Genomic DNA, 53,096 nt, shown 5'->3' with positions numbered 1-53,096 from the left:
GCACCGGCGGCTGGGCGGGGCTGTACGAGAACACCCCCGACCACAACGCCCTGATCGGCGAGGCGTCGGCGGTGTCCAGGTTCCTGTACGCCACCGGCTTCTCCGGCCACGGCTTCCTCCAGGGACCCGCCGTCGGCGAGGTGATCCGCGACCTCTACCTCAAACGCGCACCCTTCCTGGACGTCGGCCCCCTGAGCGCCGGCCGGTTCGCGGCCGACGCCCCGCGCCCGGAGGCCAACCTGGTGTGACCGCGCTCCCTCTACGGCCGCGCCACGGGCCCCGTCGCGGCGTTCAGCCGGTCACCGCCTCGTGCACCAGCCGGCGCAGCTCGGGGAACACCTTCAGGTTCTTCGGGCGCACCTGGGTCAGGAACTGCACGGTCAGGTCGTGGGCCGGGTCGACCCAGAACGCGGTGCCGGCCACGCCGGTCCAGCCGTAGGTGCCGAGGTGGGACGGGGCCAGGGTGCGGGCGGGGTCGATGACCACGGAGACGTTGAAGCCGAAGCCGAGCCCGTCCATGCCCGGCTCCCGGTGCACCGGGGCGCCGAAGGAGCGGAGGGTGGCCCCGCCGGGCAGCTGGTTGCGGATCATCAGGGCGAGCGTGTCCGGGTGCAGCAGCCGTACGCCGTCGAGTTCGCCGCCCCGGCGCAGCATCTCCATGAACCGGTGGTAGTCGTGGGCGGAGGAGACCAGTCCGCCGCTGCCGGACAGGAAGAGCGGCCGGCCGCGCACCGGGAGCCCCGGCACCGGCTCGATCCCGCCCTGGTCCGTCTCGCCGTACAACTCGGCCAGCCGGCCGGTCTGTCCGGGCTCGACGTGGAAGCCGGTGTCGATCATGCCGAGCGGGCCGAGGACACGGTCGGCGAAGAAGGCGTCCAGCGGCTGCCCGGAGACCACCTCGATCACCCGGCCCAGCACATTGGAGGCGACCGAGTAGTTCCACTGAGTGCCGGGGTCGGACTGCAACGGAAGCCGCGCGTACAGCTCGACGGTCTCCGCGAGGTCCTTGCCCGGCGGCACCGAGTACTCCAGGCCCGCCGCGCGGTAGAGCGCGTCCACGGGGTGGCGGTGGTAGAAGCCGAAGGTCAGGCCCGCGGTGTGGGTGAGCAGATGCCGGATCAGGATCGGGCCGACGGCCGGGCGGGTGCGCACGTCGTCGCCCGAACCGCCGCTGTACACCCGGGGTTCGGCGAAGGCGGGCAGATGGCGGTCGAGCCGGTCGTCCAGGGACAGCCGGCCGTCCTGGACCAGCAGCAGCACCGCCACCGCGGTGACCGGCTTGGTCATCGAATAGATCCGCCACAGCGTGTCCGGTTCGACCGGCAGCCCGGCCGCCACGTCCCGCAGTCCGTACGTGGTCAGATGGGCGACCCGGCCGCCGCGGGCCACCGCCACCAGGAAGCCGGGCAGCCGCCCCTGGTCGACGTACCGGGCGAAGTGCCGGTCGAGGCGCTCCAGCGCCCCGGCGTCCAGCCCCGCCTCCGCCGGATCGACGTCCTGTCGCAGCCGTCCCATCGCTCTCCTCCGGTCGCGTCCGCCCGTCCGGTCTCGTCCGTCCCGTCTTCCATCGTCGCTCAGGACCACCGGCCGGAACAGGGTGGTGCGGGGAATGCCTGGGGCGCCCGCGCCGGTTGACCGGGTATGACTCAGGACCCCACCCGAGAGGCGCTGCTCGGCCTGCTCTCCGAAGGCCACGGCGGTGTACTGGTCACGCTCCGGCGCGACGGCCGCCCCCAGCTGTCCAACGTCAGCCACGCCTACTACCCCGACGAGCGGATCATCCGGGTCTCGGTCACCGACGACCGCGCCAAGACCCGCAATCTGCGCCGGGACCCGCGCGCCTCGTACCACGTCACCAGCGCCGACCGCTGGGCGTACACCGTCGCCGAGGGCACCGCCGAACTGACCCCGGTCGCCGCCGACCCGGGCGACGACACCGTGGCGGAACTGGAACGGCTGTACCGGGACGTCCTCGGCGAACACCCGGACTGGGACGACTTCCGGGCCGCCATGGTCCGCGACCGGCGCCTGGTACTGCGACTGCACGTCGAGCGCGCCTACGGCATTCCCCGCAAGGGCTGACCCGCGGCGGGCGCGCGGTGGGGTACGGCCGTCCGGCTACGGCGTGCGGGTGGCCGCCCGCTCCCCGGCCGTCCGTGTCTCGATCGCCCGCAGGACGGCCACCATGTCCTCCCCGCCGTGGCCCTCGGCCACCGTCTCCCGGAACAGGGCGTGACACACGTCCAGGAGCGGGGAGGCGAGGCGGGCGTTCCGGGCCGCGTCGGCGATCAGCCGGTTGTTCTTCAGCACGTCCAGCGCCGCCGCCTGCACCGCGAAGTCCCGCTCGCGCAGCTTGGGCGCCTTCATCCGGGACACCGCGCTGGCCATCGGGCCCGCGTCCAGGACCTCCAGGAACAGCCCGCGGTCCAGCCCCTGCCGCTCGGCGAAGTGGAACGCCTCGGCCAGCCCGGTCACCTGGGTGATCAGGAAGAGGTTCACCGACAGCTTCATCAGCAGCGCGCCCGGCACCGCGCCGCACCCGAACGTCTCCCGGCACATCGGCGCGAGCAGCGGCCGCGCGGCGGCCACGGCGTCCTCCTCGCCGGCGAGCATCGCGACCAGCCGCCCCTGTTCCGCCGGCACCCGGGACCCGGAGACCGGCGCCTCGGCGTACCGGCCGCCCGCCGTGTGGATGTCCGCCTCCAGCGCGCGGGAGTACTCCGGGGCGGTCGTGCCCATGTGCACGATGGTGCGGCCCGCGACGCGCGCGGCCAGCTCCGGTGTGCCCCGGCCGAGGACCGCGTCCACCGCCGCCTCGTCGGCGAGCATCAGCAGCACCACTCCGGCCCGTGCGAACACCTCGGCGGCGTCCGCCGCGACCTCGGCGCCGGCCGCGCGCAGCGGCTCGGCCCGCCGCGGGGTCCGGTTCCAGACCACCAGCGGGGTGCCGGCGCGCGCCAGGCGCAGGGCCATGGGCCCGCCCATCACCCCGAGACCGATGAATCCGACGTCCATGGCCGGCCGCCCTTCGCGCCGCGCACCGCTTATGACACTCGTCATAGTAGCGCCGGTTATGACGGCGGTCATAGGGTGAGGGGCGAGGGAAACGGAGGCGACGCATGACCGAGGCGCGGCCCGGCCCGCGGGAGCGGATGGTCTTCAGCGCGGCCCAGCTCATCCGGCGGCAGGGTGTCGCCGCGACCGGCATGCGGGAGGTCGCCGCGCACGCCGGCGCACCGCGCGGCTCCCTCCAGCACTACTTCCCGGGCGGCAAGGAACAGCTGGTCAACGAGGCGGTCCAGTGGGCCGGCCGGTACGCGGGCAAGCGGATCGCCCGCTTCCTCGCGGGGCTGGACGAACCGACGCCGAGCGGCCTGTTCGCGGCGATGGCCGCGCAATGGACCGACGAGTACGCGGCGGACGGCTTCGCGGCGGGCTGCCCGGTCGCCGCCGCCACGGTCGACTGCGCCGCCTCGGCCGACGCGACCCGCCGGGCGGCGGCAGCCGCGTTCACGGCCTGGCGCGCGCCGCTCGCCGCGGCCCTGGCCGACCTGGGGGTGCCCCCCGGCCGGGCCGAACCGCTCGCCACCCTCATGATCAGCACCCTGGAAGGCGCGATCCTGCTGGCCCGGGCCGAACGGGACACGGGCCCCCTCACCACCGCCGTACGAGAACTCGGCCCCCTGCTCGACGCCGCCGCACGCTCCTGAAGCGGTCCTGCCGTCCGACGGCCGACCACAGCCCCGGGCCCCGCCCCGCTGCTCGGCGCGCCGGCGCATACCCTGCCCCGGCCCGCCGCGGGACACGCGGCCGTACACCCCCGACCGCGCCTGCCGTCGACGCAGCCCTGCGTGTCTGCCCGGGCCCGCCGCGGGGCGTGTGGCCGTGCGCCGCCGGCCGCGGCTCCTGTCGGCGTAGCCTTGCGTGTCTGATCGGGCCCGCTGTGGGACGCGCGGCCGTGCGCCGCTGAGCGGGCCCGCTGTCGGCGCTGCCCCGCGTTCCCCATGTCCGGTCCGCTGGGCGGCACGCGGTCATGTGGCTCGGGCCCGGGCCGTTGCGCGGTGTGCCGGTGTACCGGGCCGGCCGGTGGGGTCAGGCCGTGCTCGTTCCGGCCGTTTCCTCCTTGACCCACATCTCCAGCAGGTCCACGAAGTCGGCCGCCCGGTGTCGCCAGTTCAGCTCGGACACGGCGGCTGCCCGGCCCTGCCGGGCGGCGCGCAGCCGTAGCCCGGTGTCCCCGGCCAGCCGCCGTATCGCGGCCGCCGCCGCCGGCGGGTCCCGGTACGGCACCACCAGCCCGCACCCGTGCCGCTCGACCAGCTCCGCCGCCAGCGGGGTGGGCGTGGTGACCACGGGCACGCCGTGGGCCATGTACTCCACGACCTTGGTGGGCCGGGAGTGCCGGTAGTTGGGCTGGTCGTGCAGCAGGGACAGGCCGGCCAGGGCACCGGACAGCCGGGCCAGGGCGCGGTCGTTGGGCAGGAAGCCGTACCAGCGCAAGACCCCCTCCCGGTCGGCCGCCGCGAGCGCGTCGCGCACCTCGGGGTCCGCCGTGCCGATCGCCTCGACCCGCACGGCGGGGGCCAGCAGCCGCGCCAGGGCGATCAGATCGAGCGCGCCGCGCGCCCGGGACAGCTGGCCCAGGTAGACCACCCGGTCGTCGCCCGGCCGCGGGGGCGTCCCGGGCGGCGGGGTGGCGAGGTTGGGGACGACGGGGTGGAGGCGCCGGAACCGGTCCTGGTAGGCGTCCTCGGCGAGCAGCAGCCGCAGCCGGCGCTCGGCCAGCCGCTCGGCCGCCCGCACCGCCGCGCGCAGAGGGGGACGCAGCGGCCGGGGCACCCAGCCCTTCATCGCCAGGGCCGCCGCCGTGTCCTCGTGCACGTCCCACACGGTGACCGGCACCGCCCCGGCCCGGCGCAGCCGGCGCAGGATGCCGGGCAGGGCGAGCAGCAGTTCGGGATCGTGCAGCAGTATCACATCGGCCGCCGGGCCGCGTTCGGCCAGCAGTGTCCGGGCCGCGCGCAGCGCCGCGCCCCGGTCCCGGCCGGCCGCCCGGGGCAGGTCCACCCCCTCGACGTACGGCCGGGGCAGGGCGCTCCGGGCCGCGAACGGCGCCGCGTACACCACCTCGTGGCCGCGCTCGCGCAGCGCGGCGATCTGCCGGTGCAGTATGCGCGCGTCCTCGGGGTGGTGGACGACGGTGACGACGAGTATCCGCATGGCAGTGCCTTCCAACTCCCCGAGAAGCGCACGGAGGTGGCGAGGGTCTACAGCACTTCGACGCCGGGCCGGTGGATCCGCCCGCGGGTGTCGAACAGCAGTCGCGCGGTGTCCGCGAGGTCCGGCAGGTCGTAGGCGGAGTGGTCCTGGAGCAGGATCGTCAGGTCGTACTCGCGCAGCGCGGCCGTCAGGTCGCCGACGCGGGGCACGTCCACCCCGTCCACCGACCACCGGGGCACCTGCGGGTCGTGGAAGGCGACGGCGGCCTCCCGTTCCCGCAGCAGCCGGGCCACCGGCTCCGCCGGGGTCTCGCGCAGGTCGGCGACGTCCGGCTTGTAGGTGACGCCGAGCAGCAGCACCCGGGAGCCGTGCAGCGGACGGCCGGCGGAGTTGAGCAGGTCCTGGGCGCGGCGCACCACGTACTCCGGCATCCGCCGGTTGATCTCCTGGGCCAGCCCGACGAACCGGAAGTCGTACCCCAGTGACGAACGCACCTTGTACGACAGGTAGTTGGGGTCGATCGGGATGCAGTGCCCGCCCACCCCGGGGCTGGGCCGGAAGGCCTGGAAGCCGAAGGGCTTGGTGCCCGCGCAGCGGATCGCGTCCCAGACGTCCACGTGCAACTCGCGGCTGATGATGGCCAGTTCGTTGACCAGCGCGATGTTCACGTGCCGGTAGGTGTTCTCCAGCAGCTTGGCCATCTCGGCCTCGCGGGTGCCCTTCGCCTGGACCACCATGTTCACGAACTTGGCGTAGAAGGCGACCGCGCGCACCGCGCAGGACGCGGTGCAGCCGCCGACCACCTTCGGGGTGTCGCGCAGCCCGTGCTGGGTGTTGCCGGGGTCGATCCGTTCGGGCGAGAAGGCGAGGGCGAAGTCCTTGCCGGCCCGCAGCCCGGACTCCTCCAGCAGCGGCCGTACGACCTCCTCGGTGGTGCCCGGGTAGGTGGTCGACTCCAGCACCACCAGCTGTCCGGGGCGCAGCCGGCCGGCCACCGCGCGGGTGGCCGAGACGACCGCACCCAGATCGGGCCCGCCGTCCTCGCCGAGCGGGGTCGGCACGCAGATCACCACGGTCTGCGCGCCCGCCAGGCAGGCGTCGTCGGTGGTCGCGGTGAAACCGGCCGCCCGCATCCGGCGCACCTCCTCGTCGGAGACGTCGCCGACGTGTGAGCGGCCGGAGTTGAGGCCCGCGACGACCCGTGGGTCACGGTCCAGGCCCACGACGCGCAGGCCGACCGAGGCCGCCTCGCGGGCCAGCGGCAGTCCGACGTATCCGAGTCCGATCACGGCGAGTTCCACGGTGCCGTAGGGGTGCGGCTCTTCCTTGTCCCCGAACGAGGGGGCCTGTTCGACCTGCATAGGGATTCACCCGGCCTTCGCGGCTGCACTGGTGGGGGTTCGCGGGGCGTCAGAGGCAGCCCAGCGAGCGATACGCCTCACGGGTCGTCGTGGCGACCCGGTCCCAGGTGCGTTCCCGCGCGACCCTCGCGCGGGCGGCGGCTCCCCATTCGAGCCGTCGCTTATGACTGTAAAGCACCCTTTCGAGTTCATCCGCCCAAGCCTGTGGTGATTCAGCAGGAATCAGCCGTCCGTTCACCTCGTGTTCGACCAGTTCCCGTAGCGCGGGGAGATCGCTGGCGAGCACGGGAAGCCCGCCCGCCATCGCCTCGACCGGCTTGAGCGGGGTCACCAGACGGCACACCCGGGCGTCTGTGCGCGGCACCGCGAACACGTCCAACGCGGCGTAGAAGTCCCGGACTTGGGCGTGCGGGACCCGGCCGGTGAACACGGCGGTGCCGTCGTCGGCCAGGCCCAGCCGGGCGGCCAGCCGCTCCAGCCGCGCCCGCTCCGGTCCGTCCCCGACGATCAGCAGCCGCAACGGCACCCCACGCCGCCGCAGCCGTACACCCGCATGGAGCAATGTGCCGATCCCCTCGTGCGGGGTGAGGCTGCCGACCGTGCCCACCACATACGCGTCCGGGGCGATCCCGAGGCGGGCCCGCACCGCGGCCCCGTCCGGCGGCGGCGCCAGGAACGCCCCGTCCACGGCGTTCGGCACGATCAGCACCCGCTCCCCGGGCACCCCGCGCGCCACGATCTCGGCCTTCATCGCCGCGCCCAGCGTCAGCACCAGATCGGCCCGGCGCATGCAGTCCGTCTCCAGCTCCCGCCGCCCGCGGTAGACCGGGTCCGCGGGAGTGCGCGCCGGGTCCTGGCTCAGCCAGGTCTCCTCCAGGAAGCCCCGCACCTCGTACACCACCGGCAGGCCGTAGACCTCGCGCAGGGCCAGGGCCACCCGCCCGTTGCCGTGGTCGGTGGCCGCGTGCAGCACGGCGGGCCGCAGCCGCTCCACCAGCCGCCCCGCCAGCTCGGCGTTGCGGGCCAGCGCCGGGCCCTGCCCGTACGGCAGCCACCACGGCAGCAGCCGGTGCTGCGGCACCCCGCCCACCAGCTGGAGCGGACCGGCGTCCAGCACGCCCCGCACCACCGGGAACCCGATCCGGGTCACCACGTGCGGATCGAGCCCGGCGGCCCGCTGCGCCTCCGCGAGCTTCTGGGTGCGCACGGTATAGCCGGCGTGGGCGAACGGCAGCGAGTTGGTCACCAGGTGCAGCACCCGGCCCGGCACCGGCCGCACCGGCCGCCCGGCGGGCGCGCTCACCCGAACGGCCGACGGCAGCGCGCCCGGTCCGGCCCGCCGGGCCCGGCCGCCGAGCCACCGCTCCACCGGCCGCACCCGGCGCCGCAGCCCCGCCGGCAGCAGCCGCAGGCCCAGCAGCGCGGCCCGCGCGGGGTCCTGGCGCAACTCGCCCCAGGCCACGGATGCGGCCAGACTGACAGCGCGGGGGATACGACGGGACATGCCGCCACGGTAGGCCGACGCGGCGCGCGGCGCCTCGGACGCGACCGCGCGCCGCGCCGGCCGGGGCAGGACGCTCCCCTCGTCTCCCGAGTGCTGCCCCTTGTGCGACCGCCCGCGGAAGGCGAGGACATGAACGGCGTCATGAACGGCCCAGTACTCCATGTGGTCGGCACCCGGCCCAACTTCGTCAAGGCGGCCCCGGTCGTCGCCGCGCTCCGGTCGGCAGGCTGCGACCAGACCCTGGTGCACACCGGACAGCACTACGACGCCCGGATGTCGGAGGTGTTCTTCCGCCAGCTGGGGCTGCCCCGGCCGGACACCGACCTCGGCGTGGGCTCCGGCAGCCACGCCGGACAGACCGCCGACCTGCTGGTGGCCCTGGAGGCCGAGCTGATCGCGCGCGCCCCGGCCCTCGTCGTGGTCTACGGCGATGTCAACTCCACCCTGGCCGCCGCCCTGGCCGCCGCCAAGCTGGGACTGCCCGTCGCCCATGTCGAGGCGGGGCTGCGCAGCTTCGACATGGCGATGCCGGAGGAGGTCAACCGGCGCCTGGTCGACCAGCTCGCCGGGCTGCTGTTCGCCACCAGCCCGGAGGCCGTCGGCCACCTCGCCCGCGAGGGCGCCGACCCGGCCCGGGTGCACTTCGTCGGCAACCCGATGATCGACACCCTGCTCAGCCACCTGGACCTGTTCGACCCGGCCGCCGCCCGCGCCGCGCACGCACTGCCCGAACGCTACGGCGTCGTCACCCTGCACCGCCCCGCCAACGTCGACGACCCCGGGGCCGCCCGCGCCGCCGCCCGCGCGCTCACCGAGGCGGCCCGCCACCTGGACCTCGCCGTCCCGCTGCACCCGCGCGGCCGGGACGCGCTGCGCGCCGCCGGACTGGACGGCGCACCCGGCGTGCACCTCCTCGAACCCCTCGGCTACGTCGAGTTCATGAGCCTGGTGCGCGGCGCCGCCGCCGTGATCACCGACTCCGGCGGGGTGCAGGAGGAGACCACCGTGCTCGGCGTGCCCTGCCTGACGCTGCGCACCACCACCGAACGCCCCATCACCGTCACCCACGGCACCAACCGCCTGGTCGCCCCCGGCGAACTGGTGCCCGCCCTGTGCAAGGCACTCGACGGCGCCCCGGCCGCGCCCGCGGAGGGACCGCCGCTGTGGGACGGCAAGGCCGGCCCCCGGATAGCCCGCCTGATCACCCAGTGGCTGGAGCACCATGACTGACGCCGCCCTCGAGCCCGACGTCCCCCTCGCCCACGGGGACGCCCCCCTCCGCGAGCAGGACGGGCCGGCCGCCGGCGGCCACCCGGACCTGGACCGGGCCGGCAACGAACTGTTCTACGCCCTCCGGCTCGGCACCCTGCTCGCCGTCATCGGCGACCTCCACTCCCCGGCAGCCCCGCTGTACGTGCTCGACGCGGGCTGCGGCCACGGGTACTTCGCCCGCGCCCTGCACCGCTGCGGCCACCGCGTCGACGCCATCGACGCCGGCGAGGAGACGATCGAACGGGCCCGCGCCGCAGACGACGGCCCCCGCTACGCCCGCGCCCGGCTCGACGAGTGGCGCAGCCCGTGGCCGTACGACGTGGTGCTCTGCGTCGACGTGCTCTTCCACCTGCGGGACGACACCGAGTGGGCGGCGGCCCTGCGCAACCTGGCCTCCCTGGTGCGCCTCACCGGCCGGCTGATCGTCACCGACGCGGACACACCCGTACCCCGGGCCCGCGACGGCCGTATCCGGTACCGGCCCGCGGCCGGCTACCGCGCCGTCCTCGAACCCCTCGGCCTGCGGCACACCGAGTTCCGGCCCTACGGCTTCCGCGAGGTCGAAGCCGGCTTCCACGTCTTCACGAGGATCCGCTGATGCGCCTGACCGATCTGCTCCACCCGCACCTGGACGGCGTCACCACGGTGGTCGACGCGACCGGCCCCGGCCTGCGCACCGCCCCCTACCTCCACCTCCCCGACGGCGTCACCGTCCGCCATGACGACGGACGAAGCGACCTCGGCGAGGGCGACTTGGTGCTCCTGTCCGACGGGCCCGACCCCGCCGTACACGGCACCGAGGACGCCCTGCTCGCCGTACTGCGCCGGCTGCGGCCCGGCGCCCGCGGCGTGCTGCTGTTCGGCCACCCCGGCCCCGAACCCCCCTGGCACCGGCTGCTGGACGACCTGGTGACCCAGCGCTGCCAGGTGCTGCGCGCCGCCCCGCTCGACTACGTCCACCTGCACGCGGGCGCGGTGTTCACCCGCCTCGCCGCCGACGAACTCCTGCCCCCGCACGACTGGTTCGGCCGCCCGGTGCCCTCCGACGGCTTCGCCACCACCCTGCGGATGGCCGACGAGTACGTCCTCGCCGACCTCGCCGCCCGCACCCTGCGCGCCCGCCGCCAGGACCTGGAACGCCGGGCCGAGGAGGCCGAACGCGCCCGGGACGCCGTCCGCGAGGACGGGCTCGCCGACCGGCTGTCCGCCACCGTACGGGAGAAGGAGCAGCTGGCCTCCGCCCTGCGCCAGGCCCGCGACCGGGTCCAAATCCTCCAGGCACGGGTGACCATGCTGGAGGGCTCCACCTCCCTGAAGGTGGGCCGGGCCCTGGTGTCGGCGGCCCGCTCGCCCCGGCGCGAGATCCCCGGACTGCCCCGCGAGCTGTACGGGCTGTGGCGGACGCGCTCCGCGCGCAAACCCGCGCCCGCCGCCCGGCCCGCCGCCGGCACCGCGCCGGGAGCCGCCGACGACCGCCTCCACCTCGTACACCGGGCGTTCGCCGCCACCCCCCGCGACCGGCTGGTGATCACCGGCGTGCTCACCGACGAGACCGCCGAGGACTTCGCGGCGGACGCCGTGGTGAACCGGCCGCTCCCGCACGACGGCCCCCTGCTCGTACGGCGCACCGACCCCGACGCGGTCGTGGTCCAGCTCAGCGCGTGCACCGGGCACGGCCCCTGGGCGCTCACCGGCACCGGCGCCGCCCCCGACCTCGACCGGCGGCTGGCCGCACTCCTCACCGAGGCACGGGCGCTGGGCCGGTCGGCCGTGCTGTGGCGGGACGCCCCGGCGTCCGCCGCGCCCGGCCTCGCCCAGCTGGCCTGGGACGCCGTCCTGGACGCCGACACCGGGGTACGGCTGTCCCGGCTGGACGCCGGCGAGGACACCCGGGAGCGGCTGCGGGAGGCCTTCCAGTGGGACAGCACCCGGGTCCGGCTGGCCGAGCTGGCCCGGCTGGTCGGCGCGCCCGATCCGCTGACCGAACGCCGGGTCGCCGTGCTCGCCGCCCCCCGCGACCGGCACGAGGTGGCCGTGCTCGTCGCACAGGTGCTGGGCCAGCAGCACCGCCCCGCCGAGGTGGTCGTCCCCGACCCGGCCGGCCTGGACGAACTCGACGCAGCGGGTGTCGCGCTGCGCACCGGACCGCCCACCGCGGCCTGGGTCGCCGACTGGACCGACCTCACCCAGGACCGCCCGGACACCCTGCTGCTGGACCTGATGTGCGCCCAGGAGTACTCGGGCGCCGACGCGCTGGGCCACGCGGCCGGCGGCGCCGACTACACCTTCGTCCCGGAACTGCGCCGGCCGCTGCTGGTCCGCCGGTCCGTGCACCTTTCGGGGGCGCCGCCCGAGAGCTGGTGCGGCCGGGGATACCGACTGTTCGCCGTGCGCGGGAAGGAACCGTCATGAGCCGAGTGATCCGGGCCCTGGTCTACGGCGACGTGGACCTCAACCTCATCGACGGCTCCGCCGTCTGGGCCCAGTCGACCGTGCAGGCGCTGTCCCTGGCCGGATGCGAGACCCGGCTGGTGCTGAAGTCGCCGGTGCACACCGGCCGGCTGACCGATCCGCTGGCCGGGCTGCCCGGGGTGAGCGTGGTCAGGCCCGCCGAGGAAGGGCTGGTCCCGGGCCAGGCCGGCCGGCCCCTGTCCCCGGTGCAGGCGTCCCGCCTGCTCACCCGGCTCGACCGGGACGAACCCTGCGACCTGATCGTGCTGCGCGGCCGCCGGATCGTCGGCCAGGTCGTCGCCGACGGCCACTTCGACGGACGGATCTGGGCCTACCTCACCGACATCCCGCAGTCCGCCGCCGGGATGACCGGGCGGGCCCGCGGCGACCTCGGCCGGATCGCCGCCGCCTCCCGGCTGCTGCTGTGCCAGACCGAGGAACTGCGCTGCTTCCTGGAGACCTGGGTGCCCCAGGCCTGCGGCCGCAGCGTGCTCTGCCCGCCCGCCGTGCCGGAACCCGGCTTCCCGGTGCCGGACCACGACCGGCCGCACGATCCGCTGCGGCTCGTCTACACCGGCAAGTTCGCCCCGCTGTGGAACACCCTGCCCATGACCCGGCTGCCCGCCCTGCTGGCCGAGCGGGGCATCCGGGCCGAACTCCACACCGTCGGCGACAAGATCCACGAGGACCCCGGCCACCCGGAGTTCCACGAGGCCATGTACCGGGCCCTGCACGGCTCCACCCCGGGCGTCCGGCACCACGGCGGCCGGCCCCGCGAGGAGGCCATGCGCATCGCCGCCGGCTGCGACCTCGGCCTCGGCTGGCGCGACCCCCGGCTCGACGCCAGCCTCGAACTCTCCACGAAAGTCCTGGAGTTCGGCGCCCTCGGCCTGCCCGTCGTGCTCAACCGCACGCCCGCCCACGAGGCGCTGCTGGGCACCGACTACCCCCTCTACGTCCCCGGCCGGGCCGGAACCGAGGACGCCGTCGAGGCCGTGGCCCGCGCCGCCCGCGACCCCGAGGCCCGCCGGCTCGCCGCCGACCGCTGCCGGCAGGCCGCGAGCCGCTACACCCTGACGGCCGCCGCCGGCCGCTGGCGCGCCCACCTCACCCGGGCCTTCCCGCCCGCGCCCCCCGCCATCACCCACCGCTCCCGCCCGCTGCGGGTCGGCGTCGCCGGCCACGACCTGAAGTTCCTCACCCGGCTGCTGGACCACTTCCGCGCCCTGCCCGGACTCGACGTCCGGGTGGACGCCTGGCCCGCGCTGGCCCGGCACGACCACGCCGCGAGCCGCGACCTCGCCGACTGGGCCGACGTGGTGGTGGTCGAGTGGTGCGGCCCGGCCGCCGTCTGGTACAGCCGCCACAAACGGCGCGGCAGCCGGCTGGTGATCCGCCTGCACCGCTTCGAACTCGACGCCGAATGGCCGCGCCAGGTCGACATCGACGCCGTCGACCGGGTCGTCTGCGTCAGCCCCTACTACGCCCGCCGCACCCTGGAGCACACCGGCTGGCCCGCGACGAAGGTCGTCACCGTGCCCAACTGGGTCGACGCCGACCAGCTCGACCGGCCCAAGGCGCCCGGCGCCCGGTTCCGGCTCGGCATGATCGGCATTGCGCCCGGCCGCAAACGCCTCGACCTGGGCCTGGACGTCCTCGAACTGCTGCGGGCCGAGGACCGGCGCTGGCAGCTGTCGGTCAAGTCCAAGCCACCGTGGGAGTACTGGTGGATCTGGAACAAGCCGGAGGAACGCGCGCACTACGAGGCGATCCTGCGCCGCGTCCAGACCTCCCCGCTGCTGGAAGGGGCCGTCGTCTTCGACGACTTCGGCGCCGACGTGGCCGGCTGGCTGCGCCGTGTCGGGCATGTGCTGTCCACCAGCGACGACGAGTCCTTCCACCTCGCCCCGGCCGAGGGCATGGCCTCCGGCGCCGTGCCCGCGCTGCTGCCCTGGCCCGGCGCCGACGAGATCTACGACCGGCGGTGGATCCACGCCGGCCCGCGGGCGATGGCCGAGGCGATCGCCGGGCTCGGCGCCGACGGGGAGACCTGGCGGGCCGCCGGCGAGACGGCCCGCTCCCAGGTACGCCGCACCTACGCGCTGGACCGGGTGGCGGCGGCCTGGACGGACCTCCTGGTCACCGGCCGGGTCACGGACGGCTGACCGCGCGGAGCGACCCGCGCGGCGCCCGGCCTCACTGGCGGCTGACCGTGCGGGTCACACCGGCGATCACCGTCGTCGCCAGGATCCACCCGGTGAGCACCAGCACGTACGCCAGCACCTGGTAGCCGCCGCGCGACGCGAACGCGGAGTCCTGCCCGAAGGAGATCACCGGCAGCAGCAGGTCGAGCGTGTAGAACACCGGGTGGAACGGCGGCGCCTCGCCCGCCTTCAGCGGACGCGGAGGGTGCAGCGCGAAGGCCAGCGAGCCGAGCGCGAGCAGCGACAGCAGCCAGCCGGCGGCCCGCAGCGGACGGAAGCCGTAGCCGACGGTGACATCCTGGACCAGGCCCCACAGCCGCCCGTACCAGGGCAGCGTGTGCCGGTGCCGGCGCTGCTTGGCGAGCTGCACCAGCCGGGCCGCGTGATCGTCGCCGACCCGCCGGTAGGCTGCCGTCAACTGCTCGTAGGCGTGCGGGACATACCCGTCGCGCTCCCGCTGGAGCATGGGCAGCCGACGCTCGGCCGGCTCGTGCGGGACGAGCGAGGTGTACGTCAGGTCGCCGAGCAGCACCGTCTTGGGCACCGACCCCGGCTCCAGCAGCAGTACATCGAGCTGGGCGCGGCGCAGATTGAGGGCGCCCTCCATCGGCGGGCTCTTGCGCAGCCACAGCTCGCCGATGGTGGAGCTGCCCGCCCGCAGCGCCGTACCGCCCGGATGCGACAGCAGGGTGTACGACAGGTCGAGCCGTCCCGCGATCCGGGCGCCGCGCAGGCCCGTCCAGCCGCGCACCTCGGCGGCCCGGACCAGCATGTCCCCCGCGACGGCGAGCGTCTCCGCGTCGAGCGCGGCCTGCCCGGGGTTGCCCAGCCGGGCCTCGTTGAGGTTCAACGACCCGGCGACGCTCGCGCCGTTGAGCCGTATCTGCCCGTGCGTGCGCAGCCCCGGCGCCCACAGGTCGGCGCCCAGCACCGCCTGGTTGAGCTGGAGCACCGGCTCCTCGGCGCCGGGCGCGGCCACCTCGGCGCCCTCCAGGTACAGGCTGCCGGAGATCCGGGCGCCGCCGAGGCGCACCGTGCCGTGGCACCGGGCGCGGGTCAGCCGCACCACCCCGTCCACGTGCACGGCGTGGGCGACCAGGCCGGGCAGCACGGACTCGCTGAGGTTCAGCTCCCGCAGCCGGGCGGCGTAGCAGCGCGGGGCCTCGTCGAAGTGGCAGTGGCGCAGCCGCACCGGGTGGTCGATCGTCGCGTACTGCAGATCGAGCCGCCCGGTGATCCGGGCACCCACCACGCTCAGCGACGGTATCTCCCCGTCCCGGCACGGCCCGTCGAGCAGCAGCGCCCGCAACACCCCCGCCCGCACGGTCCGTTCGGCCCCCACCCCGCCGCGTCGGCGGGATCCTCACCGGCCTCCCGGAAGTCCACGCGCTCCCCCCGCGGAAACGCCCGCCACACCCGCTGCTCGGCCGCCGTCAGCTCGTCGATCTCCACCAGCCGGACTCTGACCCGGCACCGAACCGGCTGTCAATCTCCGCTGTGACGGCGGCCGTCACGCTGGGGTATCGCCGAGGTAAGCCCAAAAGGGACCACGGGATGATCTTGAAGTCCTGACCGCCTGGCCCGTCACCCGTTCGGCTCAGTGTCGTTGGTGGTGATGTTGACCGTCGTCTGGGGCCTGGGGTGGGTTGTGACCTCGATCGAACGGACCGCGTATCCGCGGTTCAAGCGGCTGATCACCGCGCATGAGCTGCATCTGTTCTTCTCGCCGACGCGCGATGAGCTTCAGTGGGCCGCCGACCGTACGGACAGTGATGAGCATCTGTTGGCCCTGCTGCTGACGCTGAAGTCGTATCAGCGCATGGGGTGCTTCCCGAAGGTGGAGGACATCCCGGAGGCGGTGGCGGAGTTCGTGCGGCGGGCGGTGGAGCTGCCGGAGGGCACGCTGCCGGTGTACCGGGCGGCGAAGACGATGAAGAATCACCGGGGCCTGGTACGGCAGCGGGTCGGCGTGGCCTACGACCAGGCCCGCGCCCGGCGGATCGCCGAGGAGTCGATCCGCAAGGAGGCCGCGTCGAAGAACCGCCCGGCGGACCTGATCAACATCGCGCTGGAGAAGGTGGTGGAGGCCGGGCTGGAGCTGCCGGCGTTCTCCACCTTCGACGCCATGGCCTCGAAGATCCGCCGCGAGGTGAACACCGCGATCTGTGACGGCATCCACTGCCGGATCAGTCCGGTGGAGCGGACGGGACTGGAGCGGCTGCTGGAGGAGCGCGACGGCGGCGGCACGACGCTGTTCAACCGGCTGAAGAAGCCCGCGCAGGGACCGAGCTGGTCGCACTTCAAGCGCCTGACCAGCCGCCTGGAGTGGCTGGACGGTCTCGGGGGCACGGACGTGTGGGTGGAGGGCGTCGCTGCGGGGAAGGTTACGGACTTCGCCGGGGAGGCGGATGCCGCCGACGTGGCGGAGTTGCGGGACCACAAGCCCGTCAAGCGCATCGCGCTGGTGGCCTGTCTGGTGCACAAGGCCCGGATGCGGGTCCGTGACGACCTGGCGATGATGTTCTGCAAGCGGGTGGCGACGAAGATCAAGAAGGCGAAGGTGGAGCTGGAGGAGATCCGGCTGGCCGAGCGGGAGATCGTCGAGGCCCTGATCGGGAACTACCGCACCGTACTGAAGGACATCGACGAGGGCGGTCCCGCCCAGGCCGCGCTCGTCAAGGCCGCGGCGATGACCGCAGAGGCGAGGGCGGCTCTGGACGGCCTGGACGAGGCGGCGCCGCTCGATGAGGTGGCCAGGCGGCTGGACGGGGAGGTCTCTCCGGCGCTGCTTGCCCTGGCCAAGGCCCTGAGCGTGCAGGCCGGCGGGCTCGGCGCGGTCACGAGGACGGTGGAGGAGTTCGGCGGGTTCGACAAGCAGTACGAGCAGATCGAGAAGGTCTCCGCCCATCACGGAAACTTCTGGGAGGTGCTGCTGTACGGGCAGATCGGCCGGGACCGGGCGGTGATGTTCGACCTCGCCGGGAAGCTGGAGTTCACCGCGACCTCGGAGGACGGGCGGGTGCTGGACGCGCTCGCGCACGCCCAGCGGCACCAGGCGGCGCGCGGGGAGTACATCACCGCCTTCAATGAGGAGGGCAGGCAGGTGGACATCTCCTTCGCCACGCAGAATTGGCGCAAGGCCGTGCTGGACAAGACCCGGCCGGGGCAGTTCGTCCGCAAGCACTTCGAGGCGATGGTGTTCACCGCTCTGGCGGAGGAACTGCGCACGGGCGACGTGGCGGTGGTCGGCTCGGAGGAGTACGCCGACTGGTCCAAGCAACTGCTTGCCTGGGAGGCCGTCCAGGAGAAGCTGGGCGACTACCTGGTGGATGTCGGCCTCGCCGAGGAGGGCGAGGCGGCTGAGTTCGACGCTGGGTTCTTCCGCCGGCAGCTGGAGGACAAGCTGCGGGATGCCGCCGCGGCGGCGGACGCCGGCTACCCGGACAACGAGGGCCTGGTCATCGACCCGGAGACGGGCATCCCGTCGCTGAAGCCGCACCGTTCGGAGGGACAGCGGCCGTCGGCGAAGCGGCTGGAGGAGGAGATCAAGGCGAGGATGCCGGAGCGGTCGCTGATGGGCATCCTGGCCCGTACGGCGTACTGGGTGGAGTGGTGGCGGCGCTTCGGTCCGGCCTCGGGTAACGAGCCGAAGCTGGCCGACCCCTTCGGCCGCTACGTGATCACGACGTTCGTGAAGGGCACGAACATGGGCCCGTACGAGGCCGCCCGGCACATCCCCGGTGTCTCGGGCCATGAGCTGTCGTACACGGCGAACCGGCACTTCTCGATCGTGCTGCTGAACGAGGCGATCGCCGACCTGGTCAACGCGCACGCCCAGCTCGACATCTCCCAGGCGTGGGGCGACGGCACCGCGGTGGCCGCGGACGGCACGCACATGGACACCTACCTCGACAACCTGCTCGCCGAGACCTCTGTGCGGTACGGCAAGCCGGGCGGGATCGCCTACCACCACATCTCCGACACCTACATCGCGCTGTTCACGCACTTCATCCCGTGCGGGGTGTGGGAGGCCGTCTACATCATCGAGGGCCTGCTGAAGAACACGAGCGAGGTGAAGCCCACCACGGTCCACGCCGACACCCAGGGCCAGTCCTTCCCGGTGTTCGCACTCGCCCATCTGCTGGGCTTCGACCTGATGCCCCGCATCCGCAACTGGAAGGACGCGACCTTCTACCGGCCCAGCAGGCAGAGCGAGTACGTGCACATCGACGCCCTGTTCGGCGAAGTGGGTAAGAACGTGATCGACTGGGACCTGATCGAGTCGCAGTTCCGGCACCTGATGCGGGTGGCCGTCTCCGTGCGGGAAGGCGCGATCTCCTCGTCCACGCTGCTGAAGCGGCTGCGGTCCGGGTCGCGGAAGAACGCCACGTACACCGCCTTCCGCGAGGTCGGCCGCGTGATCCGCACCGTGCAGCTGCTGCGCTACCTCACCGACGCGCCGCTGCGGCGGCGGGTGACGGCGGCGACGAACAAGGTCGAGTCGTTCAACCGGTTCTCGCAGTGGGTCGGCTTCGGCAACCGCGGTGTCATCGCCGACAACGACCCGGTCGAGCAGGAGAAGGCGATGAAGTTCAACGCGCTGCTCACGAACGCGGTGATCTTCCACAACGCCCTGGACATCGCGGAGATCGTCCGTCAGTTGCTGGAGGAGGGGTGGACGATCGAGCCGGAGGACCTGGCGCACATCTCGCCGTACCTGACCGAGCACATCAACCGGTTCGGCGAGTACAGCACGCACGAGCTCGGCATCCAGCCCGAAGCGTACGACCCGAAGCTGGACGTCGACTTCACCCCGCTGCGTGAGACGGACCCGGCCGCGGCCGGCTTCAGCACGGCCGCCTGAACCGCGGGAGCCCAGTCGGCATCATGAGGTCCATGGACGATGTGCGCGACGTCCTCACCGAGGACGAGATCAACGACCTGCTCAGCGACGACGACCGGGACGCCGGGTGGGAGGATGACGAGGCGTACGACTGGAACCCGTAGACGGCCGTCACGCCGCAGTACGGGCCGCCCCCACGAGTTCCAGGGTCTTTTCGCTGGTCAGGCGCGTGGAGCGGGTACCGGGAGCCGTCACATTCGAAGGGGTGGTGATGGCTTCGCGTACCCGCTTGCGCTCGCGGTAGGCGGCCTGGCGGCACGCGGGCCCGCAGTACACCGCATCCCGGCGGTGGCCGTGCCCGAGCGCGAAGCGCTTCCCGCACGCCGGGCAGCGCACGACGTGCTCGGTCTCGATGCCCAGGCGGTACCAGAGGCCGATGGCGACGGCCTCGGCCTGGTGGCGGCGCCACCGGCGATCCGCCTGCTTGCACGCGGGCGAGCAGAACCGCTTGTCGCTGCGGGAGGTCACCGGCAGCGGCTCGGTGCAGAAGATGTACGCGCAGCGGCGTACCCGCCCGGCCATGTCCCCACCGTACGCCCGGGCGGCCGGTGGGGCGGCGGGCGAGAATAGAGCCGTCACGGGCCCGGCGGAGGGAGCGCGATGACGGCGGGCCTGTTGCGGGAGGCCGCGGCGCTCATCCGGCGCCGCGCGGCCGAGGCCGCCGCGTCTCCCGACGAGCGGTGGATGGTGGACCAGGACGAGACAGGCGCGCTGGTCCTGGCCGCCTTTACGCCGGAGAACGTCGAGCCGGACGGCACCGTGAGCGGCAGCGTCCTCGCCTCGTTCGCCTACCCGGACCATCCGCAGCGGCATACGCACGCGCGGGCGCTGGGGGCGGCGTCGCACATTGCCGCGCTGGACCCGCAGGCCGCGACGCTGCTGGCGGCCTGGCTGGAGACCACGGCGTCGTTCGAGGACCGGGCCGAGGAGCTCGGTGACGTGGCCGGGGCGGCGCCGCTGGTGGAGCCGGCGGCCCGCTTCGCCCGCGCCTACCTGCGCGCGGCCACCTCCGGGTGACCTTCGCGCGGCCCAGCGGGTCGGAGAAGGCCAGGGGCCCGGGCGGGGGCCGTCACGCTCCCCGCCCGGGCCCCTGAGTCGGTGGCGGCCTGCCGGTCTATCGGGACAGGCGCAGGTGCCAGCCGTCCGCGCCGCGGGCGAGGGCGGGGGTGTAGGTATCGGGGGCGGGGCGTCCGGCGGCCTCCCAGGCGGTCAGCCAGTGGCGCAGGACCGTGAGGGACGGGGAGTCGGGCCGGTCGGCGAGGATCGTGCCGTCCTGCTGGAGGACGGCGGCCGTGGTCGGGGTGGAGTGGCCGATGGCCCACAGGTCCGGGGTGAGCCCGGCCATGGTGAGCTGTGGGTCGGCGAGGTGGGCGGCGAAGGTCCGCCAGGACGGCCAGTTGAGTTCGCCCCCGTCGTACGGCTCGGTGTGGGCGTCCTTGAGCAGGCGGGCGAGCGCGGTGCGGGCGCCGGTGTGGAGGTGGTCGTCGCGCTCGCGCCAGGCGATGGAGATCCACGACGGGGCGGGGGTGCGGTTCTCCCAGTCCACCCACCGGCCGGGCAGGTCGAGGTTGTCCTTCGGGGAGCCGGTCGCCTCGATGTACCCGCCGGTGAACACGGCCTCGACGGCCGGCTCGCCGCCGCTCACGCGGATCTTGGCGACGACCGTCATGTTGGGCACGGTCGCGATCGGGAGAGGGGCGACGATCAGGCCGCCGTCGGCGGCCTGGTCCACCCATGCTTTGGGCAGCAGCGGCGGGGTGCACCAGGCCACCATCCGGTCGTACGGCGCGCGCTCGGGGAAGCCGGCGGTGCCGTCGGCGACGTGGCAGCGGATGTGGTCGAGGCCGCGCTCGTGGTGGATGAGGTTCGCCCAGCGCACGAGGTAGGCGTCGATGTCGAGGCTGGTCACCGTGCCGGTGGGGCCGACGAGCTCGGCGAGCAGCGCGCCGGAGTAGCCGGAGCCGGTGCCGAACTCGACGACGTTCATGCCGCCGTGGACGTCGAGGGTGGTGAGCTCGCGGTGGATCACGACCGGGTTGGAGCGGTGCGGGGTGGAGCCGCGGCCGTCGTGGTGGGTGTAGTGGCGTTCGGGGACAGTCGTGGCGGCGTCGGCGACGGCGGTCACTGCTCACTCCTTCGAGGGGCTAAGGGCACTCGTATGCGACAACTGCTCCGGGCGGGTGAAGGACACGCGCCCGGGCGAACGGCTGGCGGGTCAGATCGTGAGGGCGGTGTGGTGGTGCCATCCGGCGGCGGTGTACTCGCCGACGGGGCCGTGCCCGGGCAGCTCGGCCCAGGCGTGGTACTCGACCGGCGGCGGGGCGAACCGGGCCCCGAGGCACCAGTCGAGACGGCGGCCGAGCAGGGCGGCGGCGAGCACGGCGCCCAGCGAGGTCTCCATGCAGGCGGCCCGTCCGGGCCACCAGCGGGCGGTGTGCCGTACGGCGCCGACGAGGTTCTCGGCCCGGGCCGCGTCGAGCTCGCGCCGGCCCAGGCGGCGGGCGAGACGTGCGGCGCGGACGGTGTGCCGGAACGGCAGCTTGAGCAGGACCAGGGCGAGCGCGAGCCCGGCCGCGGCGGCCAGGCGCTCGGGATACGTGCCGGTCCGGATAGTGGAGTACGCCTCCATGCTGGTCACGACCGCCACCCCTTCCACCAGCGACGGCCCGGCTGGGCCGCCGCTTCCCCGTCGTGAGCGAGGCCCTGCGCGGCCAGTGTCTCGGCGACCGTACGGACGTCGGCGGCGGCCTGCCCGGCGCCGATGCCGTACCGCTCGGCGAACCGGGCGGCGGCCTCCTCCTGGCTGGTGGAGGCGAGTAGCAGCATCACTGCGGCCGACGCGGACGGCGTCAGGTAGGCCCAGCGGCCGGTCTGCTCGCTGAGGATCGCGCCGCCCTCGTCGGTGAGCACGGGGTGGGCGGTCTCACGCAGCCGCCACACGGCCGCTCACCTCCTCCCACCACGCCGCCCGGGCGGCGTGGTGCTGCCGCAGCCACACCTCGGCGGCCACCACCAGATGCAGGGCGCCCTGGGCGGTGGGCTGCCCGGCCGCGGCCCGGGCGAGCGCGTCGGCGACGGGCTGTTCGGTGACCAGCCCGAGCGCGGCCAGCTGCGACGACGGCCCCAGCAGGTCCCTCAGAACGGGCGCGTTGTCGCGCAGGCCCGCGTACGCGAGGGCGTTGAACCCGCCCTTCGTCGTACGGGCCAGCACGAAGCCGGGCACGACCCGGCTGCCGGTGAACGCCGCGTCGAGCAGCGGCTTGTAGGCGCCAGGGGCGCCGCGCTCGTCGGCGGGCACGGCGAGGCAGGCGCGGATCACCTCGTTGTCGAGGAACGGGACGGCCAGATCGATGCCGTGCCCGGCGAGCGCGAGCGTCCGCCACCCGGCGGTGTCCGCACCGACCCGCGCGAGGTCCTGCTGATCGGACCACTCGGCCAGCCGGGCCGGGGCGTCGGCGAGCGCGCCTGCGGCCTCGTCCAGGGCGGAGGCGAGCATCAGCCGGGCGCCGTGGGTCATCCAGTCCGCGGAGGCCAGCAGCGGCGTCCAGGCGAGCGGGCGCTGGGCCTGCGGAATCCAGTCCCGGGCCGGGCCCCGTAGTTCGGCGGCCGTGTGCCACCACGCCCCGGCCAGGTCGATCCGGGAGGCCGGGCGGACGCGGGCGAGTACGTGGAAGGCGGAGGTGTGCCGCAGGCGGGCGTGAGCGAGGGCGTGCTGCAAGGCCCGGCGGTGCCGCCGCTCGCGCAGCAGATCCGCGAGGTAGGAGGAGGGGGCGGACAGGACCGCGTCGCCGGCCGCGCCGGTGAAGTGCACCCCCGGGCCTGGGGTGTTCGCGGCGACCGTGTCCAGGACGGCCCGCTTGATCGAGGCGGTGACCGCGTACGCGTTCGGGACGTCGGTGACCGGCAGGGCGGACAAGTCGTCAAGGCCCGCGTAGTACACCGTGCCCGCGGAGCCGGGGACCGTATGGTGGGTGAGCCCCGGCACGGTGGCCGCGGTGCGGGCCGCGAACGCGAGGTCGTCGGCACGCAGGCGTTCGTCGGCGAACGTCACCGCGGCCACCGGCCCCCGCTGGGCGGCCAGGCAGGCGAGCGTGGTGGAGTCCAGCCCCGCCAGGTCTGAGCTGACCGACCGGCCGTCGATCCGTGCGGCAACAGCCTCGGCGAGCGCGGCCCGCACCACCGGCGCCTGCTCGCGCAGGTCCACCCGCGGGTAGGAGACCGGCTCGTACCGCTCCACCGCCGCCCCGTCGGGGCCGAGCAGCAGCAGGTGCCCGCCGGGCACCCGCGCGACGTCGCGGAACAGGCTTCGGCCGGCGAGTACATCGGGTTGCCCGAAGGCCAGGTGGGCGGCGAGCGCGGTCACGTCGACCGGGGCGCCGTCCAGCGCCGCGAGCGCGGACGCGGCGGTCGCCCACCACGTGCCAGCCGCGTCGGTCTGGTAGTACACCGGGTGCTGCCCGGCGAGATCCCCGATGACCGCCAGCGTCTCGCCGCTGCGGGCGACGACGAGGTACGAGCCGGGCCAGCGGGTCAGCGCCCGCCAGCCCTTCGCCCGTACGACCGGCAGCGCGTCGCGCAGCTGGGTCTCGTCGGCGCCGCACTCGCCGATCACCGCCAGTGCCGCCCACTCGTCGCCCACCGCACTGATCCGGGCCGTCGGCCACCCGCACGTCCACATGCTGTCCAGGCCGGGCACCGCCCGGCCTCCGGCGGGCCGCCGGTCGCTCCCGGCGGCCCCGTACCACCCCGCGCTCCACCTCATCGGTGCACCTCTCCTTCCTCCATGCGTGTCGAAAGGCGAAGGCGCCGGGCCGCCCGCCCTCGTGCCCCAGCACGAGAACGAAGCAGGCCCGGCGCCTCCTTGCCGGGGTCAGGGCGTGGCACTCGATTCCCCACCGGGCCCCGGCCGTTCGCGGGTCAGGCGTTCTTGTACTGGGTGTCGTCGGCGGTGTCGAAGTTGTTGGTGCCCAGCGTCACCACGACGACGGCGCCGGCGTCGAGGACGACGGGGGCCTGGTAGACCGGGGTGGTGTTCTCGCCCATGGCGGACTTCCTTCCGCTCGTTGCCCGGCTGTCTGTGTCGCCGAGCTGGTGACCATCAGTCAACGCGCAGACGCAGGCCGTGGGGAGCTGCCAGAATGTCTGCCAGCTGTAGGCCAGTTATGAACCAGGACCGACGATCGGGCCGGACATGACCATCGGGGAACGCATCCGCGCCGCACGCGAAGCACGGCGCCCCAGATGCAGCCAGGAGAAGCTCGCGGACGAGCTGTCGGCGGCGCGTTGGGGGAAGACGGGGTTTCTCGACCGGCAGCAGGTCTACCGGTGGGAGAAGGGGTTACGGGTTCCCCGGGTGTGGCTGCCGTTCATCGAACAGGTCCTCAACATCGATCTGTCCGAGGACAATGGGGGCCAGTTCGCCGATACCGTGACCTCGGTCATGCTCCTGGGAGGCACCGACGTGGACCGACGGCAGTTCCTCGCGGCATCCGCCGCTGTCGGCCTGGCCGCGCTCGACCTCCCCGACGCCGAGGCGGTCACCCGCCGCGCGAACAGGCCCGGCCCCGTCTCCGTCGGCATGGGCGAGGTCGCCGCGGTCCGCACGATGACCACCACCCTCGGGGATGCGGCCTCCGAGCTCGGCGGCGGTCATGCCCGCCACCTTGCGGTGCGATACCTGACCGTGGACGTGAAGAGGTGGCTGGACGGCCGGTACACCGACAAGACCGGCCGGGAACTGTTCGCCGCGACCAGCGAGCTGGTGCACCTGATCGGCTGGATGGCCCGCGACGAAGGCAACCAGGGCCTGAGCCAGAAGTACCACCTGCACAGCTACCGGCTCGCCGCCGAGGCCGGCGAGAACGAACTCGCCGCGACCGCCCTGCGCGGGCTGGCGGACCAGGCCATCGACCTCGGGCACATCCCCACCGCCGTACGGCTCGCCGAAGCGTGCGAACAGCGCGGCCGGAAGCTGACCAACCCCAAGGCGCTCGCGTACTACCGCAACACCTACGCCCGCGCGGCAGCCGCAGACGGCGACCACACCACCGCCGCCAAGCTCCTCACCTCCGCCCAGGCCGCCATCGAGCACGCCCCCGCCCTGCCCGGCCAGTCGTGGGCGAGCCACTACAGTCTCGGCCGGTGGGCCCACGAGTCCGGCATGATCCACGCCAAGCTCGGCGACCTCGCCGCCGCCGAGGAACACCTCCACCTCGCCCTCGACATCCACGGCCTCGACCGCAAGCGCACCCGCGCGATCGTGCTCGCCGACCTCGGCCACGTCCAGCTCAAACGCGGCAACACCGAAACCGCCCTGGCCACCTGGAGCGAGTTCCTCGACTGCGCCGACGGCGTGCAGTCCGTCCGCATCAACGACGGCCTGACCAACATCGCCGCCCGCCTGCCCTCGATCCCCGACAGCCCGGCCGCCGCCGAGCTCGGCGAGCGCATCGCCGCCCGAGCGTGAGGCGCCCGTGACCACTGCCGAACAGACCGAGGACCCCGCCCGCTGGGAAGACCTGTTCGTCCGCGACATCGACGAGCAGCCGGTGCAGTTCGTACGGCCAGCCGACACCGACCGCCCGACCTGGTCGCTGTACGAGGCCACGGTCTACCGGGGCACCGTGACGGCCGAGTCGGACGGCGGCAGGCCGCTGTGGCGGGTCCAGGGAACCCGCGAGGCCCACCGCGACCTGGACGACGCGATCCGGGTCCTGCGGCGCCCGCCGTCATGGACCCGCGAGCGCGAGCAGGTCGCCGCCTGGGCCCGCCGCCTCCTCGCCGACGACTCGCTGCTGGCCGTCGATGTGGAGACCACCGGGCTGGAGAACGCGTACGCGGTGCAGATCGCCGCCGTCGACCGCCGCGGCACCGTGGTCTTCAACGAGTACGTCCAGCCGAACGCCGTCCTGGAGCCGGCCGCCGTTGCCGTGCACGGCATCACCCCGGACCGCCTCGCCCAGACCCCCGTTTTCGGCGAACTGCTGCCCCGCCTTACCGACGTCCTCCACGGCCGGATCGCGGTCGCCTACAAGATGGACTTCGACCGCGGCGTCTTCGAGCGCGAACTCCACCGCCACCACCACGGCGACGCCGCGAAGGCGGACGAGTGGCTTGGCTGGGTCCGGTGGGAGGACGCGATGGTGCCGTACGCGGTGTGGCGGGGACTCTGGTCGGTCAAGCGCGGCGCCTACCGCAACCAGGCGCTCGGCGGCCCCCACGACGCGGTCGCCGACGCGCGGCTCCTCATTGCGAAGCTCGAACAGATGGCCGCGACACCGTCGACCGCGCCATGGTGATCTTTCCCGACCGCAAGCGATGGCCAGAGCCGTACGCGCGGCTACTCTCACAAACGGTCCTTTGCGCGAGCAAGATCGAGAACGGGCCGCCGGGGTGTCGCCGAACCCGGATTCGTTCTCAGAACCCGTTCTCACTCGAAAGCGGGTCAGACCTCCTTATGAGACTTGCATTGTGCGAAAATCCGGGCCCATGACGGACCCTCAGCAGACCTCGCCAACCGACCGGTCGGACGCCAACGACGTCGAACAGCACGCCTGTCCGAAGTGTGACGCGCAGCCCGGCTCGCCGTGCCGCTCGCGCGGCGGCGCGGTCGCCTCCGCTTACCACACCCGCCGCTTCACCCTGGTGCCCCGGCTGAAGAAGGCGCTGCGGGTGCCGACCCCGGCCGACCGCGGCCCGGGCCGGCCGTGGCGGCCGGGCACCCCGCCGCCAGCTCCGATCGACCCGGACCTGCCGAGCGCGGACATCCGCATCGGGTACGCGCGGTGCTCGCCCCTCGGGCAGGAACTCGACTCCCAGCTCGACGCGCTCAGCAAGCACGGCATCCCGAGGGACAAGATCTTCAGCGAGAAGATCAGCACCCGCATCCGCGTACGGCCCAAGTTCGAGGAGGCGCTGCGGACCGCGCGGGAGGTCAAGGCGCACGCCCCGCACTGCCGGGTCATCTTCACTGTGTACGAGATGAAGCGCCTCGGCCGCGACGCCGCCGAGCTCACCGCGCTCGCCGACCACCTCACCGCCCACGGCCTCATCCTGGAGATGCTCGCCGGGCCCCTGCCCGGCATCTACGACCCCACCGGCCCGGGGAAGCTGCTGTTCGCGTTCTTCGCCGCGATGGCGGAGACCGAGCGGGAGAACATCCGCGAGTCCACCCTCGAAGGGCTCGACACCGCGGCCCGCAAGGGCAAGCACGGCGGCCGGCCGCCGGTCATCACCGACGACATGCTCCACACCGTGCTGCGGCGCCGGGCACTCGGTGAGTCCGTCGAGCAAATCCAGCCCGACCTGATCATCCCCACCGGCAAGCGCAAGGGCCACAGCCCGTCCGTCGCCAGCATCTACCGGGCGCTCGCCGAACACGCCAAACGCGAGGCGTACCCCGAAGCCGTCGAACAGGCCCACGCCGACTTCGCCGCCCTCCAGGCCGGCGGCGCGGTTCCCGAGCCACGCACCGGGGTCGAGGCCGCGGCGGCACGCTGAGCGACCCGAGCATCTGCCCGAATGCGGTTCTGCCGTGCGGACTTGAGGGGAGGGACTGTCAGTGCCCGTTGCAATGCTCTGCGTGTACGCGATTCGGGCGGGTTGAGATGAGTGTCCGGTGCTGGACGATCTGCTGGTGGTGGGGTTCGACCTGGAGACGCAGCGCGAGGTCCACATCGGCGACCGCCCACTGGAGCAGTGGCGGACGCTCGGCTACGGGCGGCGAGAGACGGTGGTGTGCTTCTACTGCTGGCACGGCATCGATGCCCCGGCGGGCACGAAGGTGCCGCTGCTGGCCCGCGGCCGGATCGGCGGTCTGGTCCGGCCGCACTTCGCCCACCCAGCCGGCATGGCCCCACCCCGCGGGCACCACCGCGAGACCGTCTGGCACATCAACGCCAAGAACCGGCTCGCCCGCTGGGCGGCTGCCCAGCCCAACGTCGCTCAGGTGCGGATGGAGCAGTGGACCGAGCAGCGTAACCGGCGCGCGGACGTTCACGTCGTCCTCGACGACGGCGCCCGGCTGGCGCTGGAAGCCCAGCGCGAGCTGATCACCGACGAGCTGTGGCAAGCCCGGCATCGCGACTACGCCGCCGCCGGCGTGCGGGACGTGTGGTTCATGCGCCCGGACACCCGTATCCCGCACGTCCTGTTCGCCGAGGGCACTCCGGCCTGGACGCTCTATCACCGCGATGAGACAGCCGAGGCTCGGCTTGGGGAGCCCCACGAGCGCGGCCCGCAGTGGTGGACGAAGGACCTGTGCCTCTTCGCGCCGCACCACCCGCCGTGCGCCGGCGACCCGGTTGTTCGCGAACGCTTCCCGCTCGCCGACCTCGGCCTGGACGCCGACGGCGTGACGTTCCCGCCCGCGATGACCGAGCGTCTGGCCGAACAGGCCGCCCGCGTACGGTGGGAGGCCGACCAGGCCCGACGCCAGCAGGAACAGGCCGAGCGGTGGCGCCACGAAGCCGCCACCCGACCAGCCCGGCCCTGGAAGCCCACCCCGCTGCCGCCCGTGCGGCCAGTGCCCAGGCCCGCGGACGGGGGTCCGTTCTGCGAGGTCTGCAACCGCCCGCTCGCCGAGCCCCTTGTGCGCTACGGGCGGCACGTCCTGTGCTGAACAGCGATCGCTCCTACCGGCCTTCCAGGTAATCGGCGGCGCGTTCGGCAGCCTCCTCCGGAGACCTTCGGCGTGGCCGCTCCCGCCAGCTCCCGCCGCACAGATCGTCAGCCGCCCGTTCCGCTGCCTCATCCCACGACAACCGCCGCGGCCCCCGTCTACGACGAGCGTCCCGCCGACGCTCAAGGAAACGGGCCAGCCAGCCACCGCCGCGCACACCAGAATTCTGCTGATCACTCACGGAGCAAGATCATCCCGTGGCCCCTTTTGGGCTTACCTCGGCGATACCCCCGCTACGGCCGGACGTTCCACTCCGCGATCACCGGGCGGCCGTGTTCCGTGGACAGGCGGCTGACCGTGGCCGTGGCCAGCTGGAACAGGCGGCCCTCGGCGGGCGGCAGGCCCAGCCGGCGGGCGGTGAGGACGCGCAGGAAGTGGGCGTGGGCGACGAGGACCACGTCCCCCTCGGCCAGCGCCGGCTCCACGCGGGCCAGGACCCGGTCGGCGCGGGCGCCGATGCCGGCCGGGGACTCCCCGGGGTGCCCCTCGGGGCCGGGCGGGACACCGTCGGTCCACAGGTCCCAGGCGGGGCGGGTGCGGTGGATCTCGACGGTGGTGACGCCCTCGTAGCCGCCGTAGTCCCACTCGTGCAGGTCGGGATCGGTCTCGATGCCGACGAGGCCGGCCAGTTCGGCGGTGCGCAGCGCACGGCCCAGCGGGCTGGACAGCGCGCGGGCGAAGGTCCGGCCGGTGAGGAGCGGGGCGAGGGACTTGGCCTGTTCCTCGCCCTGTCCGGTCAGCGGCAGGTCGGTCCAGCTGGTGTGCTGTCCCGACCTGCTCCACTCCGTCTCACCGTGGCGGACCAGCAGCAGGTCCCCCACGGCGGGTCAGCCCTTCTTCTCGACCGCGTGGCCACCGAACTGGTTGCGCAGCGCGGCGATCATCTTCATCTGCGGGGAGTCGTCCTGGCGCGAGGCGAACCGTGCGAAGAGGGACGCGGTGATCGCGGGCAGCGGCACGGCGTTGTCGATGGCCGCCTCCACCGTCCAGCGGCCCTCGCCGGAGTCCTCCGCGTAACCGCGCAGGTCCTCAAGGTGCTCGTCCTCGTCGAGGGCGTTGACCGCGAGGTCCAGCAGCCAGGACCGGATCACCGTGCCCTCCTGCCAGGAGCGGAACACCTCGCGGACGTTGTCCACGGAATGCACCTTCTCCAGCAGCTCCCAGCCCTCGGCGTAGGCCTGCATCATGGCGTACTCGATGCCGTTGTGGACCATCTTGGAGAAGTGGCCGGCGCCGACCCGGCCCGCGTGCACATAGCCGTACGGACCCTCCGGCTTGAGCGCGTCGAAGATCGGCCGCAGCCGGTCCACGTGCTCCTTCTCGCCGCCGACCATGAGCGCGTAGCCGTTCTTCAGGCCCCACACCCCGCCGGAGACGCCGGCGTCGACGAAGCCGATGCCCTTGATGCCGAGCGCGGCGGCGTGCTTCTCGTCGTCCGTCCAGCGGGAGTTGCCGCCGTCGATGACGGTGTCACCGGGGGAGAGCAGGTCGCCGAGTTCGTCGATGACGGTCTGGGTGGCGGTGCCGGCCGGGACCATCACCCACACATGGCGGGGCGCGTCGAGCTTCTCGACCAGTTCGGCGAGGCTCTTGACGTCGGAGACCTCCGGATTGCGGTCGTAGCCGATGACGGTGTGGCCGGCGCGGCGGATCCGCTCGCGCATGTTGCCGCCCATCTTGCCGAGACCGATGAGACCGAGCTGCATGATCAGTTCTCCGATGCGTTCTTGAGAGTGCGGTAGGCGGCGACGAGAGCGGTGCTGGACGGGTCGAGACCGGGGACGTCGGCGCCCTCGGTGAGCGCGGGTTCGACGCGCTTGGCGAGGACCTTGCCCAGCTCCACGCCCCACTGGTCGAAGGAGTCGATGTTCCACACCGCGCCCTGCACGAACACCTTGTGCTCGTAGAGGGCGATGAGCTGGCCGAGCACGGACGGGGTCAGCTCGGTGGCCAGGATGGTGGTGGTCGGGTGGTCGCCGCGGAAGGTGCGGTGCGCCACCTGCTCCTCGGCGACGCCTTCCGCGCGGACCTCCTCGGCGGTCTTGCCGAAGGCGAGCGCCTGGGTCTGGGCGAAGAAGTTGGCCATCAACAGGTCGTGCTGGGCCTTGAGTTCACCGCTCAGCTCGGCGACCGGCTCGGCGAAGCCGATGAAGTCCGCCGGGATCAGCTTGGTGCCCTGGTGGATCAACTGGTAGTAGGCGTGCTGCCCGTTGGTGCCGGGCGTGCCCCAGACCACCGGTCCGGTCTGCCAGTCCACGGGGTGGCCGTCGCGGGCGACGTACTTGCCGTTGGACTCCATGTCCAGCTGCTGGAGGTAGGCGGTGAACTTGGACAGGTAGTGCGAGTACGGCAGCACGGCGTGCGACTGGGCGTCGTGGAAGTTGCCGTACCAGATGCCCAGCAGGCCCAGCAGCAGGGGCGCGTTGGCCTCGGCGGGCGCGGTGCGGAAGTGCTCGTCCATCAGATGGAAGCCGTCGAGCATCTCCCGGAACCGGTCCGGCCCGATCGCGATCATCAGGGACAGCCCGATCGCGGAGTCGTACGAGTACCGGCCGCCGACCCAGTCCCAGAACTCGAACATGTTGTCCGTGTCGATGCCGAACTCGGCGACCTTCCCGGCGTTCGTGGACAGCGCCACGAAGTGCTTCGCCACGGCCTTCTCGTCGCCGTCGAAGGCCCTGAGCAGCCAGGAACGCGCCGAGGTGGCGTTCGTGATCGTCTCGATCGTCGTGAACGTCTTGGACGCCACGATGAACAGCGTCTCAGCCGGGTCCAGGTCGCGGATCGCCTCGTGCAGGTCGGCGCCGTCCACGTTCGACACGAACCGGAAGGTCAGGTCGCGCGCGGTGTAGGGGCGCAGCGCCTCGTAGGCCATCGCCGGCCCGAGGTCGGAGCCGCCGATGCCGATGTTGACGATGGCGCGGATCGGCCGGCCGGTGTGTCCGGTCCACTCGCCGGAGCGGACCCGCTCGGCGAAGCCGGCCATCCTGTCCAGCACCGCGTGCACCTTGGGCACCACGTTCTCGCCGTCGACCTCGATCACGGCGTCCCGCGGGGCGCGCAGCGCGGTGTGCAGCACCGCCCGGTTCTCCGTGACGTTGATCTTCTCGCCGCGGAACATGGCGTCCCGCAGCGCGAACACGCCGGTGGCGGTGGCGAGTTCCTGGAGCAGGGCCAGGGTCTCGTCGGTGATCAGCTGCTTGCTGTAGTCGATGTACAGGTCACCGACCCGTACGACGTACCGCTCGGCGCGGCCGGGGTCCGCCGCGAACAGCTCGCGCAGGTGCGGACGGCCCTGGGCGCGGTGGTCGGCGAGGGCCGTCCACTCGGGGCGGTGGGTGAGCTTCGGGAACTCTGCCATCTCAGGCGTTCTCCTTGGGGGCCTCGCCCTGGAGGGCGATGGCGTACATCTCGTCGGCGTCGAGGCGGCGCAGCTCCTCGGCGATGAGTTCGGAGGTGGCGCGGACCTTCAGGGCGAGGGTGCGCGGCGGCTGGCCGGGCAGGGTCAGCGTGGCCAGCGGGCCCTCGGGCCGGTCCACGACGATGTCGCCGTTCGCGGTGCCCAGACGGACGGTCGTCACGAACGGGCCGGCGCTGTGGACCCGGTCCACGGTCACCTTCAGGCGGGCCTGGAGCCAGCGCGCGAGCAGCTCGGCGCTGGGGTTCTCGGCCTCCGCCTCCACGGCCGCCGACGTCACCGGCACCCGGGCCTGGTCCAGGGCGGCGGCCAGCATCGACCGCCACAGGGTCAGCCGGGTCCAGGCCAGGTCGGTGTCGCCGGGCGCGTAGCAGCGGGCGCGGGTGTCGAGGACCTCCAGCGGCCGGTCGACGGCGTACAGGTCGGTGATCCGGCGCTGGGCGAGCGCGCCCAGCGGGTCCTTGGCCGGGGCCTCGGGGGCGTCCACCGGCCACCACACGACGACCGGGGCGTCCGGCAGCAGCAGCGGCAGCACCACCGAGTCGGCGTGGTCGGACACCTCGCCGTAGGTGCGCAGGACCACCGTCTCGCCGGTGCCGGCCTCGGAGCCGACCCGTACCTCGGCGTCCAGCCGGGAGTGGGTGCGGTCGCGCAGGGTGCGGGCGTGCCGCTTGATGACGACCAGGGTCCGCGAGGGGTGTTCGCGCGAGGCGTCCTCGGCGGCCTTGATCGAGTCGTAGGCGTTCTCCTCGTCCGTGACGATGACCATCGTCAGGACCATGCCCACGGCGGGCGTGCCGATGGCGCGGCGGCCCTGCACCAACGCCTTGTTGATCTTGCTTGCCGTGGTGTCGGTCAGGTCGATCTTCATGGCCTGCGCCAGCTCCGTCCGTCTCGTGCGAGCATCTCGTCGGCTTCCCTCGGTCCCCAGCTGCCCGACGCGTACTGCGCGGGCCTGCCGCGCGCCGCCCAGTACTCCTCGATCGGGTCGAGGATCTTCCAGGACTCCTCCACCTCCTGGTGGCGGGGGAAGAGGTTGGCGTCGCCGAGCAGCACGTCCAGGATGAGCCGCTCGTACGCCTCCGGGCTCGACTCGGTGAACGACTCGCCGTAGGCGAAGTCCATCGACACGTCCCGGATCTCCATCGAGGTGCCGGGCACCTTCGACCCGAACCGGACGGTCATGCCCTCGTCGGGCTGGACCCGGATGACGATGGCGTTCTGGCCCAGCTCCTCGGTGGCGGTGGAGTCGAACGGGGAGTGCGGGGCCCGCTTGAAGACCACCGCGATCTCGGTGACCCGGCGGCCCAGCCGCTTGCCGGTGCGCAGGTAGAAGGGGACGCCCGCCCAGCGGCGGTTGTCGATGCCCAGCTTGATCGCGGCGAAGGTGTCGGTCTTCGACTTGGGGTCGATGCCGTCCTCCTCCAGATAGCCGACGACCTTCTCGCCGCCCTGCCAGCCCGCCGCGTACTGGCCGCGCACGGTGTGCCGGCCCAGGTCCTCCGGCAGCCGCACCGACTTCAGCACCTTCAGCTTCTCGGTGAGCAGCGCCTCGGCGTCGAACGCGATCGGCTCCTCCATGGCGGTGAGCGCCATCAGCTGGAGCAGGTGGTTCTGGATGACGTCGCGGGCGGCGCCGATGCCGTCGTAGTAGCCGGCCCGGCCGCCGATGCCGATGTCCTCGGCCATGGTGATCTGCACGTGGTCGACGTAGGAGCGGTTCCAGATCGGCTCGTACATCTGGTTGGCGAAGCGCAGCGCCAGGATGTTCTGGACGGTCTCCTTGCCGAGGTAGTGGTCGATCCGGAACACCTGGTCCGGTTCGAACACCTCGTGCACGATCGCGTTCAGCTCGCAGGCACTCGCCAGATCGTGCCCGAACGGCTTCTCGATGACCGCGCGCCGCCAGGAACCCTCGGGCGGGTTCGCCAGGCCGTGCTTCTTCAGCTGCTGCACGACCTTCGGGAAGAACTTCGGCGGCACGGAGAGGTAGAAGGCGAAGTTGCCGCCGGTGCCCCGGGAGGCGTCCAGTTCCTCGACGGCGTCCTTCAGCTGCTTGAAGGCGGTGTCGTCGTCGAAGTCGCCGGGGATGAACCGCATGCCCTCGGCGAGCTGCTGCCACACCTCCTCGCGGAAGGGGGTGCGGGCGTGCTCGCGTACGGCGTCGTGGACGACCTGCGCGAAGTCCTGGTCCTCCCACTCGCGGCGGGCGAACCCGACGAGGGAGAAGCCCGGCGGCAGCAGTCCGCGGTTGGCCAGGTCGTAGACGGCCGGCATCAGCTTCTTGCGGGACAGGTCGCCGGTCACGCCGAAGATGACCAGGCCCGACGGCCCGGCGATGCGGGGGAGCCGGCGGTCGCGGGCGTCCCGCAGCGGGTTCGCCCAGTCGGCGGCCGGGATCACCGGCACGCGCACCTCGTCGGATGCCTGGGCGGCGGGGGCGTTGTCGGTCATCGGGCGTCAGCTCCCTTGCTCTTCAGGGACGTGGCGACGGCGTCCAGCAGCTCCTGCCAGGCCGCCTCGAACTTGGCGACGCCCTCGTCCTCCAGCTGCTGGACGACCTCGTCGTAGGAGATGCCGAGCCGCTCCACGGCGGCCAGGTCGGCGCGGGCCCGCTCGTAGCCGCCGGTCACCGTGTCGCCGGTGATCTCGCCGTGGTCGGCTACGGCGTTCAGGGTGGCCTCGGGCATGGTGTTGACCGTGCCGGGCGCGACCAGCTCGTCCACGTACAGCGTGTCCTTGTACGCCGGGTCCTTCACACCGGTGGAGGCCCACAGCGGGCGCTGCTTGTGGGCGCCCGCGTCCTGGAGGGCCTGCCAGCGGTCGGAGGCGAAGACCTCCTCGTACGCCTCGTAGGCCAGCCGGGCGTTGGCGAGGGCCGCGCGGCCCTTGAGGGCCAGGGCCTTGTCGGTGCCGAAGGCGGTGAGCCGCTTGTCGATCTCGCTGTCCACGCGGGAGACGAAGAAGGACGCCACCGAGTGGATGCCGGACAGGTCGATGCCGCGCTCGCGGGCCTTCTCCAGGCCGGCCAGGTAGGCGGCCATGACCTCGCGGTAGCGCTCCAGGGAGAAGATCAGGGTCACGTTGACGCTGATGCCGAGGCCGATCACCTCGGTGATCGCGGGCAGACCGGCCTTGGTCGCCGGGATCTTGATCATCACGTTGGGCCGGTCGACCAGCCAGGCCAGCTGCTTGGCCTCGGCGACGGTCGCCTTGGTGTTGTGGGCCAGACGCGGGTCGACCTCGATGGAGACCCGGCCGTCCCGGCCACCGGTGGTGTCGTACACGTCCCGCAGGATGTCGGCGGCGTCGCGCACGTCGGCGGTGGTCATCATCCGCACGGCCTCGTCCACGGTGACCCCGCGGACGGCGAGGTCGGCGAGCTGCTCCTCGTAGCCCTCCCCGGAGCCGATGGCGGCCTGGAAGATGGACGGGTTCGTGGTGACACCGACGGCGCTTCCGCTCGCCACCAGCTCGGCGAGGCTGCCCGAGGTGATCCGCTTGCGCGACAGGTCGTCCAGCCAGATGGACACGCCCTCGTCGGCGAGGCGCTTGAGGGCTCCCGGGGTCGCGATTGCTTCGGTCACTGTGCTCATCTTTCTACTTCTGCGTCGGTATCGGGCGCGGTGTGCGCCGGTCTCGGTGGTGCGTGCGGTCGGTGTCAGGCGCGCGCGGCGGCGAGCGACTCGCGGGCCTTCGCGGCGACGTTCTCGGGGGTGAAGCCGTACTCGGCGAACAGGGTCTTGGCGTCCGCGGAGGCACCGAAGTGCTCCAGCGACACGATGCGTCCGGCGTCGCCGACGTAGCGGTACCAGGTCAGGCCGATCCCGGCCTCGACGGCGACGCGGGCCTTCACGGCCGGCGGCAGCACCCGCTCGCGGTACTCGCGCGGCTGCTCCTCGAACCACTCCACGGACGGCATCGACACCACCCGGGTGCCGGTCCCCGCGGCCTCCAGCAGCTCCCGCGCGGCCACGGCCAGGTGCACCTCGGAGCCCGTAGCGATGATGATCACCTCCGGGACCTCCGTCGAGGACTCGCGCAGTACGTAGCCGCCCTTGGCCGCGTCCTCGTTCGGCGCGTACACCGGCACGCCCTGGCGGGTCAGCGCGAGCCCGTGCGGGGCCGGGTGCGTGGCGTGCCTCTTCAGGATCTCGGCCCAGGCGATCGCGGTCTCGTTGGCGTCGGCCGGGCGGACGATGTTCAGGCCCGGGATGGCGCGCAGCGAGGCCAGGTGCTCGACCGGCTGGTGGGTGGGGCCGTCCTCGCCGAGGCCGATGGAGTCGTGCGTCCACACGTAGGTCACCGGCAGCTGCATCAGCGCCGACATCCGCACGGCGTTGCGCATGTAGTCGGAGAAGACGAGGAACGTGCCGCCGTAGATCCGGGTGTTGCCGTGCAGGGCGATGCCGTTCATCTCCGCGGCCATGGAGAACTCGCGGATGCCGAAGTGCACGGTACGGCCGTACGGGTCGGCCTCGGGCAGCGGGTTGCCCTCGGGCAGGAAGGAGCTGGTCTTGTCGATGGTGGTGTTGTTCGAGCCGGCCAGGTCGGCGGAGCCGCCCCACAGCTCGGGGACGACGGGGCCGAGGGCCTGGAGCACCTTGCCGGAGGCGGCGCGGGTGGCGACCGACTTGCCCTCCTCGAAGACGGGCAGGGCGTCCTCCCAGCCCGCGGGCAGCTCCCCCTTGCTCACCCGGTCGAACAGCTCGGCCCGCTCCGGCCGGGCGGCGCGCCACTCGGCGATCCGCTTGTCCCAGGCCGCGTGCGCCTCGGCACCGCGGTCCAGGGCCCGGCGGGTGTGCTCCAGGACCTCCTCGGGCACCTCGAAGGTCCGCTCCGGGTCGAAGCCGAGCAGGCGCTTGGTGGCGGCGACCTCCTCCTCGCCGAGCGCGGAGCCGTGGGAGGCCTCGGTGTTCCGGGCGTTCGGGGCGGGCCAGGCGATGATCGTGCGCATCGCGATGATGGAGGGCCGGTCGGTCTCGGCCTGCGCGGCCTTCAGCGCGGCGTACAGGGCGGGGGCGTCGATGTCGCCCTCGGCGGTGGGCTCGATGCGCTGGGTGTGCCAGCCGTAGGCCTCGTACCGCTTCAGCACGTCCTCGGAGAAGGCGGTGGCGGTGTCGCCCTCGATGCAGATGTGGTTGTCGTCGTAGAGGAAGACCAGGTTGCCGAGCTTCTGGTGGCCGGCCAGCGAGGACGCCTCGGCGGAGACGCCCTCCTGGAGGTCGCCGTCGGAGACGATCGCCCAGACGGTGTGGTCGAAGGGGGAGGTGCCGGCCGGGGCGTCCGGGTCGAACAGGCCGCGCTCGTAGCGGGCCGCCATCGCCATGCCGACCGCGTTGGCCACGCCCTGGCCGAGCGGGCCGGTGGTGGTCTCCACACCGGCGGTGTGCCCGTACTCGGGGTGGCCCGGCGTCTTCGAGCCGTGGGTGCGGAACGCCTTCAGGTCGTCCAGCTCCAGCTCGTAGCCGGCGAGGAAGAGCTGGGTGTAGAGGGTCAGCGAGGTGTGGCCGGGGGAGAGGACGAAGCGGTCACGGCCGGTCCACTCGGGGTCCGCCGGGTCGTGTCGCATCACCTTCTGAAAGATCGTGTACGCGGCAGGGGCCAGGCTCATCGCCGTGCCGGGGTGTCCGTTGCCCACCTTCTGCACCGCGTCGGCCGCCAACAGCCGGGCGGTATCCACGGCACGCCGGTCGAGGTCGGTCCACTCGAAGTCGTCGGAGGTCTGCGTCGTCATCTTCAAGAAGTCCTCGTTGAGTGGGGGATGGCTGGCCTGACGTGTTCAAACTTAAAAGTCTGACTTTTTCGAGGAAAGGTCGGGGTGTGTCAGCCTGTGGTGAATCTGGGACAGTGATCGAACGACGGAAACGGTAAGAAAAGGGCATGGCGGGCATGATGGGGCAGGGTGGCGGCGGAACCGGGGGCGAGGACACCGGTGGCGCGGCTGGTGACGGCGACGGGATCAGAACCTTCCCCTTCCCGGCCGAGCTGGCCGTCGGCGGTGTCGGCATGCAGATCGGCCCCATGGGCACCGACCGCACCTGGCACGCCGAGGCCCCCCTGCACCGTGTCCACCGCATCGACTTCCACGTGGTCATGCTCTTCACCGACGGCCCCGTACGGCACATGATCGACTTCGCCGAGTACGAGGCCGGCGCCGGCGACCTGCTGTGGATCCGCCCCGGACAGGTCCACCGCTTCTCCCGGGAGTGCGAGTACCGCGGAACCGTCCTGACCATGCAGCCCGGCTTTCTGCCCCGCTCCACCGTCGAGGCCACGGGCCTGTACCGCTACGACCTGCCGCCGCTGCTGCACCCCGGTCCGGCGCAGCTCGCCGCGCTCCGGGCCGCCCTCGACCAGCTCCGCCGCGAGTACGAGGACACCGCCACCCTCCCGCTCAGCCTGCACACGGCCGTCCTGCGGCACACCCTGACCGCGTGCCTGATGCGCCTGGCCCATCTCGCCGCCAGCTCCGCGGAAACGTCCCCGCAGCACGCCGACGGCACCTTCATCCGCTTCCGGGACGCCGTCGAGCGGGGCTTCGCCACCAACCACAGCGTCAGCGCCTACGCCGACGCCCTCGGCTACTCCCGCCGCACCCTGGTCCGCGCCGTCCGCGCGGCCACCGGCGAGACCCCCAAGGGCTTCATCGACAAACGCGTGGTCCTGGAGGCCAAGCGCCTCCTCGCGCACACGGACATGCCGATCGGCCGCGTCGGGGTGGCCGTGGGCTTTCCCGACGCGGCCAACTTCTCCAAGTTCTTCCACCTGCACACCGGTCAGACCCCGGTCGCCTTCCGGGCGGAACTGCGGTAGGGCCGGGGTGTCAACCGCCGTGCGGGCGCGGGCGTTTCCCGGTGGCCCGCGTTTCCGGGCGGCGCGCGCGTTTCCCGGGCGAAGGCGTGTTTCCCGCACGAAGGTGTGTTTCCAGCCAACCGCCCTGTTTTCCATTGACTACTGATTGACCATCTCTTTACCTTCGGTGGCGATGGGCGAGCGTCAACGCCCTGGGTCGTCTGCTCGTGCAGAAACGTTAAATCCCGTACCTTCCGGAGGTTCCCATGGACCAGCTCATCAAGCGCATGACCGAGGAATCCGTGTGGCAGCGCTGGGTCGCCGTCAACTCCGCCGAGGCGGCGAAGGACGGCTGCATCAGCGCCGCGCCGAAGAACGGTTGCATCAGCGCCACGGCGAAGAGCGGTTGTATCTCCCGCTGACGTCCGGGCCGTTCCGCTGACACGCCGGGCTGCCGGCGCGGCGACTCGCCGCGCCGGCAGCCCTCCGCCACACCGCCGACACCGCCCGGAGATCCCCCTGTGAACCGCATGCCGAGTGCCGACGTGCTGGACAAGGTGCGCGACATACCGATCTACCGCGCCTCCGTCGAGCGGGGTCACTTCCCGATCCTGGAGAAGCCGGAGATCGCCCGGGGCTTCCCCGACAACTGGATGACCCCGCGACTGGCCCGCGCGCTGGAGACGGGAGAGGCCGAATTCGTGCTGTCCACGGGCACCAACCACGCCCGTATGCAGATCATCCGGCCGCCCTACTTCCTGCTCCGCTCCTACTACCGCCTGTGGCAGGAACACCCCGAACTCGGTGCCTCCTGGCATGCCGGGGCCCGGCGGGTCTCGCTGACCACCGTGCTGGCCACCGAGCACGTGGCCCGCGTCAACGCCCGCAAGCCCGGCGCGACCCCCGGTGAACGCTGGCTCGACGACCGCACGCTGTACCTCAACCGCCGCCTGGACCCGGCCGACTGGGACCGCGAGGACGTCGAGCGCATGCTCGGCGAGATCAGGGAGGTGGCCGGCGCCCACCCCGACGGCGCGTACCTCCTGGACTGCTCCGGGTACCACCTGGCCCATCTGATCGGCAAGGTCTCCGCCTCGGGCCTGTGGGACGGCTTCCCCCGCCCGGTGGGCATCGTCCACGCCTACGAGTACACACCGCTGAACGTCCGCGCCTACCTGCGGTCGCACTTCGACTGCCCCGTCGTCGACCTTTTCGGCAGCACCGAACTCGGCTACCTCTTCTACAGCGACGCCGAAGGCCGCTACCGGCCGTATCTGACGGACATGAGCGTCGAGCTGATCCCGGTGGCACCGGGCAGCGGCATCCACAGCCTCATCGTCACCAGCGTCCGCAACCCGTACATGCCGCTGGTCCGCTACCGGTCCGGCGACTGCGTCCGCACCCACGACGGCAGCACCGACCCGGAGCGGATCGTCTCCTTCTGCGGACGGGAGAAGGAACTCCTGCCCACCCCCGAAGGCCCCGTCGCCCAGGCCGACCTCGACAGCCGCATCACCGGTGTCAGCGACCGCGTCTTCCTCCACCAGTTGCACCTGACCGGCGACGACACCTGCCGGCTGGCGTACACCACCTTCGACGGCGTACCGCTCGGCTCCGACGAGACCGCCCGGCTCGCCGCCTCCGTCGCCGTCCTGACCGGGCGCTCCTGCCAGGTGGAGCACCGTGCCCGCATACCGATCGGGCGCTCCGGCAAGTACGCCTGGCTGACCGCGCCCGACCCGTCCTGACCACGGTCCCGGCGACCCCTTTCCCGGCCCGTGGCGATCCTTCCCCGGGCCGGGCGCACTTGCCCGGCCCGGCCACGACCCCGACAGGATTCCCATGCCCACGTCCGCAGCGCCCGCCCCCTCCGGCACCGCCACCGAACCGGCTCCCACCGCCGAGGAACTGCTCGGCCCCGTCCTGTACGACGAGGTGGTCCGGTACTTCCTGGCCAAGCCCGGCGGCCCCGCCGAAGCCGTCGTCCGGCACCAGGTCCGCGAGTGCCTGCGCTACCTGTACCTGGTCTCCCGCCACCCGGACCGGCTCGGCGGCCTCTTCCTCCCCGTCGAGCAGGACATCGACGAGATCTGGCACTACCTCATCCTGCAGACCCGCGAGTACCGGGAACTGTGCGAAGAGCGGCTGCCCGGCGGCCGCTTCATCCACCACCGGAGCATCTCCTACGACGCCTACCAGGAGGCACCAGGGCGGGCCACGGCCGCCGAGGAGGCGCTGCGCTGGATCCCCCTCTACACGGCCGCGTTCGGCCCCTTCGACGAGGACGCCGTGCCGCACTGGACGATCGTCCGGTTCCTGCGCGACGAACTCGGCATGTCCCTGGCGGAGATCGCGGCCCTGGCCGACGGCGCGACGGACTCCGGGCAGCCCACCGGGACACCGGGACCGGACGGCGCGGCGGCACCGGCCCCGTCGGCCGCATGACCCCAACGGTCCCGCCGCCCGCGACGGCGGACGCCTCCCGGGCAGCGGGCCGCGCGCTGAGGGTGCTCGTCGTCTCGCAGGTCCTCGGCGGTGCCGGCATGGCGGCCGGCATCACGGTCGGCGCCCTGCTCGCCCAGGATCTGTTCGATTCCACGAGCCTGTCGGGGCTGCCGGTCGCGCTGTTCACCATCGGCGCGGCCCTGGGCGCCGCGGCCCTCGGACGGATCTGCCAGCACCGGGGGCGCCGCGTCGGGCTGGCGCTCGGCAACGGCGTGGCCGCGGCCGGCAGCGCGGGGGTGGTCGCGGGCGCGGCGGCCCACCGGCCCGCCGTGCTGCTGGCCGCGCTCTTCGTGTATGGCGCGGGTACGTCCACGGGGCTGCTCGCGCGCTACGCCGGTGCCGAGCTGGCCCCGCCCGGACGTCGCGGCCGGGCCACCGGAACCGTGCTGGTCGCCATGACCCTGGGCGCGGTCGCGGGACCGAACCTCGTCGGCCCCACCGGCGCGCTCGCCCACGCCTGGGGCATCCCGCGACTGGCCGGACCGTTCCTGCTGGCGACGGCCGCCTACGCCGCGGCGGCCCTGGTGCTGCTGGGGTGGCTGCGCTCCCTCCCGCCGCCGCCCGTGGAACCGGCCGCGGAACCTGCCGCGGCAGGCTCCGGCAAGGAACCGGCGTCCGGCACCGAGCCGCACGGGCCGGTGCGCGGGGTCTCCGGTGTCGTCACCGGTGCCACCGTGATGGTCACCGCCCAGCTGGCGATGATCTCCGTGATGACCATGACGCCGGTGCACCTGACCGGCCACGGCCACGGAACGCAGACCGCCGGTCTGGTCATCGCCCTGCACGTGGGCGCGATGCTCCTGCCGTCACCGCTGAGCGGCCTGCTCGCGGACCGGGTCGGGGGCCGGCCCGTGGCGGCGGCGTCCGGTCTCGTCCTGCTGTGCGCCGGCCTGCTCGCGGGCCTCGCCCCGCCGGCCTCCGTCGTGCTGTCGGCATGCGCGCTCGTCCTCCTCGGTATCGGCTGGAATCTGGCTCTGATCGGCGGCACCGCCCTGCTCACGAACGCCGCCCCCGCCGAGAACCGCGCCACGGTGCAGGGCCTGGCCGACGTGGGCATGTCCGTGGCGGGCGCGACGGGCGGCATGGTGTCGGGCCTGGTGGTGACGGGCAGCGGCTACCCGACCCTGGCGGCGGCGGCGGGAATCCTCGCCCTCGCGGTGATCCCCGCGGTGGCGCTGCGCGGCTCACCGCCGTGACGGCCGCCCAGCCGCCACCGCTCGGGCCCCGCCCGCCACCGCTCGGGCCCCACCCGGCGGCGCGCAGGCCGGCCGACCGCGGGAAGCCGGGGCCGGGGACGGGTAGCGGCCGTCCGGCGGAATCCCGCGATCACCCGATGCGTCGCGCCGTACGGTGCCGCGGGCGGCGTCGTGGCAGGTGCCGGCGCAGCCACCGCACCGGGTGGCGGGCGAGGGCGCGGACCGTCCGGCGAGGGGGCGAAGGGGCGGGTGAGGAGCGGGGGACGACGGTGAGGGTGCCCTCCGCCTCCATGAGGCAGACGGGACCGCTCCCGGCTCCGGTCCGCCAGTCGACACGGATGGCCACGGGCCGCGGCGGATCGCCGGGCAGCTCCGCGGTCAGCACCATCACGCGCTCGCGGTGCCCGCGCCGGGTACGGGCGGCCACGACCTTGCCGTCGACCAGGACTTCCGTCGGCTCCCGCGCGGTGCCGGTCCGCACGGTGACCGAATGCCCGTCCCGGTCGAGGTGGAAGCGGTGGTCACGGGTCATGGGCCACCTCCTCGGACCGGCTCGCGCGTCAGCGGCGTATGCGCCCGGCCCTTCTGTCCCGGGCGCCGCGCAGCCGGCCGATGAGCTCCTCCTGCGAGACGTACTCCGGGCAGCGCGGGTTGTGGCAGGGACCGGCCGTCCAGACCGGTATGAAGACGCCGAAGCTCTTGTGGCGCTCCACGACGGTGCCCACCGGCTGTTTGCACGAGCCGCAGAGGAATTCCGACGTACGCGTTCGAAGTTTCCGTTCGCCCCTCATGGCCCCATTTTACTGTCACTTGGGGATTCTTTGCCATCACTTTAAAGAGTGACTTCGCTGGGCGTGCGGGTGCGGGCGACTCGGCCGCGCCTCAGGCGTCGTGGGGCGGCTCCGGCGGTTCCGGCCGCCGGCGCGGATCGGCGGGCGGGTCCGGCCCGGAGGCGTGCGAGGAACTGCCGGCCGAGGTACCGCCGGCCGAGGTGCTTCCGGCCGGGCCGCTGTCGGTCGAGCCGCTGTCGTCGGCGGCGGCCGCGGATGCCGAAGGCTCCTCCGCGTGCCCCGGCGGGACGGCGCCGGGCGGCGGCGGGCGCAGCAGGCTGAGGCCGACGGACACGGCCAGCACGACGGTGATGACGGCGAGGCTGAGCAGCGAGGGAATCTCGGGCACGGCGCTGCTGATCGTCTTGTGCGAGGCCTGCAGGACGAGTTTGACGCCGATGAAGGCGAGGATGAGGGCCAGGCCCTTGCTGAGGTAGTGGAAGCGGTCGAGCAGGCCGGCGAGCATGAAGTACAGCGCGCGCAGGCCGAGGATGGCGAAGGCGTTGCTCGTGTAGACGATGAACGCGTCATTGCTCACGGCCAGCACGGCGGGCACGCTGTCGACGGCGAAGACGATGTCGGCGGCCTCGATCGCGGCGACGACGGCCAGCAGCGGGGTGGCGACGTGCTTGCCGGCCTCCTTCACGAAGAAGTGCGTGCCGGCGTACTCGTCCCGGACGGGGACGACCTTGCGCAGCAGTCGTACGGCGATGCTCTTGCCGGGATCGAAGCTGTCGTCCTCCTCTCTGAGGATCTTGTACGTGCTGTAGAAGAGGACGGCCGCGAAGGCGAACAGGACGGCCGTGAAGCGGCTCACCACGGCCACGCCCGCGGCGAGGAAGATGCCGCGGAAGACCAGGGCGCCGAGGACCCCGAGGAACAGCACCCGGTGCTGATAGGCCCGTGGCACCCTGAAATACCCGAAGATCAGCGCGAAGACGAAGAGGTTGTCGACCGACAGGCTCTTCTCCAGCAGCCACGCGGTCGTGTACTCCACGCCGGCGGCCGTCCCGACCACGAGGAAGACGACCGCGCCGAAGGCGATCGCCAGTCCGACCCAGACCGTGCTCCAGGCGGCGGCCTCGCGGAAACCGATGACATGGGCATGCCGGTGCGCGAGCAGATCCACGGCCAGCGACACCAGTACGGTGACGACGAAGATCATCCAGAGCCACAGCGGCACACTGTGCACGGTTCCGACCCTTCCGGCGCAACAAACCGGCCATCTCTATGGATACCGGTCATCTCTTCCGAGTCTGAGGGATGCGGCTTCGGCTGTCCTCTCGGCAGGTCGCGTGCGGCGGCGCCCGAGCCCTGGCCGCCGCCGGGGCCCGGCCCCGGCAGCGGCGGGAGTCGGGCCGTCTCGCCCCGTCCCGTCCCGTTCCGGGCAGGGTGCGCGGCGGGCCCGGCCCCGATCGAGGAGCCGTCACCGGCGGTCGCCTCGGGCGGTTGGGCGGTCGCCTCGGGTCGTCGGCAGCCACCGCCCGTCGGCAAGCCATCGCCCGTTGGGGAGGCATCGCCCGTTGGGAGCCACCCCCCGTCGGGCAGCCCCCCGTCGGACAGCCGCACCCGTCGGACGGTCGCCCGGGGGTCGGCCGGTGGTCCGCTCGTGCGGGTCCGGTCTGCTAACAAGAGTGCGGCACAGAGTGCGGCACGGAAGCAGGGGTGCCGGAGCGACGAAGGGTGCGGGCGTGAAGCTGACGATTCTGGGCGGTGGCGGGTTCCGGGTGCCGCTGGTGTACGGCGCGCTGCTGGCCGACCACGCCGAGGGGCGGGTCACCGAGGTGGTGCTGCACGATCTGGACGACCGCCGGCTGCGGGCGGTGTCCCGGGTGCTGGCGGAGCAGGCCGAGGGGGTTCCCGACGCACCGGCGGTGTCCGCCACCACGGACCTCGACGAGGCCCTGCGCGGCGCCGGCTTCGTCTTCTCCGCGATCCGCGTCGGCGGTCTGGAGGGCCGGGCGGAGGACGAGCGGATCGCGCTCGCGGCGGGAGTGCTGGGCCAGGAGACCGTCGGTGCGGGCGGCATCGCCTACGGGCTGCGCACGGTTCCCGTCGCCGTGGACATCGCCCGGCGGGTGGCCCGGCTCGCCCCGGACGCCTGGGTCATCAACTTCACCAACCCGGCCGGCCTGGTCACCGAGGCCATGGCCCGCCACCTCGGGGACCGCGTCATCGGCATCTGCGACTCGCCGGTGGGCCTCGGCCGCCGTATCGCCCGGGTGCTCGGCGCCGACCCGAAGCGGGCCTTCGTCGACTACGTCGGCCTCAACCACCTCGGCTGGGTGCGCGGCCTGCGCGTCGCCGGGCGCGACGAACTGCCCCGGCTGCTCGGCGATCCCGCGCTGCTCGGCTCCTTCGAGGAAGGCCGGCTGTTCGGTGCCGACTGGCTGCGGTCGCTCGGCGCGATCCCCAACGAGTACCTGCACTACTACTACTTCAACCGGGAAACCGTCCGCGCCTACCAGCAGGCCGAGCGGACCCGCGGCGCCTTCCTGCGCGACCAGCAGTCCCGGTTCTACGCCGAGGCGGCCGACCCGGGCGTCTCCGCCCTGCGCGCCTGGGACCGTACCCGCGCCGAGCGGGAGGCGACCTACATGGCGGAGAACCGGAAGAGCGCCGGCGCCGGCGAACGCGAGGAGGACGACCTGTCCGGCGGCTACGAGAAGGTCGCGCTCGCCCTGATGCGGGCCATCGCCCGGGACGAACGCGCCACCCTGATCCTCAACGTCCGCAACCGCTCGACCCTCAACGTCCTCGACGCGGACGCCGTCGTCGAGGTCCCGTGCCTGGTGGACGCGGGCGGCGCACACCCCCTGGCCGCCGATCCGCTGCCCGGCCACGCCACCGGTCTGGTGTGCGCGGTGAAGGACGTCGAGCGGCACGTGCTGTCCGCGGCGGAGTCGGGCTCCCGGGCCACCGCGGTGAAGGCGTTCGCCCTGCACCCGCTGGTGGACTCCGTGAACCTTGCCCGCCGGCTGGTGGACGAGTACGTCGCCGCGCACCCCGGCCTGGGGTATCTGAAGTAGCGAAATCCGTCGGATATTTCCCGGGGGGTCGGTGGTTCTGCCCCGTGAGTGAGCCGGTATTTCTACCCCTTGAAATCTCCGCCCAAGCCGGGTGACGCTGCTGTAGGAGAGTCATCAGGGGGCGCGTCGGTGGGCTGTATCAGCGGCGCGGAGGCACATCAATTCCCTGATCGCGACGCAGCCACGGTGGTTGGTCTCTGCTCGGCTTTTCGCTCAAGGATGGGAACGACTGATGAAGAAGCAGATCGCGGCGACTGCCGTAGTGGGTGCGGTGCTCGCCGGCGGCATTTCCCTTGCCGCCTCGTCGACCGATGCGGCTCCCGCACGGAAAGACATAACATGCACCGCGTCAGAGTTCGCCGGCGGCCGCATCGCGATATCGGGAAGGGGTTTCCCGGATGGTGAGACGGTCACCGCGAGAAACTCCGCAGGAGCAGCGGTGGGCACGTTCACCACGACACCCGGCGGCTTCTTCGAGTTCACCGGACTCCCGAACGACACCTACACGGTGACGTCCAAGTTCGGCAAGGTGACCTGCGCGAAGCTCGCCGAGCGGGAGGGCGGGGGCGGTCAGCAGCAGCAACAGCAGGGTGGCCGGGGCGGTCAGCAGCAGCAACAGGGTGGCCGGGGCGGCCAACAGCAGCAGCAACAACAGCAACAGCAGCAACAACAGCAACAGCAGCAGCAACAACAGCAACAGCAACAGCAACAGCAACAGCAGCAACAGCAGCAGCAGCAGCAACAGCAGCAGCAGCAACAACAGCAACAGCAACAGCAGCAACAGCAGCAGCAGCAAGGAGGTCAGCAGCAGCAACAGCAGGGCTGACGGGCGACGCGTCCGCCTTCCCGTCCAACGGCCCCGGCATCCACACGGAGATGCCGGGGCCGGTCGTCCGCCCGGGCGGAGGACGTGTCCTGTGCGCCGCCTGGCCTACTGGGCATGCCGTCGGCCGGGACTGTGGCCACTCTGGGTTCCGACGGCATGACGGCCGGCCGTAGTCCCCGTCGCCGGCCGCGTGGCGGTCCGCTACGCCCTGGAGCCCGTATGGACGCACCCCTGACCTCACCCCCGCCCCCGACCCCCATCAGCGTCATCTGCGACTGCCCGCTGATCGCCCACGGCCTGACGCACGTGATCGACCCCGAACCGGATCTGCGGATCGTGACGTCGGTCGGCAAGGTGGGCGACTACCGCGACCAGGGGAACCACCGAGAGGTCGTCCTGCTCAACGTCCAGCTGTCCGCCTGGGAGGCGTCCAGCGTGGTCTCCCGGCTGCACCGGAGGGGACACGCGGTCATCGTGCTGGCGTTCTCCGAGAAACAGTCGGACGCCGTGCTGTGCATCGAGGCCGGGGCCCGCGGCTATCTGGGCCACAGAATCGGGGAAACGGAATTGCTGACGGCCATCCGTGCCGTGGCCTCCGGGAGCAGTTATTTCTCCGCCGACCTGAACGGCCGCGTCCTGCCCGCACCGCCGCCGCGCCTCACCGACCGGGAAAGGCAGATTCTACGGCTTCTCGCCGACGGCGCCACGGACCGGGAAATCGCCGTCAAGCTGAACATCACCGAGAACACGGTGCACTCACACCTGGACCGACTGCGCAGCAAAAGCGGATTTCATCGCAGGGCGGATCTGACCCGACTGGCGCTGCGGTACGGCCTGACCGGTGAATGAAGACGAGGAAAAGAGGGGCAATTCTGCCCCTTGCCGCCCGGCCGACGCCGGAAAACCATGTTCACTCGCCCATGACCGCGCCGCCCCTGGAAATGCCATGCGACCTCCCGATGCCGAGGTGGCGCCGAAGGAGCTGCCGGACCCGGGGGAGAGCTCGCCGGGGGGCCGCGCCGGCGGGCCGGGAGGCGGGCCGTCCGGTCTCTCGCCGGCCTCGCTGTGCGTCATCGTGCTCACGGCGCTGGCCGTCGTGGCCGGGGCCGCCGTGCACCTGGCGGTGGTCTTCCTCGGCATCGCTCCGCCGAACCACCTGTCCCAGCGGCATGCCACGGGCATCAGCCGGTACCTCGGGCCCGAGTTCGCCCAGCAGTGGAAGCTCTTCGCCCCCAACCCGTCCACGGCGAACACCCATGTGCACGCGCGCGCACAGGTCCGGATGCCCGACGGTACCCTCTCGACCACCCGGTGGCTGGACCTGACCGCGAGGGACGAGACGCGGATCGCGCACCATCCGCTGCCCGGACAGGCGTACCAGAACCAACTGCGCGTCGCGTGGAACAACTTCATCGAATCGCTCGACGGCCACGGCCGCCCCACCGGCCTGTACGGCAGCCTCATGCGGCAGTACCTGGTCCGTATCGCCGTCCAGCGGCTCGGCCCGCGGGCCGACGGCGGCGCCGTACGCCGCGTCCAGCTGCGCTCGGCCGTCACACCGGTGCCGGCGCCCCCGTGGAGCCATCAGTACGTCGACACCAGGACCAGCTACCTCGTCCAGCCGTGGTGGACCGTCGGGGCGGAGGACGTCAGATGACCGCACACCCCTTGTTGCCACCCGGCCGCCCCCGCGCACCGTCCGGCCCGGCACCGCTGTCGCGCGGCTTCGCCACGGCCGTGCGGCGCGGTCTGGCGCGGATCGCCGCCGAGCCCTTCGCGCCGTACCAGGCCGCCGTCCTCCGGATCGGCCTCGCGCTGACCTGGCTCGCCCTGCTGCTGCGTGAATGGGTGGACCGCGCCGAGCTGTACGGCCCGGACGGCTCGTGGAGCTGGGACATGGGCCGGCAGTGGAACGCCACGACCCACGCCTTCACCCCCCTGCTGTGGTACGACGGCCGGCTGTGGTTCGAGGCCGGCTACGTCGCGGCGGTCGCCGCGTCGGTGATGCTGCTCCTCGGCTGGCGGACCCGGACCGCCTCGCTGCTCTTCATGATCACCGTGATGGCGGTCCAGAACCGCAACCCCTTCGTGGGCAACGGCGGCGACAACCTTCTCCACATCATGGCGATCTACCTGGTCTTCACGCGCTGCGGCGCGGTCTGGTCGCTGGACGCGCGCCGCGCCGCGAGGGCCCGGGAAAAGGACCCCGACCCCGCCGGGATCGCTCTGTGGGTGTTCTTCGCCGCCGTACTCACGCTGGTCACCGGGCTGGGACGACTCGGCATGGGCTGGGCGTTGCCGCTCTGGGGCTTCCTCGCCGCACAGTCGGCGGGGTGGCTGGTGCGGCGCGGCGCGCCGGGGGAACCGCGCACCGCCCTGACCATGGCGGGCAACGTGGTGCACGCCGGGGCGATGCTCGTCATCGCGGTCCAGATCTGCCTGATCTACTCGTCCTCCGGCTGGTACAAGATCCAGGGGTCCCTCTGGCAGGACGGCACGGCACTCTACTACGCGCTGCACATCGGCAACGTCACGCCGTGGCCCGCCCTGTCAGGGGCCGTCGCGAGCAGCAGCCTGGTCGTGCTGCTGCTGTCCTACGGCACGGTGATCGCCGAAGTGGCCTTCCCGTTCCTGCTGTTCGACCGCCGCACCCGCACCGCGATCGTGACGGTCATGATGGCGATGCACGCGGGGATCGGGACGCTGCTCGGCCTGCCGTTCTTCTCGATGGCGATGATCGTGGCGGACGCGGTCTTCCTGCCGGCCTCCGTACTGCGCAGGCTGGGCGACCGCGTGACACGCGCGGCCCGCCGGACGCGAGCCGCGCTGCTCCGCCCGAGCCGTGCCCCGGCCGGATGAGAACTCCGGGCCGTCCGGAAAGGCCGCCGTCTGGGTAACGCCGTCCCGGTAGCGCGTCTGGGCAAGCCGCCGATCGGCTGAGCCGTCGTCTACAGCGGCAGCACCTCGCCCGCCGAGGCCGTGTGCGCGGGCGGCGGGGCCGCCGGGAGCACCACCTCGGCCGGCTCCGGCCGCTGCCGGGAGAGCCCGGCGGGCAGCAGTGGACGCGGCCCCGCCACCACCGTGTAGTCCTGCCCGAGGAACGGCGGCTCGATCACCCCGGGGTCGTCACCCAGCGCCAGCCGCACCGCCGCCCAGGGCGCGTTCACCCCACAGAGCGACAGCTGGTGCAACCCGCCGGCGGGCCTGGTGTTGACGTCCAGTAGCACAGGGCGGTCGCCGAGCATCCGGAACTGGATGTTGGACAGATGGTGCAGCCCGAAGCCCTCGGCGATCAGCCGGGCCGGCGCCAGCCACCGCTCGTCCAGGGTGAAGCCCCGGCGGCGGCCGTTCTTGGTGCGGCCGATGGCGAGCCGTACCCGGTTGTCCGTCCCGGTCAGGCAGTCGACGGATACCTCCGGCTCCGCCAGCCGGGGCATCACCAGCCAGTCCACGGGCTCCCCGGCCCGACGCAGCGCGTCCAGGACCGGGTCCAGCTGCACATACGGGCCGGGGAAGCCGCTCAGCTGGGCCAGGGACAGGGGGGAGCGGGTGATCACCCGGAAGCCGGCCCCGCCCGCCCCGGCGGCCGGCTTCACGCACGCCTGGTGCCCGGCCTCCTCCAACTCCGTTACGGCGGCCAGGAGTTCGTCCGCCGTCCGGATCCGCCACCAGGGCGGCACCGGTACCCCCACCGAGCGCACCGCCTCGTACGCGATCGCCTTGTTCTCGAACACGGCGACCGCCTCGGGCGTCGGCGCCAGCAGCGCCGTACCGGCCGCCGCGAACTCGGCCCGGTGCGCCACGATCACGGCCTGGTGCAGCCGCGGCACGAACACGTCGATGCCGCGCCGGGCGCACTGGTCGAGCGCGTATTCGACGTACGCGGCCGGGGACAGCCCTTCCGGCTCCAGCTCGGCGGTGTCGGCGGCGGCCAGCACCGGGGAGTCCGGGTCACCGTGCGTGGCATGGATCTCGACCGCCCGGTCGCCGGGATTTCTCCGCAGCTGATCCATGAAGAACACGTTCTCCGCGTACGTGCGGTTGAGCCAGACGCGTACGCGAGAGAGCATGCAGGCCGCCTTTCGGGTGTGCGGGCAGGGCGGAGCGGCCCGTGCCCGGGCAGGTGGGAGGAAAGGGTCACCAAACGGCCCTGGAAAGGGAAGTCGGGGGCGCCGGTGGTGGGGCGATCATACGGCCAACCGGAGCCCCCTCGTGCAACGCGCGTGTTAAGGCTTCACCGCGCGTGTCAAGGCCGCACCGCGCGTGTCAGTGGTTCCCCGGCACGGCCCCCTTCGGTGACGGCGGCGGGCGCGTCGGCACCCGGCTCCGGCGAGCCCGCGACGGGAGCGCCGGACGCCTGGGCGCGTGGCAGCCACAGCGCGATCAGCAGGCCGAGGGCCATGCCGGCCGCGGTGAGCAGGACGACCAGGAACTCCCCGTCCGCGGTGGCGGCCCGCAGCGCCTGACCGGTCTTGCCGTCGGTGCCGGCGTCGGCGAGCGCGGTGAGCACGGCCAGGCCGATGGCGTTGCCCAGATTGAGGGTGGTGGAGGCCATGCCGTTGGCGATGCCCTGCTCACCGGGGGCGACCTTGGTGGCGGCGGCGATCCACATGGCCGTCCACACGATGCCCTGGCCCACCCCGGAGACGATCAGCCCGGGCACGGCGATGCCGTAGCCGGCGTCCGCGTCGAAGCCGGGGGAGAGGGCCGCGGTGCCCACCGCGCCGACCAGGAAGCCCGTGATCAGCGTGGTGCGCGCGCCCAGCCGGGTGGTCATGCGCTCGCCGAGCTGGGTGCCGGCGGCGATGGCGACGGAGGGCACGAGGAACGCGAGCCCGGTCTCCAGGGCGCCGAAGCCGTGCACCGACTGCAGCAGCACGGTGAGGAAGTAGGGCAGGGTGCCGAAGGTGGCCATGTACAGGAACGTCACCGTGATGGCCGCGCTCAGGCTGCGGTTGCGGAACAGCCGGAACGGCATCAGCGGGTCGGCGCTGCGGGACTCGGTCACGGCGAACGCGGCGAGGCACACCACGGCGGCGACGGCCGCGCCGATGACCGCCGGTGAGGCCCAGCCCCACTCCGGGCCCTCCACCAGGGCGAAGACGAGCAGGGTGGCGCCCGCGGTGACGGTCAGGGCGCCGGGCAGATCGAACCGGCGGCCCGCGGTGCCCGCCGGGTCGCGCGGGATGACGAAGACGGCGGCCAGGGCGACGAGCCCGGCCAGCGGCACGTTGACGAAGAACACGGCGGGCCAGCCGAAGGCCTCGGTGAGCAGGCCGCCCAGCAGCGCGCCGACGGTCAGGCCGCTGGCCCCGGCCCCGCCCCACACGGCGAGCGCCCGGTTCCGCTTGGGTCCCTCCTCGAACAGCGTGTTGATCAGCGACAGCGTGGACGGCAGCAGCAGCGCGCCCCCGATGCCCTGGACCGCCCGCGCGGCGACGATGACCTCCGGGCTGCCCGCCAGCCCGCCGGCCAGCGAGGAGACGGCGTACACGCAGAGCGCGAGCACGAAGATCCGGCGCCGGCCGAGCAGATCGGCGGCCCGGCCCCCGAGCAGCAGGAAGCCGCCGGCGAAGACCACGTAGGCGCTGACGACCAGTTGCTGGGTCTGGCCGGGGAAGTCCAGGTCGGTGCCGATGTCGGGCAGGGCGACGAACACGATGTTGAGGTCGAGGGAGAAGATCAGCTGCGCCAGCGCCAACAGCGCCAGGCTCCAGCCCGGCCGGGTCCGGCCGGGTCCGGCCGACCGCGTGGGTGGCCTGGGAGAGGTGGACATGGTCGGCCCTTCGGGTCATGGGCAGGACGGCCCGGCTCATATGACAGTTCGTATGATTGCGTACTGTCGAACTTCGGCTCGGGGGGGCCGGCGGTATCCGGCCATACCGGCAGCGGACGGGCGGACC

At 72.8% G+C, this 53,096-nt stretch carries 46 protein-coding genes and 1 pseudogene; 23 read left to right on the top strand and 24 right to left on the bottom strand.

Translation table 11 applies throughout. The features are described 5' to 3' along the window. Nucleotides 1-248 (top strand): FAD-dependent oxidoreductase (locus ABD350_RS02175; RefSeq protein WP_344345865.1); only part of this gene is annotated, 248 nt, incomplete at its 5' end. 43 nt (nt 249-291) lie between these two features. On the opposite strand, the gene ABD350_RS02170 is transcribed toward ABD350_RS02175, so the two are convergent. Continuing rightward, nucleotides 292-1,515 (bottom strand): serine hydrolase domain-containing protein, encoded by a 1,224-nt coding sequence (locus ABD350_RS02170; protein ID WP_344345863.1) that lies wholly within the window; start codon nt 1,513-1,515, stop codon nt 292-294. Nucleotides 1,516-1,641: 126 nt separating this feature from the next. Between ABD350_RS02170 and ABD350_RS02165 the strand changes: the two genes are divergently transcribed. Continuing rightward, nucleotides 1,642-2,082, top strand: coding sequence for a PPOX class F420-dependent oxidoreductase (locus ABD350_RS02165; protein WP_344345861.1), 441 nt, complete (start codon nt 1,642-1,644; stop codon nt 2,080-2,082). Nucleotides 2,083-2,118: 36 nt separating this feature from the next. Here the strand turns inward: ABD350_RS02165 and ABD350_RS02160 are convergent, their stop codons facing one another. Further along, entirely contained in the window at nt 2,119-3,015 is an 897-nt protein-coding gene (locus ABD350_RS02160) for an NAD(P)-dependent oxidoreductase (protein ID WP_344345859.1), read from the bottom strand. A gap of 104 nt (nt 3,016-3,119) precedes the next feature. Between ABD350_RS02160 and ABD350_RS02155 the strand changes: the two genes are divergently transcribed. Further along, the gene (locus ABD350_RS02155) at nt 3,120-3,710 is read left to right on the top strand and encodes a TetR/AcrR family transcriptional regulator (protein ID WP_344345857.1); all 591 of its coding nucleotides are present in this window, start codon (nt 3,120-3,122) and stop codon (nt 3,708-3,710) included. Nucleotides 3,711-4,092: 382 nt separating this feature from the next. Here ABD350_RS02155 and ABD350_RS02150 read toward each other — a convergent pair whose 3' ends face one another. From ABD350_RS02150 to ABD350_RS02140, 3 genes are read right to left on the bottom strand one after another with little or no spacing between them, the layout of a single operon-like run. After that, complete coding sequence (locus ABD350_RS02150) at nt 4,093-5,220, bottom strand: glycosyltransferase (protein WP_344345855.1); 1,128 nt, start codon at nt 5,218-5,220, stop codon at nt 4,093-4,095. 47 nt (nt 5,221-5,267) lie between these two features. Continuing rightward, nucleotides 5,268-6,581, bottom strand: a complete 1,314-nt coding sequence (locus ABD350_RS02145; RefSeq protein WP_344345853.1) for a nucleotide sugar dehydrogenase — start codon at nt 6,579-6,581, stop codon at nt 5,268-5,270. 49 nt (nt 6,582-6,630) lie between these two features. Next, entirely contained in the window at nt 6,631-8,085 is a 1,455-nt protein-coding gene (locus ABD350_RS02140) for a glycosyltransferase (protein WP_344345851.1), read from the bottom strand. 141 nt (nt 8,086-8,226) lie between these two features. On the opposite strand from ABD350_RS02140, the gene wecB reads away from it, so the two are divergent. Genes wecB through ABD350_RS02120 form a run of 4 tightly spaced genes read left to right on the top strand, consistent with a single transcriptional unit; the run spans nt 8,227 to nt 13,973 of the window. After that, nucleotides 8,227-9,315, top strand: coding sequence for a non-hydrolyzing UDP-N-acetylglucosamine 2-epimerase (gene wecB / locus ABD350_RS02135; RefSeq protein WP_344345849.1), 1,089 nt, complete (start codon nt 8,227-8,229; stop codon nt 9,313-9,315). Further along, on the top strand, nt 9,308-9,955 hold the full coding sequence (locus ABD350_RS02130; RefSeq protein ID WP_344345847.1) for a class I SAM-dependent methyltransferase: 648 nt from the start codon (nt 9,308-9,310) through the stop codon (nt 9,953-9,955). The genes wecB and ABD350_RS02130 overlap by 8 nt, the downstream gene beginning before the upstream one ends. Continuing rightward, entirely contained in the window at nt 9,955-11,769 is a 1,815-nt protein-coding gene (locus ABD350_RS02125; RefSeq protein WP_344345845.1) for a hypothetical protein, read from the top strand. Before ABD350_RS02130 ends, ABD350_RS02125 begins: the two co-directional genes overlap by 1 nt. Then, nucleotides 11,766-13,973, top strand: a complete 2,208-nt coding sequence (locus ABD350_RS02120) for a glycosyltransferase (protein ID WP_344345843.1) — start codon at nt 11,766-11,768, stop codon at nt 13,971-13,973. Before ABD350_RS02125 ends, ABD350_RS02120 begins: the two co-directional genes overlap by 4 nt. 31 nt (nt 13,974-14,004) lie before the next feature. Here ABD350_RS02120 and ABD350_RS02115 read toward each other — a convergent pair. Further along, a pseudogene (locus ABD350_RS02115) lies at nt 14,005-15,464 on the bottom strand (membrane-associated oxidoreductase). 196 nt (nt 15,465-15,660) lie between these two features. Here ABD350_RS02115 and ABD350_RS02110 point away from each other — a divergent pair. Further along, nucleotides 15,661-18,876: a Tn3 family transposase gene (locus tag ABD350_RS02110; RefSeq protein WP_344345841.1), complete on the top strand. Its 3,216-nt coding sequence runs from the start codon at nt 15,661-15,663 to the stop codon at nt 18,874-18,876. A gap of 150 nt (nt 18,877-19,026) precedes the next feature. Here ABD350_RS02110 and ABD350_RS02105 read toward each other — a convergent pair whose 3' ends face one another. Continuing rightward, nucleotides 19,027-19,437: a hypothetical protein gene (locus tag ABD350_RS02105; protein ID WP_344345839.1), complete on the bottom strand. Its 411-nt coding sequence runs from the start codon at nt 19,435-19,437 to the stop codon at nt 19,027-19,029. 78 nt (nt 19,438-19,515) lie between these two features. On the opposite strand from ABD350_RS02105, the gene ABD350_RS02100 reads away from it, so the two are divergent. Further along, a complete protein-coding gene (locus tag ABD350_RS02100) occupies nt 19,516-19,932 on the top strand; it encodes a hypothetical protein (RefSeq protein ID WP_344345837.1) in 417 nt (138 codons plus the stop codon). Between the two features lie 97 nt (nt 19,933-20,029). Here the strand turns inward: ABD350_RS02100 and ABD350_RS02095 are convergent, their stop codons facing one another. From ABD350_RS02095 to ABD350_RS02075, 5 genes are all read right to left on the bottom strand, one after another. Beyond that, entirely contained in the window at nt 20,030-21,040 is a 1,011-nt protein-coding gene (locus tag ABD350_RS02095; RefSeq protein WP_344345835.1) for a protein-L-isoaspartate O-methyltransferase family protein, read from the bottom strand. 90 nt (nt 21,041-21,130) lie between these two features. Continuing rightward, a complete protein-coding gene (locus ABD350_RS02090; protein ID WP_344346398.1) occupies nt 21,131-21,544 on the bottom strand; it encodes a lasso peptide biosynthesis B2 protein in 414 nt (137 codons plus the stop codon). Between the two features lie 5 nt (nt 21,545-21,549). Further along, a complete protein-coding gene (locus ABD350_RS02085; RefSeq protein ID WP_344345833.1) occupies nt 21,550-21,855 on the bottom strand; it encodes a PqqD family protein in 306 nt (101 codons plus the stop codon). Beyond that, a complete protein-coding gene (locus ABD350_RS02080) occupies nt 21,839-23,677 on the bottom strand; it encodes an albusnodin/ikarugamycin family macrolactam cyclase (protein ID WP_344345831.1) in 1,839 nt (612 codons plus the stop codon). Before ABD350_RS02080 ends, ABD350_RS02085 begins: the two co-directional genes overlap by 17 nt. 155 nt (nt 23,678-23,832) lie before the next feature. Next, nucleotides 23,833-23,958 carry a hypothetical protein gene (locus ABD350_RS02075; protein WP_344345829.1) on the bottom strand — a complete coding sequence of 42 codons (126 nt, stop codon included), beginning with the start codon at nt 23,956-23,958 and terminating at the stop codon, nt 23,833-23,835. A 148-nt stretch (nt 23,959-24,106) separates the two neighbouring features. Here ABD350_RS02075 and ABD350_RS02070 point away from each other — a divergent pair, with 148 nt between their 5' ends. The 4 genes from ABD350_RS02070 (at nt 24,107) to ABD350_RS02055 (ending at nt 28,534) form a co-directional block, all read left to right on the top strand. Then, on the top strand, nt 24,107-25,381 hold the full coding sequence (locus tag ABD350_RS02070) for an NsdA family TPR-like regulatory protein (protein WP_486388601.1): 1,275 nt from the start codon (nt 24,107-24,109) through the stop codon (nt 25,379-25,381). A 7-nt stretch (nt 25,382-25,388) separates the two neighbouring features. Continuing rightward, complete coding sequence (locus tag ABD350_RS02065; RefSeq protein WP_344345827.1) at nt 25,389-26,213, top strand: 3'-5' exonuclease; 825 nt, start codon at nt 25,389-25,391, stop codon at nt 26,211-26,213. A 190-nt stretch (nt 26,214-26,403) separates the two neighbouring features. After that, complete coding sequence (locus ABD350_RS02060) at nt 26,404-27,414, top strand: recombinase family protein (RefSeq protein WP_344345825.1); 1,011 nt, start codon at nt 26,404-26,406, stop codon at nt 27,412-27,414. 118 nt (nt 27,415-27,532) lie between these two features. Further along, nucleotides 27,533-28,534, top strand: coding sequence for a competence protein CoiA family protein (locus tag ABD350_RS02055; RefSeq protein ID WP_344345823.1), 1,002 nt, complete (start codon nt 27,533-27,535; stop codon nt 28,532-28,534). A gap of 293 nt (nt 28,535-28,827) precedes the next feature. Here ABD350_RS02055 and ABD350_RS02050 read toward each other — a convergent pair whose 3' ends face one another. The 7 genes from ABD350_RS02050 to tkt all read right to left on the bottom strand — a co-directional run bounded on the left by ABD350_RS02050 (nt 28,828) and on the right by tkt (nt 37,749). Beyond that, nucleotides 28,828-29,415: a histidine phosphatase family protein gene (locus tag ABD350_RS02050; RefSeq protein ID WP_344345821.1), complete on the bottom strand. Its 588-nt coding sequence runs from the start codon at nt 29,413-29,415 to the stop codon at nt 28,828-28,830. Nucleotides 29,416-29,421: 6 nt separating this feature from the next. Further along, the gene (gnd, locus tag ABD350_RS02045; protein ID WP_344345819.1) at nt 29,422-30,300 is read right to left on the bottom strand and encodes a phosphogluconate dehydrogenase (NAD(+)-dependent, decarboxylating); all 879 of its coding nucleotides are present in this window, start codon (nt 30,298-30,300) and stop codon (nt 29,422-29,424) included. 2 nt (nt 30,301-30,302) lie between these two features. Then, nucleotides 30,303-31,955 carry a glucose-6-phosphate isomerase gene (gene pgi / locus ABD350_RS02040; protein WP_344345817.1) on the bottom strand — a complete coding sequence of 551 codons (1,653 nt, stop codon included), beginning with the start codon at nt 31,953-31,955 and terminating at the stop codon, nt 30,303-30,305. A 1-nt stretch (nt 31,956) separates the two neighbouring features. Continuing rightward, nucleotides 31,957-32,883, bottom strand: a complete 927-nt coding sequence (gene opcA, locus ABD350_RS02035) for a glucose-6-phosphate dehydrogenase assembly protein OpcA (RefSeq protein WP_344345815.1) — start codon at nt 32,881-32,883, stop codon at nt 31,957-31,959. Then, nucleotides 32,880-34,466, bottom strand: coding sequence for a glucose-6-phosphate dehydrogenase (gene zwf, locus ABD350_RS02030; protein ID WP_344345813.1), 1,587 nt, complete (start codon nt 34,464-34,466; stop codon nt 32,880-32,882). The genes opcA and zwf overlap by 4 nt, the downstream gene beginning before the upstream one ends. Beyond that, the gene (tal, locus tag ABD350_RS02025; RefSeq protein ID WP_344345811.1) at nt 34,463-35,608 is read right to left on the bottom strand and encodes a transaldolase; all 1,146 of its coding nucleotides are present in this window, start codon (nt 35,606-35,608) and stop codon (nt 34,463-34,465) included. The genes zwf and tal overlap by 4 nt, the downstream gene beginning before the upstream one ends. 65 nt (nt 35,609-35,673) lie before the next feature. Next, nucleotides 35,674-37,749, bottom strand: coding sequence for a transketolase (gene tkt / locus ABD350_RS02020; RefSeq protein ID WP_344345809.1), 2,076 nt, complete (start codon nt 37,747-37,749; stop codon nt 35,674-35,676). A 155-nt stretch (nt 37,750-37,904) separates the two neighbouring features. Here tkt and ABD350_RS02015 point away from each other — a divergent pair, with 155 nt between their 5' ends. The 5 genes from ABD350_RS02015 (at nt 37,905) to ABD350_RS01995 (ending at nt 42,508) form a co-directional block, all read left to right on the top strand. Next, on the top strand, nt 37,905-38,828 hold the full coding sequence (locus ABD350_RS02015) for a helix-turn-helix domain-containing protein (protein WP_344346396.1): 924 nt from the start codon (nt 37,905-37,907) through the stop codon (nt 38,826-38,828). A 245-nt stretch (nt 38,829-39,073) separates the two neighbouring features. Beyond that, nucleotides 39,074-39,229 (top strand): hypothetical protein, encoded by a 156-nt coding sequence (locus ABD350_RS02010; protein ID WP_344345807.1) that lies wholly within the window; start codon nt 39,074-39,076, stop codon nt 39,227-39,229. A 108-nt stretch (nt 39,230-39,337) separates the two neighbouring features. Continuing rightward, complete coding sequence (locus ABD350_RS02005) at nt 39,338-40,555, top strand: phenylacetate--CoA ligase family protein (RefSeq protein ID WP_382466804.1); 1,218 nt, start codon at nt 39,338-39,340, stop codon at nt 40,553-40,555. Between the two features lie 94 nt (nt 40,556-40,649). After that, on the top strand, nt 40,650-41,252 hold the full coding sequence (locus tag ABD350_RS02000) for a glycine-rich domain-containing protein (protein WP_344345804.1): 603 nt from the start codon (nt 40,650-40,652) through the stop codon (nt 41,250-41,252). Further along, nucleotides 41,249-42,508 (top strand): MFS transporter, encoded by a 1,260-nt coding sequence (locus ABD350_RS01995; RefSeq protein ID WP_344345802.1) that lies wholly within the window; start codon nt 41,249-41,251, stop codon nt 42,506-42,508. Before ABD350_RS02000 ends, ABD350_RS01995 begins: the two co-directional genes overlap by 4 nt. Before the next feature lie 130 nt (nt 42,509-42,638). On the opposite strand, the gene ABD350_RS01990 is transcribed toward ABD350_RS01995, so the two are convergent. The 3 genes from ABD350_RS01990 to ABD350_RS01980 form a co-directional block, all read right to left on the bottom strand. Beyond that, nucleotides 42,639-43,040: a hypothetical protein gene (locus ABD350_RS01990; RefSeq protein ID WP_344345800.1), complete on the bottom strand. Its 402-nt coding sequence runs from the start codon at nt 43,038-43,040 to the stop codon at nt 42,639-42,641. Between the two features lie 28 nt (nt 43,041-43,068). Beyond that, nucleotides 43,069-43,299 (bottom strand): hypothetical protein, encoded by a 231-nt coding sequence (locus ABD350_RS01985; protein ID WP_344345798.1) that lies wholly within the window; start codon nt 43,297-43,299, stop codon nt 43,069-43,071. A gap of 91 nt (nt 43,300-43,390) precedes the next feature. After that, complete coding sequence (locus ABD350_RS01980) at nt 43,391-44,530, bottom strand: TerC family protein (protein ID WP_344345796.1); 1,140 nt, start codon at nt 44,528-44,530, stop codon at nt 43,391-43,393. Between the two features lie 499 nt (nt 44,531-45,029). Here ABD350_RS01980 and ABD350_RS01975 point away from each other — a divergent pair, with 499 nt between their 5' ends. From ABD350_RS01975 to ABD350_RS01955, 5 genes are all read left to right on the top strand, one after another. Next, the gene (locus ABD350_RS01975; protein ID WP_344345794.1) at nt 45,030-46,367 is read left to right on the top strand and encodes a 6-phospho-beta-glucosidase; all 1,338 of its coding nucleotides are present in this window, start codon (nt 45,030-45,032) and stop codon (nt 46,365-46,367) included. A 232-nt stretch (nt 46,368-46,599) separates the two neighbouring features. Then, nucleotides 46,600-47,193, top strand: a complete 594-nt coding sequence (locus tag ABD350_RS01970) for a hypothetical protein (RefSeq protein ID WP_344345792.1) — start codon at nt 46,600-46,602, stop codon at nt 47,191-47,193. Between the two features lie 219 nt (nt 47,194-47,412). Further along, a complete protein-coding gene (locus tag ABD350_RS01965) occupies nt 47,413-48,042 on the top strand; it encodes a LuxR C-terminal-related transcriptional regulator (RefSeq protein WP_344345790.1) in 630 nt (209 codons plus the stop codon). 97 nt (nt 48,043-48,139) lie between these two features. After that, entirely contained in the window at nt 48,140-48,850 is a 711-nt protein-coding gene (locus tag ABD350_RS01960; RefSeq protein ID WP_344345788.1) for a DUF5819 family protein, read from the top strand. After that, nucleotides 48,847-50,052: an HTTM domain-containing protein gene (locus ABD350_RS01955; RefSeq protein ID WP_344345786.1), complete on the top strand. Its 1,206-nt coding sequence runs from the start codon at nt 48,847-48,849 to the stop codon at nt 50,050-50,052. The genes ABD350_RS01960 and ABD350_RS01955 overlap by 4 nt, the downstream gene beginning before the upstream one ends. Before the next feature lie 89 nt (nt 50,053-50,141). Here ABD350_RS01955 and ABD350_RS01950 read toward each other — a convergent pair whose 3' ends face one another. After that, nucleotides 50,142-51,263 carry an ATP-grasp domain-containing protein gene (locus ABD350_RS01950; protein WP_344345784.1) on the bottom strand — a complete coding sequence of 374 codons (1,122 nt, stop codon included), beginning with the start codon at nt 51,261-51,263 and terminating at the stop codon, nt 50,142-50,144. Between the two features lie 176 nt (nt 51,264-51,439). Next, on the bottom strand, nt 51,440-52,969 hold the full coding sequence (locus ABD350_RS01945) for an MFS transporter (protein WP_344345782.1): 1,530 nt from the start codon (nt 52,967-52,969) through the stop codon (nt 51,440-51,442). Between the last annotated feature and the right edge of the window lie 127 nt (nt 52,970-53,096).

It is taken from the genome of Streptomyces nogalater, assembly GCF_039532885.1.
Taxonomy (GTDB): domain Bacteria; phylum Actinomycetota; class Actinomycetes; order Streptomycetales; family Streptomycetaceae; genus Streptomyces; species Streptomyces nogalater.
This window is presented reverse-complemented; position numbering and strand designations above follow the sequence as displayed.

What these genes read in the sequence shown, in the direction of transcription:
- ABD350_RS02170 (WP_344345863.1), bottom strand. Translation starts at nt 1,515, where the DNA reads ATGGGACGGCTGCGACAGGACGTCGATCCGGCGGAGGCGGGGCTGGAC.
- ABD350_RS02165 (WP_344345861.1), top strand. Translation starts at nt 1,642, where the DNA reads ATGACTCAGGACCCCACCCGAGAGGCGCTGCTCGGCCTGCTCTCCGAA.
- ABD350_RS02160 (WP_344345859.1), bottom strand. Translation starts at nt 3,015, where the DNA reads ATGGACGTCGGATTCATCGGTCTCGGGGTGATGGGCGGGCCCATGGCC.
- ABD350_RS02155 (WP_344345857.1), top strand. Translation starts at nt 3,120, where the DNA reads ATGACCGAGGCGCGGCCCGGCCCGCGGGAGCGGATGGTCTTCAGCGCG.
- ABD350_RS02150 (WP_344345855.1), bottom strand. Translation starts at nt 5,220, where the DNA reads ATGCGGATACTCGTCGTCACCGTCGTCCACCACCCCGAGGACGCGCGC.
- ABD350_RS02145 (WP_344345853.1), bottom strand. Translation starts at nt 6,581, where the DNA reads ATGCAGGTCGAACAGGCCCCCTCGTTCGGGGACAAGGAAGAGCCGCAC.
- ABD350_RS02140 (WP_344345851.1), bottom strand. Translation starts at nt 8,085, where the DNA reads ATGTCCCGTCGTATCCCCCGCGCTGTCAGTCTGGCCGCATCCGTGGCC.
- wecB (WP_344345849.1), top strand. Translation starts at nt 8,227, where the DNA reads ATGAACGGCCCAGTACTCCATGTGGTCGGCACCCGGCCCAACTTCGTC.
- ABD350_RS02130 (WP_344345847.1), top strand. Translation starts at nt 9,308, where the DNA reads ATGACTGACGCCGCCCTCGAGCCCGACGTCCCCCTCGCCCACGGGGAC.
- ABD350_RS02125 (WP_344345845.1), top strand. Translation starts at nt 9,955, where the DNA reads ATGCGCCTGACCGATCTGCTCCACCCGCACCTGGACGGCGTCACCACG.
- ABD350_RS02120 (WP_344345843.1), top strand. Translation starts at nt 11,766, where the DNA reads ATGAGCCGAGTGATCCGGGCCCTGGTCTACGGCGACGTGGACCTCAAC.
- ABD350_RS02105 (WP_344345839.1), bottom strand. Translation starts at nt 19,437, where the DNA reads ATGGCCGGGCGGGTACGCCGCTGCGCGTACATCTTCTGCACCGAGCCG.
- ABD350_RS02100 (WP_344345837.1), top strand. Translation starts at nt 19,516, where the DNA reads ATGACGGCGGGCCTGTTGCGGGAGGCCGCGGCGCTCATCCGGCGCCGC.
- ABD350_RS02090 (WP_344346398.1), bottom strand. Translation starts at nt 21,544, where the DNA reads ATGGAGGCGTACTCCACTATCCGGACCGGCACGTATCCCGAGCGCCTG.
- ABD350_RS02080 (WP_344345831.1), bottom strand. Translation starts at nt 23,677, where the DNA reads ATGAGGTGGAGCGCGGGGTGGTACGGGGCCGCCGGGAGCGACCGGCGG.
- ABD350_RS02075 (WP_344345829.1), bottom strand. Translation starts at nt 23,958, where the DNA reads ATGGGCGAGAACACCACCCCGGTCTACCAGGCCCCCGTCGTCCTCGAC.
- ABD350_RS02070 (WP_486388601.1), top strand. Translation starts at nt 24,107, where the DNA reads ATGACCATCGGGGAACGCATCCGCGCCGCACGCGAAGCACGGCGCCCC.
- ABD350_RS02060 (WP_344345825.1), top strand. Translation starts at nt 26,404, where the DNA reads ATGACGGACCCTCAGCAGACCTCGCCAACCGACCGGTCGGACGCCAAC.
- gnd (WP_344345819.1), bottom strand. Translation starts at nt 30,300, where the DNA reads ATGCAGCTCGGTCTCATCGGTCTCGGCAAGATGGGCGGCAACATGCGC.
- pgi (WP_344345817.1), bottom strand. Translation starts at nt 31,955, where the DNA reads ATGGCAGAGTTCCCGAAGCTCACCCACCGCCCCGAGTGGACGGCCCTC.
- opcA (WP_344345815.1), bottom strand. Translation starts at nt 32,883, where the DNA reads ATGAAGATCGACCTGACCGACACCACGGCAAGCAAGATCAACAAGGCG.
- zwf (WP_344345813.1), bottom strand. Translation starts at nt 34,466, where the DNA reads ATGACCGACAACGCCCCCGCCGCCCAGGCATCCGACGAGGTGCGCGTG.
- tal (WP_344345811.1), bottom strand. Translation starts at nt 35,608, where the DNA reads ATGAGCACAGTGACCGAAGCAATCGCGACCCCGGGAGCCCTCAAGCGC.
- tkt (WP_344345809.1), bottom strand. Translation starts at nt 37,749, where the DNA reads ATGACGACGCAGACCTCCGACGACTTCGAGTGGACCGACCTCGACCGG.
- ABD350_RS02015 (WP_344346396.1), top strand. Translation starts at nt 37,905, where the DNA reads ATGATGGGGCAGGGTGGCGGCGGAACCGGGGGCGAGGACACCGGTGGC.
- ABD350_RS02010 (WP_344345807.1), top strand. Translation starts at nt 39,074, where the DNA reads ATGGACCAGCTCATCAAGCGCATGACCGAGGAATCCGTGTGGCAGCGC.
- ABD350_RS02005 (WP_382466804.1), top strand. Translation starts at nt 39,338, where the DNA reads ATGCCGAGTGCCGACGTGCTGGACAAGGTGCGCGACATACCGATCTAC.
- ABD350_RS02000 (WP_344345804.1), top strand. Translation starts at nt 40,650, where the DNA reads ATGCCCACGTCCGCAGCGCCCGCCCCCTCCGGCACCGCCACCGAACCG.
- ABD350_RS01995 (WP_344345802.1), top strand. Translation starts at nt 41,249, where the DNA reads ATGACCCCAACGGTCCCGCCGCCCGCGACGGCGGACGCCTCCCGGGCA.
- ABD350_RS01990 (WP_344345800.1), bottom strand. Translation starts at nt 43,040, where the DNA reads ATGACCCGTGACCACCGCTTCCACCTCGACCGGGACGGGCATTCGGTC.
- ABD350_RS01985 (WP_344345798.1), bottom strand. Translation starts at nt 43,299, where the DNA reads ATGAGGGGCGAACGGAAACTTCGAACGCGTACGTCGGAATTCCTCTGC.
- ABD350_RS01970 (WP_344345792.1), top strand. Translation starts at nt 46,600, where the DNA reads ATGAAGAAGCAGATCGCGGCGACTGCCGTAGTGGGTGCGGTGCTCGCC.
- ABD350_RS01965 (WP_344345790.1), top strand. Translation starts at nt 47,413, where the DNA reads ATGGACGCACCCCTGACCTCACCCCCGCCCCCGACCCCCATCAGCGTC.
- ABD350_RS01960 (WP_344345788.1), top strand. Translation starts at nt 48,140, where the DNA reads ATGCGACCTCCCGATGCCGAGGTGGCGCCGAAGGAGCTGCCGGACCCG.
- ABD350_RS01955 (WP_344345786.1), top strand. Translation starts at nt 48,847, where the DNA reads ATGACCGCACACCCCTTGTTGCCACCCGGCCGCCCCCGCGCACCGTCC.
- ABD350_RS01950 (WP_344345784.1), bottom strand. Translation starts at nt 51,263, where the DNA reads ATGCTCTCTCGCGTACGCGTCTGGCTCAACCGCACGTACGCGGAGAAC.
- ABD350_RS01945 (WP_344345782.1), bottom strand. Translation starts at nt 52,969, where the DNA reads ATGTCCACCTCTCCCAGGCCACCCACGCGGTCGGCCGGACCCGGCCGG.